The organism is Tissierella sp. QWL-11 (assembly GCF_058683765.1).
On record NZ_CM178750.1, the window covers coordinates 2133848 to 2191370 of the forward strand.

The following is a 57523-nucleotide window of genomic DNA, read 5'->3' on the forward strand; positions in this document are numbered from 1 at the left end:
GCTGCATATTTTAAACTTATAGATACCTTTTTAACTAGTAGACCCTCTAGTATTGTAAAATTATTTTTCCAATATATAAGCCAAGGAGAGCTTTTTCACCACATTTTCATATCTGTATCTGAGACAATAGTAGGTTTTCTAGGTGGTACTATTTTGGGAATAATAGTAGCAATACTTCTTTGGTGGTCAGATTTTTGGGCAAAGGTATTAGATCCTTATCTTGTTATATTAAATAGCCTTCCCAAAACTGCCCTGGCTCCGATTATAATTATTTGGGTAGGTGCAGGATATTCAGGTATAATTGTAACAGCAATATCAGTTTCAATAGTAATTACAATTATGAATATGTATGATAGTTTCAAATCTGTGGAAAAAAGCAAGATAAAACTTTTGCATACCTTTGGTGCAACGAAATTCCAGGTATTGAAAAGTCTAATTATCCCTGCCTCCATCCCAGATCTAATAAGTACTTTAAAGATCAATATAGGACTATCATGGGTAGGAGTAATAGTAGGTGAATTTTTAGTTTCTAAAGCAGGTATAGGCTATCTAATAGTCTATGGAGGTCAAGTATTTAAATTAGATATAGTAATGATGGGTGTTGTAGTATTAGCTATAATATCTGCTATTATGTACAAAATAATTTCAATTCTTGAAAAGAAGTTTATCACTTGGAGAGATTAAAAATAAGCCATACATATGTATGGCTTATTTTAGATGTTCTTATTTTTTATATTCTACTATTTTTACTTCTTCCATCACTACATCTTCTATAGGCTTATTATTAGCATCTGTTTTAACACTTGCTATTTTATCTACTATATCCATTCCTTCAAATACTTGACCAAATACTGTGTGTTTAAAGTCTAACCAAGGAGTTCCTCCTAATTCTTTATAAGCCTCTGAAACTGCTTTTGAATATCCTGCCTTTTCTCCTACTTCTTCCATCTCTTTAATCATATTTTCTCCTACACTAGGACTTTGAACTATGAAAAATTGGCTTCCATTTGTATTTGGTCCTGAATTAGCCATAGATAAAGCCCCTCTAAAATTATGATAATTTGGGTCAAATTCATCTGGAAATTTATCATTCCATATACTAGTACCACCTCTACCAGTACCTGTTGGGTCTCCCCCTTGAATCATAAAATCATTCATAACTCTATGGAATATAATCCCATCATAGTAACCATCATAGCTTAAAGTTTTAAAATTTTCAACAGCCTTGGGAGCTATGTCCTCAAATAGTCTAAATTTTATCTCTCCATAATTAGTTTTTATTACTCCTATTCTTTCTCCTTCTTTTGGCATTTCTAATTGTTCTAAACTCACTTCAATCTCTCCTTTGTCATTTGTTTTGTCATCTTGTGTTTTATCATCTTGTACTTTTTCTATATTTGCATCCTTGCATCCTACACTTAAAAATAATATAAAAATCATAAAAATTATTAGGTATCTTTTATTTTTCATTTCTATCTCCTACCATAATATTATTTGTCTATTAGTTCTTCACCATTTATTATTATCTTATGGACTCCCTTTATATTATATATATCTCTATATAGTCTATGTAAGTCTATAGAATGTGGATATTTTACTACAAAACTTATGTCTTCTATCTTTTCTTCTTCCTCTAATTCAGTAGACATCATATTTATACTTCTTATAGCTATATCGTGTCTTCCGAATACAGTCCCAATATCCCCTACAAATCCTGGTCTAGATTTTCCTGTTATCTCAATGTTTCTAAGATTACCCTTGAATAATTTATTTTCTATGGAACCTACTGCTATTAGAGAAAATAAAACTACTATAACTGTCACAATTGCTCCAACATAGTATCCTCCACCTATGGCTAAACCTATAGCAGAACATACCCAAAGACTTGCAGCAGTAGTAAGACCTTTAACATTATTTCCTGTTTTCATAATAGTACCAGCACCTAAGAAACCTATTCCACTTACTACTTGTGCCGCAACCCTAGAGGGGTCAGCTCTATAATCAAAAGCATTCATGGAAACCAACATAATAAGTGTGGAACCTATACTTACTAATATATGAGTTCTAAAACCTGCCGGTCTATTACTAGCCTCTCTTTCCAGTCCTATTAGCCCTCCAAGTATTGCAGCTAATAATATTCTAAATACAATAATTTTTTCATCCATAATAATCACCACTTCCTACCATGTATTATAGTGAATTTTATTTCTATCAAATCTATCCTTCCTCATTTTATCTTCTACTTTATTGCCAATAGCAACAATTCCAATAGGAATTATATTTTCAGGTAAGTTCAATACTTCTCTAGTATTATTTATTAAATCTTCCACACCATATATTCCACACCACACTGCTCCCAAACCTAGTCCATGACTGGAGAGTAGTATATTTTGTATTGAAGCCGATGCATTTGCAACAAAAAAGCCTACATTATCTTCTTTATCTTTATCTATACAAACTGTAATAGCTACACTACAATTAGGTATCATCTTACCAAAAGGGTGAAATTCTCCTATAGTTTTTAAAATATCTTTATCCTTTGTCACTACAAATTCCCAATTCTGCTTATTGTGGGCAGAGGGAGCTTGAAATGCTGCTTTAAGTATTATATCAATTTGTTCTTCTGTGACTTCTTTATCAGTAAATTTCCTAATACTTCTTCTCGTCATTATAGCTTCAATAGCTTCCATATTTACCTCCTAAATTATATTAAAAATTTCAAAAAATATCCTCTTTAACATGTGGCCTAGACACATACATGTACCAATAGATTTGTAGAGTTCAAAATAATATATCCTTAGTATATACTATTTCTGGAATATTCACAATATTTATCTGTAAGTATAGTATTTTAATTTCCTTAGCATGATATAGGTACTAATTTACATAAATTTATAATAAAAATTCTCCTAATCCCTCGTAAAATTAAATTAACCCTAATAATTTTACAAGAAAAAAGGAGAATAATCAACTATAAACTATTAAGCATATACTTTTATAATTTCTAATGCTAGTCTTGCAGCATTTTCTAAATCCTTAATATGAATATGTTCTTCTAGTGTATGAGGCTTTCTCTCTCCTATTCCTAAGTTAATCGCCTTTATTCCATTTTGGTTTAATATATTTGTGTCGCTTCCTCCACCTGAAGTAGTAGTAAAGGCTTCTAAGTTTATATTCTCACAAGCTTTAGTAACCATTTTTACTATTTCTTCATCTTTATCTACTTTAAAAGCTCCATAAGCATTGATAACTTCTACTTCTACTTTTCCTCCAAACTTATCTGCAGCTTCTTCACAGCATTTTACCATATGATCAGTTTGAACTTTTAATTTTTCATCATCTAGACTTCTAGCTTCTGCTTTGAATTCTACTATTTCCGTAACAATATTTGTAGCTTCTCCACCATTTATAGAACCAATATTGGCAGTTGTTTCTTCATCTATTCTCAATAATTTCATATTACTAATAGCTTCAGAAGCTATTTGAATTGCACTTATCCCATTTTCTGGAGCTACACCTGCATGTGCTTTTTTACCTATAAACTTAGCATTTATTTTATTTTGTGCAGGACCTTGAACTATTATATATCCAGGTTCTGAACCACTATCTAAAATAAATCCTAGCTTTGAATTTAGCTTACTGTAGTCTAAATTTTTAGAACCGTGAAGTCCGCCTTCTTCATATATTGTAAAGGCTACTTCTATATCTCCATGCGGAATATTTTTTTCTTTTATAATTTCCAAAGCTTCCATTATAGCAGCAATACCAGCTTTGTCATCTCCACCTAAAACTGTAGTACCATCACTATATACTACTCCATCTTTTATTATTGGCTTAATTCCTTTGCCAGGAGATACTGTATCCATATGGGCACTAAATAGTATACTTTCACCATCTGTATTTCCTTTTAATCTACCAATTAAGTTCCCAGAATTACTTCCTACTTTCTCTCCTGCATCATCCATAACAACTTCTAATCCTAATTTTTCCATTTCACCTTTTAAAAAGTCTGCAAATTCTCTTTCTTCTTTTGTAGGACTATCTATTTGTACATATTCTAAAAACCTATCTAATAATCTTTTTTCGTTAATCATTTTTCTCCTCCTATTTTTATAAAAAAATGAGGCTAAATTTCGGCCTCATTTTTTATCTTTTGATTAAATTACATGTGTATAAAAGCGCCTGGACCTATTGGTAATCCTAAGAAATACCAAACAGTAAGTAAAATAGTCCATCCTATTAAAAACGTCACTGTATAAGGTATCATAGTTGATATAAGTGTACCAAGACCACTTTTCTTATCATATTTTTGAGCAAATACAACTATCATAGCAAAATAACTCATTAGTGGAGTTATAATATTTGTAGTTGAGTCTCCTATCCTATAAGCTATTTGAGTTAATTCTGGAGTAAGTCCTAATTCCATCATCATAGGTACAAATACAGGAGCCATAATAGCCCATTTAGCTGAAGCTGAACCCATGAATAAATTCAAGAATGCTGAAATTAAGATAAACGCTATAATAAGTGGTAATCCTACAAATCCTATACTTTTTAATAACTCAGCACCTTTTACTGATAGTATACTACCAAGGTTTGTATAGCTAAAATAGTTAACAAATTGAGAAGCAAAGAATGCCAATACTAGATATCCACCCATACTCTTCATAGCTTCTGTCATAGCTTGTACAAAATCTCTACTATCATTTATCTTTCCTACGGTTTTACCATAGGTATATCCTGGTATCATAAATAATAATAAGATTAAAGGAATCAAACCACCATGCATAAACTCATTTAAGTTTAATTCGCCCTTTGCATCTACAGTTTTAAATAACGCATTTGGAGTAAACATTAAGAAACCCATTAATATTGCAAATAATGCAAGTGCTATTCCTGCATTTCTAAGTCCTTTGTTTTCAGTATCTGTTATTGGGTCTTGAGTAGGAATATAATCTCCTTCATAAGTTCCCAAGTTCTTTTCTACTATTCTTTCAGTTACAAAAGTTCCCAATATTACAAGTAAAAATGTTGATACTATCATAAAGTATAAGTTTGCAGTTGCATTAATTTGATAATCAATACCTGCACTCATTAAAGCCTCATTTGTAATACCTGCAAGTAGTGGATCTAAAGTACCTATTATTAAGTTTGCAGAGAAACCTGCAGATACACCTGCAAAAGCTGCTGCTAAACCTGCTATTGGATGCCTACCTGCCCCTGCAAATACTATTGCTCCTAAAGGTATAACTACTACATAACCAGCATCTGAAGCTATATTTGACATAATACCAGCAAATACTACTACTGCAGTTAAAAATTTAGCGTTTACGCCTGAAAGCATTTTCTTTAAAGATGTATTAATAAGTCCTGACCATTCTGCAACCCCTACTCCTAGCATGGCTACAAGTACAGTCCCTAACGGCGCAAATCCTGTAAAGTTTTTAGTTGCACTATTGAACATATACCTTAAACCATCAGCATTCAATAGAGATACTGCAGACTTTGTAACTTCTTCTCCAGCTTTAGCATCATAATAGGTTACAGGCTCTCCTACTTTAGCTACTATTGCAGATATTACTATAACTGCTAAACTAAGATATACAAATATCATAGCTGGGTGAGGAAGTGCATTTCCTATTCTTTCAACGCTTTTAAGAAATCCTTTTGTCTCGTTTTTGTTTGCATTTCTTTCTGACATAATCATCCTCCTTATATTTATATTTATTATATTATACCTTAATAATAAGAAGGATGCAAATATTTACACATTTTACTTAAGCTAAATAAAACACTATTCCTAAAAAGTGAGTTACACTTGCAGCTAATACAAAGACATGCCATATGGCATGATTAAATGGGATTTTTTTACTTTTATAAAAAATCGTACCGAAAGTATAAAGTAATCCTCCAGCTAATATCCAATAAAAAAATTTAATGGAGGTAGCATCAACTATAGCTTTTATAGGAATCAATGCAATCCATCCCATGCCAATATATATTATCAGTGAAACAATAGTATATCTATCAAATTTCCCGTAGGTTAATATCTTAAATAACACACCTAATAAAGCTATGGTCCATACTCCTACTAACATAAAAATTTTTAATCTCCCTGTTAAAGTAAGTAAAACTATAGGAGTATAGCTTCCTGCTATAAAGAGGAATATTGCTGAATGATCAAATACTCTAAGGACTTTCTTTACTTTTTCTATTGTAAAACTATGATACAAAGTGGAGGCTAAAAACATTAATATAATACAAGCTCCATATATACTAAATGCAACTATAGAAGGAACATCTCCCTTTTTAATACCTAGAACAAGTAATACAGTAAGGGCAACTATACCAAATACTACACCTACACCATGGGTGATACTATTTAACAATTCTTCTAGCTTTGAATAACTTTTACTCATTATATCCCTCCTAAATACTGTAACTCCTTATCTTCTTTACTTTACTATACACAGTAATATCTATATTATTCTATATATCTTGTTCTGTAAGTACAACGGGTCCTTCCTTTGTAATAGCCAAAGTATGCTCATATTGTGCCGACAAACTGCCATCTACAGTTCTAGCAGTCCAACCATTTTCATCTATCTTCATATTGTATTTTCCCATATTTACCATTGGTTCTATTGTAATTACCATTCCTTCTTCTAATCTAGTTCCCCTTCCTTTTTTGCCATAGTGTAAAACTTGAGGATCTTCATGCATATCTTTTCCTATTCCATGTCCTACAAAATCTTTAACAACAGAAAATCCTTGAGACTCTACATAGGATTGAATAGCATGACCTATATCTCCTAATCTATTTCCTACCTTTGCCTGCTCAATTCCTAAATATAGAGAATTCTTGGTAACATCTAATAGTTTTTGGGCCTCATCTGAAATTTCTCCTACTGCATAGCTCCATGCAGAATCTGCCAACCATCCATCTAAATTTACTACCATATCTATAGTAAGTATATCTCCATTCTTTAGCTTTTCTTCCCTAGGGTAACCATGACATATTTCATCATTTACTGATGCACAAGTAGCATATGGATACCCACTATATCCCTTTTGTTCAGGATATGCCCCTCTTTTGTCTAAATACTCTTCTACAAAACTATCTATATCCATTGTGGAAATACCTGGTTTTATTATTTTTCTTATTTCTTTATGAAGACTAGCTAGGATTTCTCCTGCCTTTTTCATCTTTTCAATTTGTTCTGGTGTCTTAATTATTATCATTTTATTTCTCCTTATTATTTTGTATTTTATATTCTTCTATTATTTTTTTGAAATCTTCATTATTATATAATTCTTTAAAGTCTTTATCTTTTAATACCCAGTTTATACTTGATGGCTTTAGAATTAAAGTCTTTCTAATATCCTTTATAGCCTTGGATTCCATCTTTAGTATAGCGTAGGAACAGGCCCTATTATAATATAAGACTTCAGCATAGGGATTATAGGAAATACCCTCAGTCAATATCTCTATAGACTTATGATATCTTTTTTCTTCTATATATATGGCAGAAAGATTTAAGTATGTATAATGATACTCTCTATTTAAATCTAAGGACTTTAAATAGTATTCAATTGCCCTTTGATTTTGATTTAATCTTTTATATACTACTCCCATATTAAATAGTGATTTATAAAAATTAGGGTTTATATCTATGCTTTTTTTTATCATCTCTAATGCTAAGTAATAATCTCCACTTTCTTCATATATGGAACCTAAATTATTATAGGCATGATAGTCATCATCTTTTAATTTGATTACCTTTTTATATAATTCTATAGCTTTTTCCTTATCTCCTCTTTTGTCATATAAATTAGCAGCAAAATAATAGGCTCTATCATAAGCATTATCTTTTTCAATTGCCTTAAAATAATACTCTAAGGCTTTTTCTTCATCTCCTAATTGTTCCTCCATTATAGCTACTCCATAGTATGCTCCTTGATTATCCTCATCTATGTCTATTATTTTATTATAAGTTTCTAAGGACTTTTTAGGCATATTTAATTCATCATAAATAGCTGCTATATTAAACAAAATCCCCACATCTCTATCAGGGTCTTTATCAAAGTCTAATGCTTTTTTATAAAACTCTACAGCTCTAAGCTTATCTCCAGCTAAATAGAAATTCTCCGCTAATATTATATAATTCTTTTTCTTTTGTTCTTTTGATATATTTTTTGCCAATTTTAACACCTCTATATACTATATATATTAGTTTAACACAATATAAAAAAAAAGTAGAGGGTTATTCCTCTACTTTTAATACTCTTATAGAATTCAATATAGCTATTATTATATTTTTATAATTGATATTTGGCTATATATCTATATTTTTTCCCACATTTTTCTACTTCCTTTGGCTCTACTAATTGCCATTTGCTTGTCGAACCTTGTCGTTTTGCCAACTCTTCAAAATAATACATAATAACTCCAGCATCTACAAGCAAAGAATTATCCCATTTTTCATAACCTAATAACAAAGTTATTTTCCCATCATCTTCAAGTAAAAATCTCCAAGGCTGTAAGTTCTTTTTAGATGGTGCATATCTAACATAATAAAATAAATCTATAAGTCCTTGAGCATGAAGATCATCTGACATTATATTTTTACCGATCTGATCTTTAAAGACTAATTCTTCTGCACTAATCTTTTCGCTAATTACATTTTGTTGATATGCTCTCTTTGCTTTTGAATGTCCAAATCCAAGGATGAAATCTATATCACCATCTACATCTCCAAAAACTTTCTCTTTAGTCCCTGTATCTAAATTATTTACAGTTATCCAACATGTCCCCAAACCATAAGAATTTAAACGAGTTACCAATTTCTCCATATGATATGCCCCTGAAATTATTGTCATATCTTCATTGTTTTTTTTCACAAGAGCTATATAATGAGGACTCTCTATCATGACTCCTGCATATCCAGCTTTGTTTTTAAGATTTTCAGAAATGTTTTTCCCATATTCATATAGTCTGAATTCTATATTTGAAGATCCCTCTTCCCCTTCTATAAAGGGTATATCTTCTTTTATTCTATTCATAATATCCTGACTTACTTCTCTTTTTTCAAATTCTCTAGTAGATGTTCTCTCCTCTAAAAACTTATTCATTAACATAAAAACCCCTCCATTTAAGTATTTATAATATATATCTTATATATACCTTAATTTTTTTCTATAAATCAATATAAATTTATTATACTAATATATTATTCCTTTTATTAATTCTATTAAAAACATATGGACTATTACTGAGGAACTTATCCCTAAAATTATCCCTGCTATTACATCTGTAGGATAATGAACACCTAAATATATTCTAGAAATTCCTATTATAAAAGCTAAGAAAAAAGCCAAGATAAAAATCTTAGGTATATTTAAAGACAAAGTTGTGGCAATAGAAAAACTTGCTGTAGTATGTCCAGATGGAAAAGAGTAATCCTTTAAGTCGAATCCAAAGGTGTTTAATTTTTCCATTATTTTGTAGGGTCTTTCCCTACTTAAAAAGATTTTAAGAGACTGAACTATTATCTGACTTATCCCTAAAACTACTAAAGCTTCAAGTCCTATAAGTTTAAATTTATTATTCCCAATTAAGATTAGAATTAAAGTGAAAATTGTCGAAGAAATTGCACCACCTAAATCCGTAATTGTATACATAAATTTATCAAAAAAATCATTTTTCATCTTGCCGTTTATTAAATCTATAAAAAAATAATCAAATTTCTTTAAAAAACCTTTCATTTAAACACCGCCTTTTCCTGGTGATTTTCTTTAAGAGATATATTATATAATATATCCATCCTTTCCTGTGTAGAAACATAAATATTCTTATTATTACAATTCTCATCCTTCTTATGTTAATATATAAGGAGTTAAGAGGAGTTGATTTGATGAAACTTAGCACAGAACAAAAAATGGCTATTAATCACATCTATGGTCCTGCCCTAATACTTGCAGTTCCAGGGGCAGGAAAAACTACTGTATTAGTTCATAGAACTTATAATTTAATTTATAATCACCACATAAATCCCGAAAAAATCCTTTCCATAACCTTTAGTAAGGCTTCTGCTAAGGATATGAAGGCACGATTTGACCAGGTAGTCTCTCAAGATTCTTTAAGTTCTAAGGTGTATTTTTCAACTATCCATTCTTTTTGTTTTGAATTATTAAGAGAATATGCCTTTATTAAAAAAATTAAATATCGATTAATAGAAGATACCAAAAATAAAATAAATAAATTCAATTTAATAAAAAAAATCTATTTAGATATAAATAAGGACTATATAACTGAAGATAAGTTAGAGTTATTGTTTAATTCTATGAGCTTCATAAAAAACATGATGATTTCTGCAGATAAATATACGAGGGATGAAAATCCAAATATCCCTAATTTCCTAAAAATATACAATATATATGAAAATTATAAAAAACAAAATAATATGATTGATTTTGATGATATGTTGACTATTTCCTGGGAAATATTACAAAAGGATCCTTATTTATTGAGGAAATACAGAGAAAAATATGATTTTATACAGATTGATGAAGGACAAGATACTTCAAAAGTTCAAATGGAGATAATAAAAATTTTAGCTGCACCAAAAAATAATTTAATAATAGTAGCAGATGATGATCAATCTATATATGGTTTTAGAGGGGCATATCCTGAAGGATTATTAAATTTTAATAATATTTATAAGGATGGAAAAGTATTTTTCATGGAGAAAAACTATAGATCTACTAAAAATATAGTATCTATTTCTAATAAATTTATAAAGACAAATAAAAGTAGATATGAAAAAAACATCATAACGGATAATGACTATTTAGAACCTATAAATATAGTTAAACTAAAGACTAAAAAAGATCAATATGAATATCTCATGGAAAATATAAAGGATAAAGACCTAGGAGATACTGCCATACTATACAGGAATAATCTAAGTTCTATCGGTATTATAAATATATTAGAAAAGTTTAAAATTCCATTTTATATTGGTGATAAAAAAAATAGATTTTTCACTCATTGGGTAGTAAATGATATCCTTCAAATTATGTCCTTTGCAAATAATACTAAGGATTTAAGTTTATATGAAAACTTTTATTATAAAATTAAAGGATATATATCCAAAAAACATATCAATTATATAAAAACCTTAGACGGAAATATTTGTGTTTTTGATAGGATAAAACAATACCCTGGAATAAATGAATTCTATAAAAAAAATCTTAGAGAGTTAAAGTTTGACTTTAAAAGAATCTCAAAATTAAAACCCACAGAATCCATAAGATATATTGAGGACTATTTAGAATATGACTTATATCTAAAGGAAAAGGCGATAAAGACAGATTCTTATGATAATTTAAGTAATATCTTGTATTATTTAAAATTGATTGGAGAAAATTGTCAAGATTTAAATAGTTTTATATGTCGTTTAAAGTCTATAAAATACCTTTGCAATAATTGTCACAATAATACAAATAAATTGACCCTATCTACAATCCATAGTGCTAAGGGGTTAGAATTCGACAATGTGTATATAATAGATTTAGTAGATGGTGAGTTCCCAAGTAATTCAAGTATAGATGGACTTAATAAGAGTAATCTAAGTCTATTAGAGGAAGAGAGAAGACTTTTTTATGTTGGTATGACTAGATCCAAGCGACATTTAAGTTTACTTACCATGCAAAGTATAAATGGTAAATCAGTTGAAAATTCTCGTTTTTTATATGAATTAGGCAAAAAGTAAAATTATATTGAAATTAATGTTTAAAATTTTTAAATTTTGACATACTATATAATACAATATTTTCTGAGGAGGATTAATGTGAAAAAGTCAAAAGGAAGAAAAGATAAGAAACAAAATCCTAAAAGCAGTAAAGAAGAAACTGAAGAAGAGTGATTAAAGGTCCTGATAGTTCAGGACCTAATTTATTTCTATTATATTTTTAAAATTCACCCTAAAAAACTCTCCAGTTCTCAACATGAAATGTCCTGATTCATATGGTTTCTTTTCTATAGATATATATACCTTATCTATATTATAAAATTTGCCCAGTGTATTGACTATGCTAATTAATCTTTCATATTCTAAACTAGAGCCTAAAGTGTCATCCATAAACTCTCTAGAGAAGTCTATACATAAAACCATATCTTTTGAGTCTAAATATATATTATTTATATGTGTGTCTTCTGTCATTAAAGGGACTAGTCCTTCTCTAGGGGGATTTTTAAAAACATCCTCTAGTATCGATATAAATTTGCCATCTCGGCTCATTTCTATTTCTAATTCTAAATATCCACATCCTATATCAGAATATAATGGATAGTAAGTCTCCATAGAAAAAATATAGGGGTCTACAGATCTAAAACCTAGGGTTATAATAGTAATTAATATAAGTAAAAAGATACATAAAAGCTTTTTCACAACTATCACCTCTAAGATAATAGTATGTCCATGTATCTATTTTTATTCCTATTCTATTGTTTCTACAGAGGGATTTAATTTATAAATTACATTTTTCCTCTCTACAATTACTTTTGTCTTTTGAGATAAGAGTGAGTCTTTACTCAAAGCATCTAAAAGAGGTTTATTGGGATTTATTGCTATTGGATTACCCATCATTCTTAGCATGGATAAATCTCCAGTAGTATCTCCATATGCATAGCTATTTTTCAAGTCTACATTATATTTTATAATTAGCTTGTTTATTACTCTTTGTTTACTTTTAGAATCCCACATAGGTACTATGTTTCCTGTAAATTTATTATTTTCATCTACTTCATATAGGCTCCCTTTGTATTCTGTCACTCCATATTTTTCAGCCATTTTAGATACTAAAAAATCTGGACTTCCAGATATGAAAAATACTTTATGTCCCTTTTTCTTATGCCATTCTATTTGGTCTCTCGAATATTTATAGACCATATCTCCATTGACCTCTATCACATTAGCTGCTATAAATTCCATATAGTCCTTATCTACACCCTTTAATTCTTCTAAATAAACTGCTGCCAAGATTTCTAGATACTGTTCAAAATCACCAAATCTTCTTTCCCATTCCATATATACTTTTTTTACTTTTGTATACCAAATAGCTGGATCTATTACTTCATAAGTCATCAACTTTTGGAAATGTTCTATCATCAATGAATTTCTAAAAATTGTACCGTCTATATCAAAAAATGCTGCTATATTCTTCATGAAATCCCCCCAGTTAAGTTTATTATTAGTTTATACCCTTATTTCTACACTTAATTCTCTATATATAAATTTTTTAAAAAAACTGAGGGATAATTCCGCTCAGTTTTAATCTTAATTATGATGTTTTTCTTTTAAAAAGAAAATAGCCAAAGTTCCTGGCCCAACATGGGCTCCTATAGCACCTCCAATAGGGTTTATTAGAAAACTATCTACTCCAAATCTTTCTTTTATCATTTCTCTAAGTTTATTAGCACCTTCTAAATTGTCTCCATGGCTTATTCCTACAATCTGATCTTTGCTGTCTATTAATCTATTCTCCATGATATTTAACATGGTTTTATAGACCTTATTTTTCCCTCTTACTTTTTCCAATGGCACTAATTTCCCATCTTCTACATTTAATACAGGCTTTATATTTAAAAGTCCTCCTACAAATGCCTGTGTTCTAGATACTCTACCCCCTCTAAAAAGGTATTCTATATCATCTACAGTAAATATATGCTCTATATTATCTTTACAAAATCTCACTCTTTTTAATATTTCCTCTTTGGTTTTCCCTTCTACTGACATTTTAGCCGCTTCTAGTACTAGAAGCCCAAATCCTAAAGATGCCGCCTTTGTATCTACTATGTCTATATCAAAATCAGGATATTTTTCTAGTATACTATCTCTAACAAAGGTTGAAGTCTGATAAGTACCTGATAATTGAGAAGAAAAAGATAGATATATGACCTTAACTCCTTTTTTAGCATATTCTTCAAATTTCTCATTAAATATATTTGGTGGAATTTGAGCTGTTTTATAGATTTGTCCATCTCTCATTCCATTATATACTTCTTCCGGGCTAATACTTACTCTATCTAAAAATTCTTTATCATCTTTTAAAACTACTATAGGCAATATATCTATATTGTATTTTTTAATTATATCTTCCGGTAAATCACATGCACTATCACTAAGTATTTTAACATCCATTATTTAATCCCCCTTAAACATTGACCCATATTATAATTTTTATCTATCTACTCTTTTATAATCTATATATTTATACTGTACATTTCCGTCGGTTAATACTTCAGATGTATTTTCTACCTCCCAATTTTCATCCTCATCTAAATTATGAAGTGAAGCATCTGCATTTTCAAAATTTCTATATATTTTTGTTATATATGCCTTGTGACAATAATCTAAAAGCTCTTTTGCTACAATTCCTCCGCCTATTACATAGTTTATCATTTCATTTTTAGGATTTACATTTTCTAAAATATTTATTAATTCATTTTTAGAATTTACTACAATAGTATTTTTAGGATTATAGTCTTTTTTTCTAGTCATTATTATATTTATCCTATCTGGTAAAGCCTTAGATTCAGGTAGAGATTCAAAGGTCTTTCTTCCCATAATAATTATATGTCCAGTTGTCAACCTTTTAAAACGCTTTAAATCCTCTGAGATTTTATAAAGCATGTCACCTCTGTATCCTATCTTCCATTCTTCATCTACTGCAAATATTAATATCATAAAGCCTCCTAAGAATTATCACAAACCTTAATATATTATTATAATACATTAATTTTTAAAAAAACACAAAAGATATTAATTTGTGGTCTATATTTTATAAAATTAAAATACATTATAATAGGTATACTAAAAGGAGTGGTATTAGATGAAACTATTTTTTATTAAAAAGAAAGTATTAAATTGGGTACTTATAGTTGTATTAGCATTAATTTTTTCACTTATCCTACTTTCCATCTTTAAATAATTATGAAAATCAGATTGTTTTATGACATCCGACCAAATTATAAGTAGTATTATTTATAATTTGGTCAAACCAAGTCTATAATTTATTCTAAATTTTCTAAGTTTTTTATTCCATTATCTTTTTTAATTAAAAATAGCATTTTACTATCTTCTTTTAAAGATTCTTCCATACTATCTAGTAAAAAATTCACTTTATCTACTTCCTCCAATTTTTCTTCTTTATCTTTTAATTTAAACCTTATTTTGTTTATGTTTTCTTCTCTATTTTTTAAAACTTCCATAGCTTCTTTATTTTTCCCAGAAATAGCCCTTATATAATACTGATATATGGAATATTTTATTTCATTTATATCTCCGCCTATTTCATCATTATATAAGTTTAAAAAGGGTTTTAAATTTAATATTGATTGGCTTCCAAAGTCATATGTTTGAATAATATTTTTATCCTCTATAGCCTTAGTCATCTTATTTAAACTCTTCTCAAACTCTTGTATTCCATCACTTGTTATCCCTCTTTTAACCCCTTCTATTATATAAGAATTCCAATCATAATGAACTTTTTCTATATCCCTATTTATATTATCCCATTTTTTTTTAATTTCTTTGTTTTTTTCTTCATCAGCTACAACTTCTTCATTCCCTTTGTTTTCCATTTGTTGAAAGGACTCTTCTTTCTTTTGATCTCCTTGTCCACTTGACTCTTTAGTATTTGAGTTTTCACTTTTATTATTTTCAGTTTTATTTTCATCTTCTTTATTTTGTGACTCACTATCTTTTTCAACTTCCAATCCCATATTTACCTTCTCAATTTTTCCTATTGATTTTAATATTTCATTTATTCCTGTATTTAAATTGATTAAAGATTCTGGAGCCATATCTTTTTGTTTAAAATCTACATTCTGACTTTTACATCCAGATAAAGCAATAATTAAAGCGGAAAATATTAAAAATTTTAATATTTTATTCAAAATAAATCACCTCATGATTATTGTAACCATGAGGTGATTTATTATTATAAACAATAGGAAAGTTCTACCTTTAAATTATCATTTTATTTTTTATAATATTGGAGATAGAAGCCTTGATATTGACTCCTTTATCTTCACTATTTTAGATCTATTATTATAATGTTCCAAAGTAATTTCTCTACAATCATTTAAATCATCTATAAATTTTTCTGTCAATTTTAAATTTGTATTTTCATCATATATGAAAGCATTTACTTCAAAATTCAATTTAAAACTTCTGATATCTAAATTTGCAGTTCCTACAGAAGACACAAAATCATCTGAAACAAATACTTTGGAGTGTAAAAATCCTTTTTCATAAGTATAAAACTTAACTCCTGCTTGTAGTAATTCTCCTATATAACTTAAACTTGCCCAATATACAAATGGGTGGTCTGGTTTATTTGGAATCATAACTCGTACATCTACACCAGAAAGTCCAGCAATTCTCAAAGCTTCTAATATACTATCATCTGGAATAAAATATGGTGTTTGAATATATAACTTTTGTTTAGAATAACTGATCATCTTTGCATATCCATCTTTTATATTAGGCCATTTTGAATCGGGACCACTTGAGACTATTTGCATACCAACATAATTTTCTTTTTCCTCTTCGTGAATATAACTTTGGCAGCTTTTTATCTCTTCACCAGTTGCAAATCTCCAATCTAAGAAAAATCGCCATTGTAATGAGCTTACAACAGATCCTTTGACTTTTATATGAGTATCTCTCCAGTATCCAAATTTTTTAGATAATCCTAGATATTCATCCCCTATATTAAATCCTCCAATATAAGCTTCTCTTCCGTCTACTATACATATTTTTCTATGATTTCTATAATTTATTCTAATACTCAAAAGTGGGACAAAGGGAGGTAAGAAAACCTCTACTTTACCTCCAGCATTTCTTATCATATCCTTTGTTTTTTTAGAAAGCCATCTTCCCCCCATGCCATCTACTAATAGCTTAACTTCTACTCCTTCTCTAGCTTTTTCACAAAGGGCATTTATTACTTTCATTCCTATTCCATCTGCTTTGAAGATATAGTATTCTATATGGATATATCTCTCAGCATTTTTTATACTCTTCAGCAGAGCATCAAATTTATCATTTCCGTCAAAAAAAACTTCCACTTGATTATCTTGGGTAAAGTATGCTTCACTACTCATTAGATGCATCTGTATTAAATCTTCATACCTAGGAAAATTAGGATCTCTAAAATTAAACTTATCTTCTTCTATTTGTTTTTTTTGAATTTCTGCTATTTCCCTAAAACATCCATCTTCTTCTAGCTTAGTTTTAAATAACTTTTTCTTTGAAAGATCTTGTCCTATGAATAAATACAAAATAAATCCTATCCCTGGTAAAAATGTAAGGGCCATAATCCATAACCAAGTAGATGTTGGATTTCTTCTTTCAAAAAAGATTAGTAGTAGACCCAACACCATATTGATCCACAATAGATTGCTAAATATCAGCATATAATTTTCTAGTATACCATCCATAGAATCACCTTCTATTATGTTTTAGTTATTTCTTTTTAGATTTATATCTCATATTTTTATTTAATGTTCTTTTTCTAATTCTAAGGCTAATAGGTGTAACCTCAATTAGCTCATCATCTTCTATAAATTCTAATATTTCTTCTAAGGACATAGTTTTAGGAGTAGATAATCTTAAAGAATCATCAGATCCTGAGGCTCTTACATTTGACTGTTGTTTTTTCTTTGTTATATTTACCTCAATATCCATTCCTTTAGGATTAGATCCTACTACCATACCTTCATATACATTTACTCCAGGCCCTATAAACAATATTCCCCTTGCCTGTGCAGCAAAAAGTCCATATGCTGTAGCCTCTCCAGTTTCAAAGGCAATTATAGAACCGTCTTGTCTTTTAGGTATATCTCCTTTATATTTAGCGTATCCATCAAATATGGAGTTCATTATACCATTACCCTTAGTATCTGTCATAAACTCTTGTCTATAGCCTATAAGACCTCTAGCAGGGATAGAAAACTCAAGTCGACTATATCCTCCACTTGTCTCAGACATCATTACAAGTTCTCCCTTTCTTTGACCTAGTTTTTCTATTACTGAACCTGAGAACTCATTAGATACATCTATTGTTACTTTTTCCATTGGTTCATGTTTTTTCCCATCTTCATACTTAAATAAGACTTCTGGTTTTGATATTTGGAATTCATAACCTTCTCTTCTCATGGTTTCTATCAAAACAGATAGATGTAGTTCTCCCCTTCCAGATACCTTTAAAGAATCTGTCTGATCTGTATCTTCAACTTTCAAACTCACATCGGTTTGTAGTTCTTTATATAACCTATTCCTTAATTGTCTAGATGTTACAAACTTTCCTTCTCTACCTGCAAAGGGACTATCATTTACTGAAAAAGTCATAGATATAGTAGGTTCAGAAATCTTTACAAAGTCTAAAGCTTCAGGATTACTTACAGGACATATAGTATCACCTATATTTATATCAGATATTCCAGAAATAGCTATGATACTTCCTGCATGTGCTTCTTCTACTTCCACCCTATCTAAACCTTCAAATTCATAAATATTTCCAATTTTAACTTTTTCAATTTCATCTGGTCTCAATTTATTTACTATAACAGCTTCTTGATTTTTAAATATACTTCCTCTTTCTATCTTTCCTACACCAATTCTTCCTGTGTACTCGTTGTAGTCTATTGTAGAGATTAAAACTTGAAGTGGAGCTTCAACATCTACATTTGGAGCAGGTGTATATTCTAATATAGTTTCAAATAAGTCTTTTAAATCTTTATTTTGTTTTTTAGAATCTAAGCTTGAAGTACCTTCTTTAGCTGAGGAAAATACAAATGGACAATCTAATTGATCTTCATCAGCTCCTAATTCTATAAATAAATCTAGGACTTCATCTATAACTTCTTCTGGTCTAGCTCCTTTTCTATCAACTTTATTTATATCTACTATTACTGGCAGCTTTAGATCTAAAGCTTTTTTTAATACAAATTTGGTCTGTGGCATAGGTCCTTCAAAGGCGTCTACTAAGAGTACTACGCCATTTACCATTTTTAAAACCCTTTCAACTTCTCCACCAAAATCAGCGTGACCAGGTGTATCTATTATATTAATTTTTGTATCTTTATATCTAATTGCTGTGTTTTTAGACAATATAGTGATTCCTCTTTCTCTTTCTATATCACCTGAGTCCATAACCCTATCAGCAACTACTTGGTTTTCTCTAAATACTCCAGATTGCCTCAATAGACTATCTACTAATGTAGTCTTACCATGATCTACATGGGCAATAATGGCAATATTTCTTATATCTTCTCTTGTGTTAGTCATAAAACAGATCCTTTCAAATATAAATTCTACTATTTAACCACGATTTATTCTATCATACTTCTCTCTAAGTTAAAACAATTATTAAGGCAGGTTTTAAACCTGCCTTAATATTATCTAAATATATAATTATAGATTATATTCCCTGCATCTTCTCTTGTCAATTTTTTCTTAGGATTTAGCTTAGGAGGATTTTCACTATTCCCTTCAATTATATTAAATCCATAGGCTAAGTTTATATGCCCTATATACTTAGGTTCTATATCCTCTCCATCTGTAAATATATCTTTTCTATAAATATCTCCTAGATTAGCTATTTCTTCATAATTCATAGCTCTTATGATAAAAACTACTGCTTGTTCCTTTGTAATTTTATCTTCTGGAGCCTTTTCTTCTTTTTTTACTATACTACGATTTATTAAATCATCATATACTCTACCTATATCCTCTATATTTTCTCTATAAGGATAAATTCCTTGCCATAAAAGGCATAGGAAATCTTTTTGAATTATTTCATCTTTAGGCTTAAATTCTTTTTCATTAAATCCTATTCCATATTCTGCTAAAGTATTTATTTTATCTTTTGCATAGGAATCATCTATATCTATATATTGTATCTCTTTTTCCTCTATATATTCATTTCCAATATTATCAAGTAAGTGTCCACTTCTAGAATCTATGTTTATTGGTTTATTAGGGGACATATCATATACTAAATCTATCTTTATATTTTGTTCATCATCAAAACTAGCTATATACATTAGTTCATATCCTATATTATCAAATAGTATATCATAAGCCATATCCTTAGTGATAATTTCTCCCTTTGAAGGTAAGTCTCCATTATACCAATTATTTGAATATGAAAATATGCTCTTATCTGTAGCATTTACACCTATATATACTCTATCATCTTGTATATAGGTATCTCCTTCTTTTCTAATAAAATTGAAGTTATATGATTTTTGTCTATTTCCAAAGTTGCCAGGTAAATACTCTATGTTTTTCTCTTTTTCTGGAGCTATTTTTTTAATGTAATTTTTTGCTATTTCTAAGGCTTTTTCTTCATTTATTATAGGTTTAGAATTATTATAATCCTGAGATTTATAAAAACTTATTAACTCTTTTGTTTTTGCATTTAAAGTTATATTTGCCACCTTATTATCTTTATTGTCATGTTTAAAATAAAGATTCCAATAGTATTCATCTTCATCATTCCAACTAGAGTGTAGACTACTATCTATTAAATTGTAACCATCTTCTAAATCCAAAATTTTTATAGCTTGTTTTTTAATTTCATCTATGGTTTTTATTCCTACTAATTTTTCTATCTCTTCCTTCTCTTTAGAAGTCAGGCCTTCTCCCTTTGCTGCATCTTCTGACTCTTCTACAGCTTCATATAAGGGTCTATATTGATTTATATTAATCACTTCACCAGATATAGCATCTACTACCTTATTATTATCTAAGAATCCATATACAAGATAAAATTCTTCTTTCCCCTCTTTAACATCATATCTAGTTTTATATATTAATTCTAAGCCCATTTTTTCTTTTAAAATTTCTTTGGCTTTGTCTATTTCAATCACTTTATCTTTTTTAGGGAATTCTATATTATAGTCCCAATTTGAATTATAATTAATTACTTCTTTTGTTCTTTTATCAATATTTATTACTAGCCTATTCTTATAATATGGAATACCATCTACTTGTCTATAAAATTTAACAGTATAAAAATCATTCCAAGGATTGTTTTTATTTTGATTATTTTTAAACTGAGATATTTCATTAATTTTTTTAGGATCTATATGTTTTATAAATTTTAATGCTATGTTTCTTGCTTCATTTTTATCTATATTTTCTAATTTATTCTCATCTTCCATTTTATAATTTCTATTGAAAGAAAAAATATTTTTATTCTCATCTACTTCAATACTTATATCTGGTATATCTTTAGAATCATCTCTCCAATTTAAATAGTATATAGTAGTATCACCATAAGTATCTATGCTAGAATCAAAGTTTTCATAATCATATGTTATAGAAAAAAGTTTTTTCATTTCATTTGTTATATCTTTTAAATCCTTTTCAAAACTATCTTGGGCGTTTACTCTAATTTCAGGGAATATTCCAAATATTATACTTACACACATTATAATTGCTAAAATCTTCTTCATAATAGGCCTCCTTAGTTTAAACCTTTGTTTAGATTTTTAATAGCTATTATCTTGTTTTTATCTATATACAGCTCGTCTGATAGCCCTCTTACTAAAACAAGACCTCTACCTCCAAATTTTAACTCTTCTGGATCATAAGATTCAAAATCAAAATTAATTCCCACACCCTCATCTTTAACTTCTATTCTCACCTGTCTATCTTTTACTTCTAGGGCTAAATCTACGCATTTCGTATTTACACTTTCGTTGCCATGTAATACTCCATTTATCACAAGCTCATTTAATATAAGCCGTATATCAAACAATGTTTCATCGTCATTAATAGCCTTATCTAGTTTATTTAAAATTTCATCTATAAAGTTTTTGATTAGGTTTAAATCACTACATATTGAGCCATTATAAGTAAAGTCCACTTAATCACATCCAATGCCAATAATTTTTATTTCTTTCTTATTTTACCCTGTTTTTTTAAGTTTAACCTTTTATAATATTAATTGTATTTTTTGATTAGTTCTGTTATAATTTGGGTAATATATGCTTGCAACAAATTAATATAATATTGAGAGGAGAATTTTAATGGAAAGATGGGTATGTGAACCATGTGGATGGGTATATGATCCAGCAGAAGGAGATCCTGATGGAGGAATAGAGCCAGGTGTAGCATTTGAAGATATTCCAGAAGATTGGGTTTGCCCAGTTTGTGGAGCTACAAAAGATTTATTCTCCAAAGAATAAAAATACATAAAAGACCAGCCTAGGCTGGTCTTTTAATTTTGTAGTATCTCTTCAAATGCTTCCCAGGCTTTATCCTTGTTTACTTTATTATTTGAAGAATAGGGAATTATTAGTCTTTCATCTTTTATATTCAATTTTTTCTTTATTACACTTATGTGTTTATTCCACTTACCTTTAGATATTTTATCTGCCTTTGTAGCTATAACCAAACCTCTAAAACCAAAGCTTAATATCCAATCATACATCATTAAATCTTGATTAGTAGGCTCATGTCTTATATCTACTACTAATACTACCTCTCGAAGGTTTTCTCTATCCACCAAGTATCTTTCAATTATTTCTTTCCATTTATTTCTCTCTGATTTAGAAACTTGAGCATATCCATACCCTGGTAAATCTACAAATCTAAAATCTTCATTGATAATATAAAAATTCACAGTTCGTGTCTTTCCTGGTTTAGAACTCGTTCTTGCTAAATTAACTCTATTTATCATGGAATTTATAAATGAAGATTTTCCTACATTGGACCTTCCTGCGAAAGCTATCTCTGGTAAATCGTCCTGTGGATATTGTTCTTTTTTTACTGCTATAGCATGTAAGTCTGATTTATTTATCTTCATTGTCTTTAACTTCCTTTATTAAGGTATGTTCTAAAACCTTATCTATATTGTCTACCAAAATAAATTCTAATTTTCTTTTTATATTAGCTGGTATTTCTTCTAAATCTTTTTCATTTTCTAATGGAAGTAAAATCTTTTTTATACCCATTCTATTTGCTGCTAATACCTTTTCCTTTATTCCTCCTACAGGAAGCACACGTCCTCTTAAAGTAATCTCTCCTGTCATAGCCACATCTTTATGAATAGGTGTATGTGAAAGTTCTGAAACTACTGCAGTTGTAATTGTAATCCCTGCCGAAGGACCATCTTTAGGAATAGCTCCCTCCGGAACATGAATATGAATATCTGTATTATTATAGAAATCTGGGTCTATATTTAATTTTTTAGCATTTGATCTTATATAGCTTATCCCGGCCATGGCAGATTCCTTCATAACATCTCCCAATTTTCCCGTAAGTTGAATTTTACCTTTACCTTTCATAGAGTTTACTTCTATAGATAAAGTCTCTCCACCTACTGCAGTCCAAGCAAGACCATTTGCTACTCCTATTTGATTTTCTTCATCTATTACATCAAATCTATATTTAGGACTTCCTAAATAATTAGATATATTTCCCTTATTTATCCTTACAGTCTTTAAGTCTTCTTCTACTATTTTTTTACCTGCTTTTCTACAAACATTAGCTATATTTCTCTCAAGATTTCTAACTCCTGCTTCCCTTGTATAATTATTTATTATACTCTTTAAACCAGCTGATGATATCTCTAAATTATTTGGTTTTAACCCATGTTCTTTCTTTTGTTTTGGAATTAAATAATTATGAGCTATCTGATATTTTTCTTCTCCTGTATACCCACTTATCCTTATGACTTCCATTCTATCTAATAATGGAGCTGGTATAGAAGAAGTAGTATTTGCTGTAGTTACAAACAATACACTAGATAGATCAAAGGGTACATCTAGAAAATGATCTGTAAATGTAGAGTTTTGCTCAGGATCTAAGACCTCAAGTAAAGCACTTGCTGGATCTCCTCTGTAATCACTACTTAATTTATCTATTTCATCAAATAAGAAAACCGGATTTTTTGTACCTACTTTTCTAATAGAGCTTATTATTCTTCCTGGCATACTACCTATATAGGTTCTTCTATGTCCTCTAATTTCTGCCTCATCTCTTACACCACCTAAGCTCATCCTTACAAATTCTCTATTTAATGATCTTGCTATAGACTTGGCTATGGATGTCTTACCCACTCCTGGAGGCCCTACTAAACAAAGTATAGGTCCCTTCATAGAATCAGTCAGCTTTCTTATAGCTATAAATTCTAATATCCTTTCTTTTACATCTTCTAATCCATAATGATCTTCATTTAGGATATCCCTTGATTTTTTTATTTTAATTTTACTATCAGATTTTTTGTCCCAAGGTAATTCTATTATCCAATCAAGGTATGTTCTTATTACTCCTGTTTCCGGAGAATGGGAAGACATTTTAGTAAGTCTATTTATTTCTTTTAATGCCTTTTCCCTCGCCTCTTTAGGCATATCAATTTTTTCTATCTTAGATTTATATTCCTCTATCTCACTACTTATATCTTCATCTTCTCCAAGCTCTTTTTGTATAGCTTTCATTTGTTCCTTTAGATAGTATTCCTTTTGTACTCTATTGATTTGTTTCTTAACTCTTTGATTTATTTTATCTTCAATTTTTAACATTTCTATTTCTTCTTGAAGTATTATATGAAGCCTTTCCAATCGTTCATAAAAGTCAAAGGTCTCTAATATTTTTTGATTATCTTCCTGTTTTAAAAATACATAGGAAGCTATTACATCACATAGTCTACCAGGATCTTCTATATCTGAAATTGCCATTAAAACTTCAGAAGATACTTTATTGTTATAATCTATATATTCTTCTAAATCTGTAATTACAAGCCTCATAGCAGCCTCTAAATCTTTATCTTTTTCTATATCTTCAGGATCGTATATTAATTCATCTACTTCTGCTTTAAAATAAGGCTTAGTCTCTATTATATTATCTATCTTTCCCCTATTTATTCCTTCTACAAGCACTCTGATACTACCACCAGGTAATTTAAGCATTTGCTTTACTCTGGATATAGTTCCCACATGGTAAAAATCATCTGTATCTGGTTCGTCAATTTTAGGATTTATTTGAGTACATAGTAGAATTAAAGAATCATCTAACATAGCCTCCTCTAGGGCATTGATAGACTTATCCCTACCTACATCGAAGTGAATTACCATGTGAGGAAATATAGACATTCCTCTCAAGGGAATAAGTGGTAATTCTTTTTTTTGAATTGTATAATTTGTTCCCATCTATTTTATCCCTCCTTCAAATTCTTCTTAAAATAAAAGGCTCACAAATGTGAGCCTTTAAGATGCGGATTCATTCTTACTGGATTTGTTAGATCTATTTCTGTTGTTTTTATCTGACAGTACCAATGTGGGTTCACCTTTTTTATCAATGGTATCTTTAGTAATTAAACATTTTTCAACATCATCTCTAGATGGCATATCAAACATAATGTCTAGCATTGACTCTTCTATAATACCTCTTAGTCCTCTAGCACCTGTTTTTCTTTCTATTGCCTTCTTTGCTATTAAAGTCAAAGAGTCATCGTCAAATTCTAAATCTACGCCTTCCATAGCAAATAATTCTTTGTACTGCTTTACAAGTGCATTTTTAGGTTTTGTAAGAATTTGAACTAAGGCTTTTTCATCTAATTCTTCTAAAGTTACCATCACTGGCAATCTGCCTACAAACTCAGGAATTAATCCATATTTTAATAAATCTTCTGGTTGTATTTCCTTTAATAAATTTCCTATACTAAATTTTTCTTTAGTCTTAATTTCAGCTCCAAAGCCCATGGAACTTTTACCTATACGATTTTGAATTACCTTATCAAGACCATCAAAAGCTCCTCCTACAATAAATAATATATTTGTAGTATCTACTTGTATAAACTCTTGATGAGGATGTTTTCTTCCACCTTGGGGTGGAACATTGGTAACAGTACCCTCTAGTACTTTTAACAGAGCTTGCTGAACTCCTTCTCCACTTACATCTCTAGTTATAGATGGATTTTCTGATTTTCTAGCTATTTTATCAATTTCATCTATATATATAATACCTTTTTCTGCTCTTTCTATATCATAATCTGCAGCCTGAATAAGCTTTAAAATTATATTTTCAACATCTTCACCTACATATCCTGCCTCTGTTAAAGACGTTGCATCTGCAATAGCAAAAGGTACATCTATTATCTTAGCTAGTGTCTGTGCTAGTAAAGTCTTACCTGAACCAGTTGGTCCTATCATTAAGATATTACTCTTTTGTAATTCAACCTCATCTTTTTTATTTGTATTTTGATTTATTCTCTTGTAATGGTTGTAAACAGCCACGGCCAAAGCTCTTTTTGCTCTTTCTTGTTGTATAACATAGTCATCTAGAGTGTTTTTTATAGTAGCAGGTATAGGAACTTGTTCTAGATCGTAGTCATAGTTTTCTACAAATTCTTCTTCTACTATATCTTGACATAACTCTACACATTCATTACATATATACACATTTGGTCCTGCAATAAGTCTACGAACTTGATCTTGCGGTTTCCCACAAAAAGAGCAGTGAAGCTGTTTGTCATCATTTTTTGCCATGGTGACACCTCTCTTAATTTATTTACTGGAAGAAATTACTTCATCTATTATACCATATTCAACTGCTTCTTTAGCTGTTAAATGATAATCTCTATCTGTATCTCTTTTAATTTTTTCTAAAGGTTGACCAGTTCTTTCGCTTAAGATATTGTTAAGTCTTTCTCTAATTTCAAGTATTTTTTCTGCTTGAATTCTAATATCCTCCGCTTGACCTTGTGTTCCTCCTAATGGCTGATGAATCATAATATCTGAGTTTGGTAGTGAAAATCTCTTACCTTTTTCTCCTGCAGCAAGTAAAAATGCCCCCATACTTGCAGCTCTACCTACGCATATAGTCGATACATCTGGTTTGATATATTGCATTGTATCATAAATTGCAAAACCAGCACTAACTGATCCTCCTGGACTGTTTATATATATTTGTATGTCTTTATCAGGATCTTCTGCTTCTAAGAATAAAAGTTGAGCTATAATAAGGTCTGATATAGTATCATTTACCTCAGTACCTAAAAATATGATTCTTTCCTTTAATAGTCTGGAGTATATATCATAAGATCTTTCTCCTCTACTGGTCTGTTCTACTACTACTGGTACTAACGCCATACTAACCCTCCTATTTATAATACTATAATTTATCTATTTATCTTAATTATTTGTTAAACTTAGCATTTTCTACTAAAACTTCAATAGCCTTAGTATTAGCTATTCCTTTTTCTAAAAATCCTAAATCACTCTTTTTCATGTTTAACTTAAATTCTTCTATATCTTCTGCTTTGTATTGTTCTGCCATTTTATCTAATTCTTTATCCATATCTTCTTCAGTTACTTCTATCTTTTCAGCTTCTACCATAGCTTCTAATACTAAATCTGCCTCTACTCTTTTTACAGCTGTTGGTTTGAATTGTTCTTTTAAGTCTTCTATAGTTGACTTAGTCATTTCTAAATATTTTTCTAATTCTAATCCTTGACTTCTAAGTCTGTAGTCAAATTGTCTTATTTCATCTTGTAATTGAGACTCTATCATACCATTTGGTACTTCAAACTCTGATATCTCTATAAGTTTTTCTATTACACTATTTTCTTTGTGTATCTTTTCTTGTTCACTAAATTCTTTTTCTAGTCTTTCTCTTATATCTGACTTTACCTCTTCTATTGTATCGAATTCACTTATGTCTTTTGCAAATTCATCATCTAATTCTGGTAATTGTTTTTCCTTTATATCATGTATTGTAACTTTAAATGTTACTTCTTTTCCTGCTAAATCTTCTTGACCATAGTCCTCTGGGAAAGTTACATTTACATCTACTTCTTCATCTTTAGTCTTGCCTACTAGCTGGTCTTCAAAACCTGGAATAAAGGTATTAGATCCAATTTCTAATTGATGTCCTTGTGCAGTACCTCCTGGAAACTGTTCTCCATCTAAGTATCCTGCAAAGTCTATAGTTGTGATGTCTCCTTTTTTAACTTCTCTATCTGTTGCATCTAATAATCTTGCATTTTCTTCTTGTATCTTATCTAGCTCTTGTTGAACCATTTCATCTGTAACATTATACTCTATTTTTTCTAATTCTATACTTTTATAATCTCCTAGTTTTACTTCTGGCTTTACATCTACTGCTATTTTTATATTAAGTGGTTCACCTTGTTTTATCTCATCTATGTCTATTTCTGGTCTGTCTACTGGTTCTAATTTTAATTCATCTATAGCTTGCTCATAAGCCTCTGGAAGTAAAATATTTATTGCATCTTCATAGAATACACCTTTACCATAGTTCATTTCAATAATTTGCTTTGGAACTTTTCCTTTTCTAAATCCTGGTATATTAAATTTACCTCTATTTTGTATATATGCCTTTTGAACAGCTGATTTAAATTTATCCTCTTCGATTTCAATATTAAAAGAAACTTTGTTTCCTTCCTTTTTATCTAAAACTGCTTTCATTATATTGTATCCTCCTCGTATTCTAGGTTTTCCGCTAATATTATATCATATAATTATAACATAACAATCCCTTTATTACAAAAACATAGTAAAAAAAACCAATGGTTTCATCCACTGGTTCTTAATGGTGCGGGAAAGAGGACTTGAACCCCCACGTCAATGACACTAGATCCTAAGTCTAGCGCGTCTGCCAATTCCGCCACTCCCGCATGACTAATTTTATTACTACTCTATTATATCATCCCATTAAGATTTGTCAATATTTTTTTATTCATATACTTCTTTTATAATGCCTCCGCCTACAACTATATCATCTTTATAAAAAACTACAGCCTGACCCTTGGTAATAGCTCTTTGTGGATCTTTAAATTCTACCATTACTCCTTGCTTATACGGCTTTACTATTGCCTCAGATTCATAATTAGAGTATCTTATTTTAGCCCTCACCTCTAATTCATCTGGCAGTTTATCGTAGGCAATTAAATTTATATCCTCTGCATAGAGTTTGGATTTATAAAGATCACTTTCATCTCCCAATACTATTTCATTCTTTATTGGATCTATTTCTTTTACAAATACTCTTCTACCTAAAGCTATTCCAAGACCTTTTCTCTGACCTACTGTATAGTATACTATCCCCTTATGCTTGCCTAAGATATTTCCTTCACTGTCTACAAAATTTCCCTGCTTAACTCTACCCGGTTCTCTTCTTTTTATAAATTCCCCATGGTTATTATCAGGTATAAAGCAAATTTCTTCACTATCTGGTTTGTCATGAACTTTTAATCCTATTTTCTCAGCAATTTCTCTAACTTTATCCTTTGTATATCCTCCTAGAGGAAATAGTGTGTGAGCAAGTTGATCTTGAGTCATTTGATGCAAAAAGTATGTTTGATCCTTTTTGCTATCAGCGCTTTTCTTCATCAAGTATCTTCCAGTTGTCTCATCTTTTTCTACTACTGCATAGTGTCCAGTAGCTATATAGTCTGCTCCAAGTCCCTTTGCCTTTTCTAAAAATTCACTAAATCGAATAAATTTATTACAAGCCACACATGGATTTGGAGTATTCCCCTGTAGATACTCATCTACAAAATAATCTATAACTTTTCTTTCAAATAATCCTCTAAAGTTCATAACATAATGAACAAGCCCTAAATCATGTGCTACCTTTTTAGCATCAAATACTGAAGATATGGAACAACACCCACCTTCAGCTTCATCATATATATCATCGTGGGGAATTTGTGTTAAAGTAACTCCTATCACTTCATAGCCTTGTTCTTTTAAAACATAGGCTGCTACAGAGCTATCAACTCCTCCACTCATACCTAATACTACCTTTTTTTTCATATTATCACCTTTCTAATATGACAATATAACTCCTCCATCATTTACATATCCAGTACTAAGTCCTTTAGTTTCTACTATAATTATCTCTTTAAAATTATAGAGTTCTTCTAGTTTCTCTTTAAGAGCAACAGCTCTGTCTAATGCATTTGCATGGGATATTGCCAAAACTCTTTCTTCAAAATTTTCTTTTCCTTCTCCTATAATTTCTACTAATCTACTAAAAACCCTTTTTGTACCTCTAGCATTTTCCACTAAAACTATTTCCCCTTCAGGGTTTGAACCCATTATAGGCTTTAATTTTAATACATTGGCAAGTAATCCCTTAGTCCTTGAGATTCTACCATTTTTAATTAAATTATCAAGACTCTCAGAAATAAAATAAGTCTTCATTTCATCAATATATTTTTCTACTTTTTCAACTATTTCTAAATTATTAAATTTCTCTTTTATTAATTCACTTATCTTCATGGCAACTAAAGTTTCTGCTATACTTGCTGATCTACTATCAAATACATGTACAAATTTATCTGGATCTTCTTCTTTTGCCATATCACGAGCTAATATTGCACTATTATAAGTCCCAGAAAGTTTAGAAGATATAGTAACTACGAATACATCTCTATTTTTTCTATATTGCTCTAAAAAATCTCCTGGAGAAGGACAAGATGTCTTTATAGGATTTGGACTTTTTTTCATAGATTTAATTAATTCTTGCACATCTAGTCTCTTGTCATCAATAAAAGACTTATCATCCACATCAATTTTAAAAGGTACTAAAGAAATATTTAAATCTTTTTCTAAGTCTTCATTTAAGTCACAACTACTATCTGCTATGATTCTATAGTCTTTGTTTTGATCCATTCTAAACACCCAACCTTTCTTCTATAAACTGTGCCAAGTCACTGGCAATTGCATGTATTTCTTCTTGGTCTTTTCCCTCTATCATTACTCTTACTAATGGCTCAGTACCTGATGTTCTTATTACAACTCTACCTTGACCATGAAATTTCTTTTCTATTTCTTCTATTCTATATTTTATATCTAAATCATCTAGATAATTATACTTTTTATTATTGTCAACTTTAGCATTTACTAATACTTGAGGATATTTAACCATAAGGGAATTTAATTCACTTGTATCTTTTTTATAATATTTTATAACTTCTAAAAGATGTAGAGCAGTTGCAAGGCCATCTCCAGTAGTATTGTAGTCCAAAAATATAATATGACCTGACTGTTCCCCACCTAAGACATATCCTTTATTTAGCATTTCTTCCAATATATATCTATCTCCAACATCTGTCTTTACAATATTCATACCCTTTTGTTTTAAATATATGTCTAATCCCATATTTGTCATACTAGTTCCTACTACTGTATCTTTTTTAAGCTTTCCAGTTTCCTTTAGATATGTCCCACATATTGCCAAAATATGATCTCCATCTATTAAGTTCCCCTTATTATCAACTGCTATAATTCTATCTGCATCCCCATCAAAGGAAAATCCTACATCTGCCTTATTTTGGATTACTAAATCTTTTATAATATCTGGATTTGTAGAACCACAGTTGGCATTTATATTCATTCCATTTGGATTGTCATTTACAACTACAACTTCTCCATTTAGCTCCCTAATTATTTCTGGCCCTATTTTTGATAAAGCTCCATGCCCACAATCCATAGCAATTTTCATCCCTGTAAGATCAAGATTTATAGTAGTTTTTAGAAATTCTTTATAATCTCTTGCTCCATTCTCTTCAATATATAATCTTCCAACTCTTTCTCCTATGGGTCTCAAGTTTATTTCTCTTTTATTTAGAATTAAATCTTCTATCTCGTCTTCTATACTATCAGATAGCTTTAATCCTTTATGGTTAAAAAATTTAATTCCATTGTACTCACCAGGATTATGAGAAGCTGATATCATAACTCCTGCAAGTGCCTCATACTTTCTTGTAAGATAAGCCACAGCAGGTGTTGGAATTACCCCTAAAGAAATAATATTTAAGCCTATTGATGTTATCCCAGCAATTAATGCTGCTTCTAACATATCTCCTGAAGCTCTAGTATCTTTACCTACTACTATACTTCCACTATTTCCTTCTGTAAGTATATATGCTCCTGCTCTGCCTATTTGAAATGCAAGCTCAGGTGTTAATTCTTCATTTGCAATTCCTCTAACTCCATCTGTACCAAATAATCTAGCCATAAAACTCCCCCTAAATCCTCTTAAAATTTTTATCAACTACTTCTATCAATACTTCTCTTTTATTTAAACTCGGATCTTCTAATACCATTTCCATTAAAAAATCTAGTATCTTCCCTATTTGTTTTCCTTGTTTATATCCTAATTTTATTATATCATTGCCATCTATTTCAAGTTGTTTTTTATCATAAGCTTCATCTTCTATAAATATTCTTTGGACTTCCTGCTTTTTCCTTAAGATAGCTTGAAGATCTTTAGGATTGCTAGAGCATAATCTATCTGCCCTTTTTAGATCTAGTAAATAAAACATCTCATCTTCACCGACTCTATTTATAATCCTTTTTAAACCTTTATCCTTTATATTATTATAGTCTATCATATGCTCTCTAACTAGAGTGGAGACTGTATCTACTATATATTTAGAACATTTAAGTCTGGTTAATATTTCTTTAGTGATTTTTTCCCCTTCTTTTTGATGTCCATAAAAATGTCCTATATTTTCCTCATCTAAGAAAAAAGTTTTCGGCTTGGCTATATCATGGAACAATGCAGCAAGTCTTAAAACTAATATTCTAGAAGTATTATCTACTACACATAAAATATGTGAAAATACGTCTTTATCATGATAAGGTGTTCTTTGATTAAAGTCAAAGGTATCTTTAAACTCTGGTATTATAGTTTCTAAAGCTCTTAAGTCTTTCATAAGATTTATACCATAAGAAGGCCTTTTTGACAATACTATCTTATATAATTCTTGCTGAATTCTCTCCCCACTCACTGTTGTTAAAAGGTGAGACATGTCACTACAGGCATTATAAGTTTTAGCTTCTATTTGAAATTCTAATTGACTTGCAAATCTTATAGCTCTTAAAATCCTAAGATGATCCTCTTTAAACCTATCATATGGATTTCCAACAGTTTGGATTTTTTTATTTCTTAAGTCTACTATGCCATTAAACGGATCTATAAGCCCAGTCTTTTTGTTGTATGCCATTGCATTTACAGTAAAGTCTCTACGACTCAAATCTTCTGTAATATCATCAGTAAAGAAAACTTTGCTTGGCCTTCTACCATCCAGATATTCTGCCTCAGTTCTATAAGTTGTAATCTCTACACTTCCCTCTTCTTGAACTACAACCACAGTTCCATATTCTTTACCCACTAGTATAGTCCTATAATCTTTAAATACCTCTATTATTTCATCTGGTGTGGCATTTGTAGTTACATCAAAGTCAGAAGGTCTCTTATTAAGAAGTAAATCCCTAATACTACCTCCAACTACAAAACCTTCAAAGCCAGCTTCTTCTAATTTATCTAATACAATATTTGTATATTCAGGTATTTTAAATTCCATATTTTCCTCCAAATATTTTATAACAAGATTTCAATGGAGTTTTTTGCATCCTTGCAAAAAACATTCAAAAGCGTTTCAATGAGGCGAGTATTTACGCCTTATTATAGTATTAGTATATCATAGTATTTATTATTGATGCGAAAAAACTACTAATGAAGAAAAGGGACGGGAAACTTTGTTCATTTTTAAATAAAAATAAAAAGAACTCTAAAATAGAGTTCTAAGAAGTTTATTTTATAGATTTTAATCTAGTTATATCTAGCTAATTTTTTGCAGTTACCTGTTCTACATTACTTAATCCATCTTTTAAGTCCTTTACTTCATCATAGACATATTGAATTTCTGTTTTTAATTCATCTCTAGTTGATTGAACTTCTTTAGAAATATGTTTTTCTAAAGAAGCAAATCTATCATTGGTATTACTCTCCATAGAATCAAATCTATTTTCTATTGAGTTGAATCTATCTTCCATTGAGTTAAATCTTTGATTAGTACTTTTCTCCATGGATTCCAATCTATTTTCCATAGTTTCAAATCTGTTTCCCATTGCTTCAAATCTGTCATTAGTATTTTTCTCTAAGGATGTAATTTGTTTTTGGATACTCTCTAACATAAGAAAAATTTTTTCTTCATTATTCATCAGTATCATACTCCTTATTTATTTTCTTTTCGTTATTATATAAATTATACCATATAGAAAATTAAAGTTAAAGAATAAAACAGGTCAACTTATCTAAACCAATAAATACCTGAATATTTTTCATTATTAATTAAAGTCAATACTACCTCCAGGTCCATGACCCTTCAATATATTTTTGATACATCTCATCAGATGCAGCAATTATTCTACCATCTGCAAATTCTATAGCAAATTGATTCATTTCTTTATTGATAAGCATAAATGGTGCTATTTCATTTACGAGAGGAAAAGAAGCATTTTCAGAGTAAGTAATTTTTTGAGTTGTATCAGGTCTACCTCCAAAATTCCACCAAATACTAGCATTCATATTAGCACGACCTGTTTTTTCAAAACACTCAATATAAAATCTCCCCCAATAATTTTGCTCTTTTGAAAAAAGATAATTACTTCTTTCACCCTCCATAGAAACTGTAGTTTTTCCAGTTACAACTCCATTTTCATATACATTAGCAGTGATTTCTTGATTGATATTTGAATAAAATGGAATCTTAGAAAGAATCCAAAAGCTAATTACTAAAATTAAAATAACTTTTAGGGTGAATTTATAAGTGTTTTTCATTTATTCATCTCCGTTCAAAAGTAAAAGTTTATACTACACCTGACTCTATAATAGAAAAAGTCTTGTTATCGCAATCAATTTCTGCCATTGCACCATATGGTAAACATATCATTGGCTCATTGTGTCCAAATGACATATTATATACAATGGGCAATTTGAAAAGCTTTAATTCTGAAATAACCTTCATAATAGAATTCTTGTATTCTTCATAGTATTTTTCTTGATAGGGTTTGCCGAAAATTATTGCTTTTGCTTTTTGTAATATCCCTTGACTTCCATAATTTCTAAGCCAGTGTTCTATATAGCTTGGATCTGGCATATCTTCTGATGTTTCAAAAAATAGAATAGCATCTTCAAATACTTCATTTGATTGCCATAGGGAAGTTCCTTTTATCATCTCCATTACTTCAATACATCCACCAATCAAAGGGCCTTTAACCACACCATTGCCTTGTAAAAATTCATACCCTTGATTCTTTGTCATAGTCTTTGCAATAGAGGCATTTTCTTCAAGCCATTCTATTCTTTCCCCTGTCCATTCTGTAGTTACTGGTATTAATCCAATTGTACTATTATCAAATAAAACTTTTTTTATCCAGTAAGTAGTATAGTCAAATATTTTAATGTTTTCCGCAAACTCTGCAAGGATAGATGCACCGTAAAAACTCGAAAGATTTCCTTTGAGACACATAAAATGTGTGATAGTTGTATCTGAATAACCTATAAATATTTTTGGATTGTTTTTTATAATATCAAAATCAATATATGGAAGCATTCTGATACTTTCATCACCACCTATGCAAGAAAAAATTGCTTTTATAGAAGAATCCTTAAAAGCTGTCATTAAATCTTCTGCTCGTTTTTCTGGATGATAGTACAAATAATCTGACCCTTTTAAAGTGTTTGGCATTTCTACAACTTCTAAACCAAATTGATCTTCCAATCTTCTTTTCCCAACTTTGTATCTCCATAATAAATCCTTATCACCAGCACCTCCCCATGAAAGGCTTACAGTAGCTACCTTGTCACCTGGCTTTAATCTTTGTGGCTTTACTAAGTTTAGCATTTTTTCACCTCATTTTAAATAAATAATATGATGTACTAATGTGAAATAATCTATATTCCATACCTTTCTATATCTGGTACATTTATATCTTCAATAAAAAATATTTTTAGTTTATCTTCTTCCTTTATTAAAAAAATGTATAGCAAGTCATTTTTAGATTCTGAACTCAATGCTCTTTTATAATATATTAATTTCCCTTGATAAGATTTAGGATAAAATTTGACTCTATCTTCCCACTTAATATTTAAATTATCTTCTATAGATTTAATTCGCTCTTGAACTTCATAGGGCATTTTATTTTTCTTGGAAGTATTGTACTTAATATAACTATATAAATCACTAGATTTATCTATTTCTAAGGATATAAATTTTTGTTGTTCTCCATGCCATCCTGGCTTGTTCTTTTTAAATGTTATAATATTATCTTTTCTTCCCAGCTCTATATCTATATTCCACTTTAATTTCAAATCTTCTTTTATCTCAAGCTTCATATTCCTTTCTTCTATATATGGATAAATTATCTCATTATATAGAAAAATTAAAATAATTAAGGCAAATAAAGAAATAAATAAGTGTTTATTTTTCATAGAATCACCTTCTATTCTATTAATGACTTTCCTCTATACAAAATTAAACTTTATTATATATGTACATATTTTTCTTTAATAATATCATTTGATTTGTTTTTTTAAGCATTAATAAATTGATAAGTTGAAACTACTAAAGATATTATAAGGATAGTTTTATAAAAATATTATATATATATTTACCCCAACATAAGCGATGATATTATTGTAGCTATTACTTACATTACATTTGGTATAATCGTTACTGTGTAAGCGATCAATAATCCCATGGATTCACAAATGTTACGTAACATGAGATAATACTCTCTACAAAGTACTTTTAAAGTTAACAAAGTAACTTTGCCAACATTGAAAGTGTAGGGAGATGATTAACATTACAACTATGAAAGCTACTAAACATGAAATACTTAAGGCTCAATGGTCGGAAATCATTAAAAGGCATAGTGAAAGTGACCAGTCCATAAAAGAATGGTGTGAAGAAAATGATATTTCAAGAACCAAATTCTACTATTGGCAGCGAGTAATCAGACAAGAAGCCCTAATTAAAGCAGGAACACTAGCTGTTACAGGTCAAACTCAATTTATAGAAGTTAAGCCAAGTGAAGCTAAAGCCAATATAGTAGGATCTAAATCTAACAATAAAGGTATCTGTGCTATCTTGCGCTCAAATGGAAATGAAATTGAAATTCTAAATGGGGCAGATCCAAATACATTAGGTATAGTAATTAATTTAATTGGTAAATAATCATGAGAATTAAATTTCCGGATGATATACGAATATACATTGCCTGCGGTAAGACTGATATGAGAAAATCAATTGACGGTCTTTCCGCTATAGTATCTCAAAACTTTAAGCTAAATCCATTTGAAAATGCGCTTTTCCTCTTTTGTGGAGGTAAAAGAGATAGGATAAAAGCGTTGCTTTGGGAGGGAGATGGATTTCTTCTTCTCTACAAAAGGCTTGAAGGCGGGGTGTTTCAGTGGCCAAGAACTGAAGAAGATGTTAGGGAAATTACTCCTCAGCAATATAGATGGCTAATAGAGGGTTTATCAATTGATCAAAAAAAGGTCATTCAAAAGATAGATAACAAAAGGATAATATAGATGCTTGAAACTGCTCAAAATTACATAGTTTCAAGTATTTTTTTGTTGTTTGTAGGTTAGGAAAATGATATAATATATTTAAATAAAACATATTAGAAAGGCTAAATTCCAATGAATGAAAACTCTTTGATAAAGACACTTCAAGATACAATTGAATTACAGAATAAAACCATAGAAGGCCTTAGAGAAGAGTTGAAAAAGGCTAATGAAAATATGGAATACCTAATTAAGAAACTCTATGGAAGAAAGACAGAAAAGACTTCTGCCATAGACGGCCAATTAATCATTAATGATATGGAATTAGGTCTATTTAACGAAGTTGAAAAAGAAGCCGACTTCTCTATACAAGAACCTGTTCCATTTGAAGAGCCTATTAAAAGAACTAGAAAAGGCTACAAGAGAAAAGACTTGTTTAAAAACCTACCTAGCCAAGATCAAATATTTAGGCTGGAAGAATCCCAGCAAATCTGCCCAATTGATGGAAAGAGACTCTCAGTTGTAGGAAGAAAATTCGTAAGATCAGAAATCAGATACATACCGGCAGAAATATCTGTAATTAATATATATCAAGAAAATTATGAGTGTAGAACATGTAAAAAAGAAGGAAGACCTGGAATCTTTAATCCAAATACACCCGAGCCTGTACTTCAGCATTCCTATGCCACAGCATCATCAGTAGCCTGGACCATGTATCAAAAGTTTGTACAGTCAGTACCACTATACAGGCAAGAAAAAGATTGGAAACAGATGGGCTTTCCCATAAGTAGAGCAACCCTATCCAACTGGATAATTAAAACATCAGAAGAATGGTTAAATCCCATAGTAGAAAAGCTAAGGGAAGAACTATTAAAAGATAAATATTTACATGCTGATGAGACTCCAGTTCAAGTATTAAATGAAGAAGGTAAGAAAAATACCACAAAATCATATATGTGGGTGTATTCTACTTCAGTTAATGCAAAGAGAGGAATAAGAATATTTAAATATGCACCTGGTAGAACAGGAGACAATGCCAAGGATTTCCTAAAAGGATTCAATGGCTACCTCCATACAGATGGATATTCAGGATATAACAAGGTAAAAGATATCCACCAATGTTTGTGCTGGGCCCATCTTAGAAGATACTTTAAAGATGCCCTTCCAAAAGATGTAAAAAGTGAAGAAGCAAGTCTACCAGCAAAAGGAATAGCATATTGTAATAAACTCTTTGATTGGGAAAGAAAGTTTAAAGATCTCACTCCAGAAAAAAGAAAAATTAAGCGTCTAGAAAAAGAAAAACCACTTCTAGAGGCCTTTTGGTTATGGGTAGAAAATAATAATGATAAAGTACTTCCCAAATCTAAAATAGGACAAGCATTACAATATGCTCTAAATCATAAAGAAAAATTAGAAACCTACTTAGAAGATGGAAACTGTGTCATATCCAATAATATTGCAGAAAACAGTATAAGACCATTTACAGTAGGTAGAAAAAATTGGACCTTCTGCGGAAGTCCAAAAGGTGCCTACGCAAGTGCCTGTGTCTACACCCTAGTAGAAACAGCAAAAGCAAATGGACTAAACCCCTATAAATATTTAGAATACATCCTGTCAATATTACCAGGATCCAATCTTAAAACCAATCCTAAAATCCTAGAGCTAATGATGCCTTGGGATGATTTAGTCCAAAAATCATGTAAATCTGAATAAATACTATTATAGGGATATCATACCGATATCCCTATATTTATACAATACATCTTTTATTCAACGCTTACGTTACTGTTGTTTCCATTATATCCAGTGGACATATAAAAAATGAAGGTACAGTTCATTTTTATCTAAGTAAACTGTACCTTGAATCTTAATAATTTAATATTTGTATTTCTCCCAAAGAAATAATCTTTTTAGCTATGAATCTATTTTAAAGGGATATTTTAATTCTACTTGGGCTGCTACAATGATAAAATGCCTATGGTAATTTCTCACATTATGAGACAGTTTTAACAATAAAATTTAATATCGTCTACTTTAAAATGTTCTTTCCATTCCCGACATATCATAAAATACTGTGCCGATATAATTTCTAAAATATTACTCAATTCTTTTGCTGGTATTCTATTTGAATTATTGGCTACAATACAACCACCTGTTGCAGTTAACCAAATCTTAGTAGCATTAGGACTTGGTTTTCCCTTACTAATATGAACATGAATCGGTTCAAAATTTTCATTTGACCAAAAATAAACTAAGTATCCTCCTATTCTAAAAAGACTAGGCAATTTGAATACCTCCTGTTGATGCATATTTATATAGTAAGTGAGCATTGTGTCTAAGAATTTCGTTAAATCCTTCAATTTCTTTATTAGAAAAACCTTCTACTTTAATCCAAGTATAACTAGGTAAAATACATCTAGCTATATCAAATCCTTGTTCTGTTGGACGCTCAAAATGGACTTCTACCTGCTGTATATTGTTTTCTTCAATTATGTGAGAATGAGTTATTTCTGTTTCATCTGCTAAGATAATATATGGATACATCATGAAAAAACCTCCTCAAATATTTTACTTTAAATTCTTCCTTGCTTTATTAAATGAAAAAATTCATTTTCAGGAATTATCTAGGATTTCCCCAATGACAATGCTTCAGTATATGAATTAACACCAATATAATTCCCAATTTTTTATTCTCTATTATACTTATGTCATTACTTATATGTAGTACATTCTTTCAATACCATTATTATAATTATTTTATCATATTCCTATTGGAGATTCTAGTAATCATATATTATAAATGCATTTTAAACAAAAAATCCTTATTAGTATTCATATTTTTATAATATTAATGAAAATTATTAACTACTCTATTTATTGAACTTTACTTATTTTATCTATAATGATTTTTGTAGAAATTATAATGGTTGATAGTAAAGTTGAAAATCCTATTAGCATTAGTAGGATTTCAAATTCTCCAAAAAAATTATTAAATGTAGTTTTAGTAATTAATGATATTGTACCATACAGTAAGAATCCAATAATTATACTAATTGATATCCATTGTATTATATATTTTTTCATTAAATCTACCCTTTCTTTACTTCGTACAAAATGACTGATATTCATCACACAAAATGTCAATCATTTAAAATATGCTTTAGATTTTCTTGAGCTTTCCATATATATCCTTCAGTTTAAACAAATTTAATTTATTTTCATTCATTTTACTTCTTCTTTGTATCCAAAATAATATGAGTAAAAGAGATTCCAAAAGATAATCCTAGAGCAGTGGAGAAAGCAGAAAAATAATCCATATTTTTTTCTCTGAAAAAATAGGAAAATCCTAAATTCATTCCACTAAATAAGATAAATAACAAAATAAATCTAATTAATATCTTACTTACTTCACTCCATTTTAATCTTCTTAATTTTAATATAGTTATAATAGGTATGTATATAAGTAAGAAAAATGCAAGAATTGCATATCCTAATACAAATCTATATGCCAAAGCCCCATCTATATCTTTATACACAATAAAAAGAGATATAATAGTCCCAATTCCAAATATTATATATAAAAGTTTTGTAAAGGTTAACCTTTTAGTGTTTTTCATTTGTTCTATTCTTCCTTTGTTTAAAATTTCTAGTGCTCATGTATAAATATTCCTCTATTTTAATTTATATATTAACTTCTGTAAATAAGCTGATTAAATAAATTTTATTGTCTTAGCTTCTATTTGGTTTTTTTACAAAATTCTCATATCAATACACTCATAATAATTTCAATAAAAATATCATAAGAGTAATTCCTATAAATGCATATATGACAGTATATATAATTATATTTTGATCTTTATTTTTTCTATAAGTTGAATAGTTTAAAGCAATTACGTGTATGATAGTAATTAATAAAATCACAAAAAATGTTATGGTAAGGGCATCACTTCTATCATCTCTTGCAAAATAACTAGCTCCTAAAAAAACCAAAAAATTAATTATAAGCCTCACCCAAAATGGAAAATCATCAGTTTCTTTTTTCCTAAAGGGATGTGGATCATATTTACCTTTTCTATATATTAGAATATTTCTATAAATATAATAAGAAAATAGACACACTACAAACATTATATAAACATAAAAAATCATTTAATCACTCCTATGTATTAGCCTCATAATATATGTAAATTAAAAGTGCCCGTAACCTTTGTTCTCTTTATCCTTAGTCATTCGTTAGTGGTATAGATATCTGTATGTTATCCGTTTCAATTATCTTTACACCCTCTTTTTCATCAGACCCAACCGCAACCATGATATTGAAAGTCTCTGGCTTAGGTGCTAATTCCTTATCAAGAAACAAATCAATCACAATTGTTCCTGTGCCGCCTATTGTAGCCACATAATTTCGATCTCTACCAATTTCTATCGTCTTACTCCATTCAGATTCGGGGTCTGATGTAGTCCATGTGTCTATATAGTCCGCAGGTATCATTTGAGATTCATTTTCTGGATAACTACTTGTTATATTTGAAATGTTCCAGTCATTGGCAATATAAAAAGTGACACCACCCCAATCATTGGCGTCTATTTCAATAGAAGCAACAATTTGTACCTCTTCAGGATTTCCTTCTACTTCCTTGATAAATACTGTTCCTTTCGCTGATGTGTTAAGTTGCGTAGAATCCGAGCTTATATTAAAACCCCTTTGTAAGATTATATTTTTGTTAACTCTTATCTCATTTCTATTGCTGTTTTTACAAGCACTTAACGGTATTAACAAACATACCAATACAAGAATTGCTATATATCGTCTCATATACATAAATCTCCTAACACTATATTATATAAATTTACTTGCTTCACATTTTACTACTTATACGACTCAGTTTCTAATCCATAAATACCACATCAACATCTTACATATATTGAAATTAATATATTTCTATATTGTAACTTACAATTTTTCCTCTTCCACTTTTATTTTAAGCAAAAGTACTGTCTCATCTGAATCTATCATTTCATCTATATCATCTAAGCTTTGATAATCATACACTTTCAAAGTTCTTTCTACTTCTCTATACACAGCTAAAACTAGTTCTTCTCCTGATTCTAAACCAATTTTTTTATCTCTAAAGGCATAATCCCAGCTTATAACAGGTAATTTATTTAAAAAGGTTTTATCAATGGTTTTAGGTTCCATACTTGCCTCTGGTGCATACATGAAAAATTGCATATCATCGCTATTAGGATTTATGATCCCAAATCCAATCTTTCCCCTTTCCTCTTCTGTAAGTCCAAGACCATAAGAGAAATCTATAAGTGGAGATTCAGAAATTTTTTTACCATTGCTATATCCTTCCACCCACAGATTTACCCAACTTTTATCAAACTTATTTAATTCCAAATCAAAATTAAATATTATACCGAGATTTAATTCTCTAAAGGTTTCTTCATACTTTGAATCTGGATCTGGCGATATATAGGCTATTTTGTTATTATCTCTTTTACTGCATCCCACAGTAAATATTATAATTCAAATAGATATTAATAATGTTATAGAAATTTTTCTTAACATGTAATCCTCTCCTCATGATTAAATCCCAAATAAAATTCAAACTTATTTTTATTGTGTTCCAATTAGAATCATCTCTAACTATCATCTGATTTAGGAATTTTAGATATAATCAGACTTACTCCACTATATGAAAGTATCCATATAGTAATATCTTTGATAAAAAGTATCAAATCAAATTTATCATAAAAAATATTAAAAGATACTCCAGTAAATGAACGAATTAATGTTGCAATAATGTATGTAATAAAAAATGTAATAAATCCATATTTATTTTGTTTTAGATATAGTTAACTTGGATTTTGCTACATTTAATTCATCTTCATCTGTTATACCATATTCTTTAAATACTTCTTCAATTGCTAAATCTATGTTCTCTTTATACTTAGTATCTTTAGATATTTTCTCAAAAATCCCATCTACAATTTTGTCTATTTCTTCTTTAGATAAGTCACCAAAAATATCTTCCTCATATTTTCTAGGATATTCAATCTTTGTTCCTCCTTCAACTTCCCTTACATCTATTTCTTTTACTTCTTCAGATGAATCAATTTTCGATGTATCAACTTGAGAATTATCACATCCTATAGCTACTATTATGCTAAGCATCAATGTTATAGTTAAAATAAATATTTTCTTCAAATCTTCAACTCCTTTTAAAATAAAAATACACATATTCCAAATATTATATAAATAATCTTTAAGACACACCATACTACTTTAAGCATATCATCAAAACATATCTATATCTCAAATATGTTGAAATTGATATGTTTTGATGTTTAGATTTAATTTTTTTATGAAAATGAACAAAGTTTCCCGACCCCTTTGTTCATTTCTTAATTCTTTTACATACAATTGAAAAAAGCATTCTAATTTGTTTACCTATGTAATTTGCTATTTCACTATAAATCTTTGCAAATAATATAGATATAATTAAAAGAATTAGCATTCCTGGTATAAATGGAATTTCTATCATAATAATTTTCCTCCCTATATTTTTGCTACTTAAATTTATAAGCATAAATCTACTTGTCTTAATTAATATACATTATAATATCTGTAGTAAATTTATTTTCTTTATGATTTATATTCATAAGCCCATTATATTTTTTTAATATGTTTTGGATGCTCCTTAAACCAATTCCATGATTCGTCTTATCTTTTTTAGAAGTTTTTATTCTCTCTTCTTCATAGATAATCTCATTATTAAATGTATTTTCAATATGCAAAAATAAAATATTATTTTGATATTTTATTTTTATATTTATTTTTTTATTTTCTTTAACTTTAGAGCTAGCTTCTATAGCATTATCTAATAAATTGCCTAAAATCACTACGATATCTAAAGATGATATATTTATATCTGAAGGTATTTTTGACTCTATTGATACACAAATATCTCTTTTAATGGCTTCATTTAATTTATAGTTTAGAATACTATCTATATCCATATTCCCAGACTTAGAAAGTTTTTTATCTCCATATATTTGTCCATTCATCTCATTTAAATAATCTATCGCATTTTCTTTTTCCCCGTTTTGGATATATTTCCTCACAATATATATATGATTTTTTAAATCATGACGTATTGACTTTGTATTTTCATTAGTATGCTCTAAAATGCTTAATTGTCTTTGATAATATTTGTTTTGCTCTCTTAATATTGTAGTTTCCATTTTATCTTCATACATATTGTTCAAAACATTGTATAAATAAAAAGCTATTATATTTATTGCAAGTATTATACTTATAGTGGTTACAATATTGAAAGGTTTTAAGCTTGAATTCTGTATTAAATTTATAATGATATACAAGCTACCTAGTGGAATTAAAAAAATAGAGACCCAATAAATAATAGGTATATCAATATTTTTTTCTCTTATTTTATAATTCTCTATTAATAGTACAGCTATATATGAAAATATTTTTATACTTATCATTCCTATTATTGAAAGATAGATTGGATTCATGCTGAGAATTGAATTATAAATATATCCTGTCAATAAAGCTATAATAGTCTCTATAGACGCTAAAATTAAATATATAAAAAATGCATAAAAAAACCTATTTTTAATAGATGATTCATAATTAAAACTTAATGCGAAGAATAGAACTAAATTAATTATTAAAGTTAATATAGGAATATTTAAAGCTAAGTATGTAGCGCTAGTTACTAATAAATAAATTAAATATGTAAGGAATTCCACTTTTTTATTAACTTCATTTCTATCAAAAAATATTCCCATGAATTTATAAATTATATAGGTCCCAAAAATATTTGATATTAAATAAGTAAATTTATATAGATCAATATTCATAGTTTGTCCCTTTCTTTTTCTAATTGTAATTGTCTAAGCTTTTTCCTGTTGGATTGACTAATTGGAAGTATTTGTTTATTAGACATCGTAACCTGCTCATATTCAAATTTTATTACATGATTATAATTTATTAGATATGATTTGTGAATAATGATAAAGTCAAATTCTTTTACTTTATCATATGTATCTTTTAATGTGCCATAAAATTTTTTTACTCCATCTGTAGTATAGATTTTGACTTGTCTATTTACACTCTCAAAGTATAAAATATCCTTGATTAATAGATTGTATGTAGAATGTTCGACTTTGTATTTAAATATTCCTTGATTTTTTTTAATAAGTCTTAGTGATAATTTAAATACTCTTTTGATTTTTTCATAATCTAATGGCTTTATGATAAAGTCCAGAGGTCTTACTTTAAAAAGCTCCATTGCATAATTTTCTTTCCATGATATATAGATGATTTGAGTAGATTCATTAAATAGTTCATTTCTTATTTTATCTCCTACCTCTACTCCATTCATAAATTTTAATTCAATATCTAGAAAAATTATATGATAGTGATTATCTTTAGATAGAGCTTGGCATAACTTTTCTCCTGAATAAAATAAATCTATATCCAGTTCTTTTGAAAACTTCAATTCTAATTTTATTAATATATTTTTTAATTGAGTACATACTTCTTTTTCATCATCACATATTGCTATTTTAAACATAAGATTTCACCTCTTATTGAAAACCTTTAAAAGTAAGTGTTATTTACTCTAACTTACTATAATATCATCTACTTGTCCAAGAGAATTTAGATTTATTTTATTATCCTAATTTGTTTTTAAATTCTCCAGCAACAAGCATACCGCTTAGTATGAATATTGCAATACATATAACCAACGATATGTTTTAAAAGTTTAATATATATAGTACTAAGATAGCTAATATTTCAATAATAAGTATATTTTTTGTTAACTTTTTATATACTTTCTTTTCTACTTTCTCTAGAGGTTTATTATTATCTTCTACAGGTGCAAGTAAATATATTGTTACTCCTGAAGTAATAATTAAAAATAAAATGAAAAATCCTGTAGTTGGAACTATTATAATTAGTAATAGTGATGTTATAATTATAGCTATAGAAAATAAATAGCATTTGAATTGTGTTCTAGCATGGTATCCCCCTGCATATGTGCATAGGGGGATATAGCTTATCATAAATATTATACTTTCCCATAGCATGTTAAATAAAGTCCCAATAGTTATAGTTGTTATTAAATTTAAAATTATTAATAAACCTTGATGCAGTCCATAAGCATATATTTCTTTTTCTTTCTCTTCTATTATTCCATTCACGATAAAATAATTTACTATTTCCCCAATCATAAAATCACCTTTTAAAATATGTTTTTACTTTATTATACATATAATATCCTCTATACTAAAAATAAATATTGATTTGTTCTAAATCAGTATACTAAATTACAAATACTTCTCTGGTAAGATTTTCTTACTAAAACCAAGTAAATCTTTCTTGTTATATTTTTTCTATTCATCTAATGTTTTATATATATATGTTAATCCTATAATATTTGATATAACAAAAGCAATATATATGAATTGCATTTGTATTTTATAATTTATTAAAAATAATATATAATCACAAGTTATTGGAGAGAATATTATTAGTATAGATACTATAACTTGTAAAATCTTTTTTGTTTTCCTTTTATTATTCATGTTATCCTCCTTTAATCTATTTGGTTAGCCTATTACATAAATATAAAAGTCGATGTATCTATTTTATATGCTTAGGTTAAACAGTCTATAGTATAATAAAGATTGAGAGATTAATCTCTCAATCTTTATATGTTGATTATTTATTTAATGCAGGTGAATAGTAAGTTTCTTGATGTGATATATCTTTTAAAAACCCGTCACCATTTGAAACTTTTATATAAGCTTCGGCATCTTCACCTAATTTTACTTTTACTCCTCCCTCTACATCCATACTTCCAGCTTTGTATGCAGTACCTTGTATTAGTGTGTAAAATTCTCTCCCAGAAATTAATTTATAAATCATTTTTCCATCAAAGCTTGCTGGTGAACCATTGCCAGTATAAACATAAGGGTTTTCTAATGATACAATTCTATCAGGAGTAGGAGAGCCTGAATATAAAAGCCCCCCTAAAATTTCTGGTTGTAAATGATATTCTCTATGAAAACTACCTGGAAATTTTATTCCATCCATACTAAATACTGCGTATCTTACAGTTTCACTTCTACCTTGTGTTTTTTTAAACTTCAAATTATTTTGATGAGTTTTTTTAAAGTCTTCAATATCTTGGTTTTGATATTTATTATTTTGCATAACTAATAGTATCTCTTCATATGAATAAGTTTGATCAATTGGTAAAGTATCTAGTTTTTTAATTGGTATAACTTCTATTGAATTGTTTATCTTTTGAGCAAAAGTTAAATTTGGTAACAACATCAACATCATTAAAAATATTGAAGTAAATTTAAATATTTTTTTCATTTTATCCTCCTTCTTAATTGCAAAGTATATCTTAAAAACTTATATGAAAGTTAATAGATGTAATCTTTACGTTGATATCCATCGATTTAAAATATACTTTATTATTTCTATGTTTTTATAATATTTATAATTAAAACTTACTCAACATCTTAGTACTTTTTGGCAACTCTGGCTGATGAACTAAAAACATACATGTTGAATTTACATTTATAAATGTTACTATAAATGCCAAACTTGCTATAACTCTACTACACTTTAAACTTATCTTTTTCATCTGCATTACCCCCTGTATTTTTATTCCATATGGTGAATTAAGCATATCATAAAATCTGATGTAAACCCTTTAATCCGGACTTTCGGATAATATTTAATTATGCGGCTTGTTGCCTATACTTAATAGGTGACAGGCCATTTAACTTTACTTTTATTCTTTTGTTGTTATACCAGTAAATGTATTCTCTAATCTTTTTCTCCAATTGATTAATTGATGTAAATCTTTCCCCATAATACATTTCTTGTTTTAATAGTCCGAAGAAATTTTCCATCGGAGAGTTATCTATACAATTACCTCTTCGAGACATACTTTGACTAATTTGTCTTTTTTCTAATCTTTTTACCCACTGAACATGCTGATAGTGGAATCCTTGGTCAGAGTGAATTATTAGGTTATGCTTCTTAGGAAGCTTCTTAAGAGCCATATCTAATGCATCTGTAGCAAATTTCACAGTGGGAGACTTAGATAGATTAAAAGATAATATTTCGCTATTAAATAGATCCATAATAGATGATAGATATAGCTTTTTATCGCTGCCATGAATTTTAAACTCTGTTACATCTGTAACCCATACCTTATTAGGGCTTGTTACTTGAAACTGTCTGTTTAGCTTGTTTTCTGCTATTCTTCCAATCTCCCCTTTAAAAGAGATATATCCTCTAGATCTTCTGGAAAACTTAACACATTTTAATCCATTTTTTCTCATAATTCTATATACTCTTTTATGATTTATTTTTAAGCCTTTCTGTTTTAAGGCCACTGTTATCTTTCTATACCCATAGGTTTTATTAGATTCTTCAAATATATCTTTTATCATCTTCAATAATTGTAGCTCTTCTTGATTTACTCTTCTTAGCTTTTCGATCCATTCATAATATGAACTTTTAGATAAGCCAGATATTTTAAGCTAAGTTTTCAACTTGATTATAGGAAATTTATGCCTTAATTCCATTATTACTTTTGTCTTTTCCTTATTTTTTACTCTTTCTCCCGAATTAAGGCTTTTAGCTTTTTTTCGTATGCTAGATTCGCTTTTAAGAATTCATTTTCTTCCCTTAATTTGATTAATTCTTCTTTTTCACTTTCTATTAGTTTAGAAACATCATTTTTCTTATCGTCTTTAGACATATTACTAGGCCTCCCAATTGACTTATTCAGCCCTTCAAAGCCTTCATATGAATACTTCCTTTGCCAATTAGCAATCATGGACTGATTGCTAATATCAAAGTGATTAGCGGCTTCTCTATAAGAGCAATTATGGTATTGCCTATATTGTAATACACGAAGCTTAAATTCTCCAGAGTAAAAAGTTTTTGTCGATTTCCTCTTTAATCCCTCCTCTCAATATCTTTCATAATTCTCAACCCAATCTATAACTTGGTTATGATTTATTACACCATGTTTCTTAGCTATAACTTTATATCCACCTGTTTCACCACTTAAATAATCTTTCACTGCTTCCAACTTTAAATCAAATGAATATTTGGACATGATGTTACTCCCTAGTTCCGTGTCCGGAATTAGGGAGTAACATCAAACATTTTTAGTCTTTTTTATATATGGTTTAAAAATCCCTTTAAAATTGTCTATAAGGTTTTTTAGTATTAGTGAATTTATATTCTTCTGAAATCTTATTTATTATTTATCTTTTGCATATATACGATCTGTATTATAGTAATATTCATAATGTTTTGAAGAATGTTCTATATCAAAATTAAAATTAGCTTTTTCTCCGATACCTATATTAACACCTCCAGATATTGTAGTAGTTCCATTATCATAAAAATCACCAGAAACTCTATAATAGAGAGTTTCACTATTTTCTAAGTTTATATAGACATCTCCTCCAAAAGCTTTACTCATCCCATTGTATCCTCTATTCATACTAATGTCTAATATTTCAAAAAATGCTAGGATTCTTGTATCTTGTGCTAATACTTTAGTATAAAAAGTAAGTTTAGGTTTATATGCAGGAGTAACGTCAAGAGTTCTTGAATATGTTTAGTATGTTTTATATGCTAATGGAGAAATTTCACCATTTTGGGGAGAAAGTCTCTCCAAAGCTTCATCTATAGTAATATTTTCAATTTCAGACATTTCATTTGCAAGTTCATAAAGTGTAAAAGGACCTTTTATTTCATCTGCTTCTGAAATATCAGAAGTATCTTCAAAAATCGATTGTAACTTAATTTCCCCTGAAGCCAAGTTTTCTTCATATGATATGGCAAAACTTGAAGTGCTAGAGAAACTTATTATAATTGTGAATATCAAAATATAAAATAAGTTTATTTTTTTAAATTTATATTTCATTTCAAATCTCCTTTATTCTTTATTTTTATTTATTATCGCTTTTCCAGAAGGAACTCCCTATTAAAAAAGATCCTATTGTTAAAGTTAAAACGCTTAGTGCAAAATATACTTCACTCATAGGTGATAAGAAGTTATTAGCGGTAATTGTAATTTTTGAAATCGATGGGGATAAAATAATAACAACGCCAGTTATTATTTTAGAAATTTTAATCTGCTTCACAGCTATCATCCTTTTTAATATTAATTAATATATAGTTTAATATATTAATTTCAAGTAATTTATCAATTTTATGTGGTTATAATTAAAGCTTTCTACAATACCACTAAACTTCAAATTACATTCTCCATCTACATTACCCCCTGTATTTTTATTCCATATGGTGAATTAAGCATATCATAAAATCTATAGATATTTTTAAATATGTTGAAATTAATATACTTTGATGTTGTAACTTACATTTTTTATGAAAATGAACAAAGTTTCCCGTCCCCTTTGTTCATTTCTTAATTCTTTTCCATACGATTGAAAAAAACATTCTAATTTGTTCACCTATGTAATTTGCTATTTTACTATAAATTTTTGCAAATAATATAGATATAATTAAAAGAATTAGCATTCCTGGTATAAATGGAATTTCTATCATAATAATTTTCCTCCCTATATTTTTGCTACTTAAATTTATAAGCATAAATCTACTTGTCTTAATTAATATACATTATAATATCTGTAGTAAATTTATTTTATTTATGATTTATATTCATAATTCATAGTGTCAATAAGTATTAATAATATTCTATAAAGAGTAAGATACAAGTAAAAAAAGAGTATCTATTATATTTCCATTTTCCATAAAAGTATCACAAGAGCGATTAATATGACAGTATATATAATATTATAGATGATTATATCTTTATCTTTACTCTTTTTATAACTCAAATATTTTAGGATAATTCCCTGGATAATTTCAATTAATATGATAATAATAAAAATTATAAAAAATATAGTTTTATTCTCATGATTATCATCTCCAAATATAAAACTAGCTCCCAAACCAAATAAAAAAGTAATCATAAAATCTTTCCAAAATGGTAAATCATTTTTTCCTCTTTTCCCAAAAAGATATGGATGATATTCCCCTTTTCTATAAATCAAAATATTTCTATAAAAATAGTATGAAAAGACACCTACCATAAATATTATATAAATATAAAAAAGCATTTAATCACTCCTATGTATTAGCCTCATAATATAAAGAATACGACATACATATCATGTTATCCCTTCAGTGGGTGCTATGTATTAATGTCAAGATTATTTTGCATAAATGTGCCAATATTTCTATGTACAGTTTTGCTAATTATCTTTATTAGATATTTTAGATAGAGCAGTAGCTGTTCTATAAGAATTACCTAATATATTTACTATACTAGAATGATGGACTAATCTATCTAAGATGGCACTAGCTAACATATTGTCTACAAATATTTCACTCCAATCCGATAAATTTATATTGCTAGTAATTATTGTGCTTTTCTTTTCATATCTTTTATCTATTAGTTGGAAAAACATTTTAGCTTCCATCTCTCCAATAGGAAGATAGCCTATTTCATCAATTATTAACAATTTATATTTGCTAAAATGTTTTATTCTACTGTCTAATTTATTTTCTAAATATGCCTTTTTTAGTTGAGCAATTAAGTCTTGACATTTTATAAAATAAGTGCTAAATCGCTTTTTAGCAGCTGCCATACCAATGGAAGTAGCAAGATGAGTCTTGCCTACCCCACTATTTCCAATTAGTATTATATTACTATTGTTTTCTAAAAATCTTAAACTCTCAAAATCTAAAAATTGTTGTTTATTTATTTTAGGCTGAAACTCAAAATCGAAATCTTTCATTTCTTTTAAATGTGGAAATCCTGCTACTTTAACCATTGCATTTGTAGCATTAAAGTTTTTTATTTCTATTTCTTTTGTAGTAAGCTCATAAAGTGCGTCTACTAGACTTATTTTATCCTCATTTACTTTTGTAATATATTCATCTAGTCTCAAGCTTGTCTGAACTAACTTTAACTCTTTTAGGTTCTCACATAACTTTTGATAATTGTTCATTAAATTTCTCCAATTCTTTTAAATGTTTATCTGCATACTCTGAAACATCTTCTTTTCATTTAAATGTTAATCCTAACATCTTTAAATGATGATCATTGTGATAATTAATCTTTTTTTCTGTTATTCTATGGATTGTAATTAGTTTTTTGTTATAATATACATGTAAGTTATTTTCACTAACTTGTATTGTAACATTTTTACCAATTAAATCTGGTGGAGCTGAATACATATTATGCTTGTATTTAAATAGGCTATTGGTATTCACCTTTGCTTGTACAGTTTCATTTTTGTAAAAAGAACAGATTTTATCATGTGGGAGTGGTAATAGATGTTCTTTTTCTTTGTTAAAAACTAATATAGGTGGTAATCCTGTAGCTTGACATACTCTTGAATTAGCTTCATTTGTGATTACACTCATCTTTTCATGCAATTCTTGTAAATCTTCTAAAACACCATTGTAATTCATAATTTCATCAATTATTCTCATTGGATTTTCAACTTTTGCTTTAGTATTAGGTCTTGCTCTAACACAAGGATATATGCTAAATCCAAAGTCATCAGAAAGTTGCTTAAACTTACTATTTACTTTACCATCTGAACACTCGGTTCTAGCTTTATCCATCATAGTAGAAGCGTTATCAATTACTATTTCTTTTGGCACTCCACCTAATGATTCAAATGAATTAGATAAAAAATCAAATAGATGATTCTGACTTGTTGATGGATATATTGCCCATACCTTGAATCTAGAGGCAGATAAGACTAAGCTACCTACATTTAAAAGCATTTCACTATTATCTTTAAAAGAAAATTTTAATTTCTCTTTCCAATCAAACTGAGCTTGTTTACCAAAAGGTGTTTCAGATTTCACAGAATCTTTTTTTGCTTTTGGTTTAAAATACTCAGCAAATTCACTTTTCTTTAAAATGTAGTAATTAAAATTGCTACGAGAACATTCAAGCCCGTGCTCTCTTACCAGATATCTATAGAGATGAGATTTGTAGTAGAATATCTGCTTGCTTTTTGCTGATAGCAAAGAAGTGATAATATTGTGATAATCATCTATTTTAGATTTCTTCTCTTTTCTTTCTTTTTCCGTATTTCCTTCATAATATTTTTTAACTGTTCTCCTATCAACTCCCAACTCCCTTCCTATTTCACTGAAATTTGGTTTTTCCAAATTATTAACCTCCACTAATGTTTTTAATTTGTTTAAATCTTTTACAGTTTTTATCTCTATTTCTGTATTAATGTTTAAAATCACTTTCATCACCCATTAATACTATAGAGAATTTTGTAAATATTGTACATTAAAATATTGGCAACTTCCTACAATATTATTTTAGCATTTATACTATGAAAAACATTTAAATATAGCAGCTAATCAACTTTTCAATTCAGTAGTATTTACCGATTTTTTTTGTGATGCTCACGATAGATTTTTATTGCGCCTCCTACTATTGTATATATTCCAAAAAAGACCACTATAAGATAAAGTACCAGTAATGGGCCTTCAAGCACATGAGTCTTTGCAACTCGAATTGCTAAAATAATAAAAATGATAGAATAAAAACACAAAACACCTAACGAAGGGGTATGTTCATTTTGTTTCATTTAAATCCTCCTAAGATATATTTTGTTTTACTTCATATTTTACTACTAATCTATATTAATTTTTATTTTCAATTTCTTTATATAATTTTTCTAGAACATATAAAGCAGGACTTAAAACTCCAACCATTCCAAATAAATACATAAGAATATCTCCCCCAAATCTCAGCCCTATAATGATACCTAAATATCCCATCAATATTGATATTATAATTAAAATCACTATTTTCCCTCCTTATAATGACTTATTTAAGATTTCTGATTTCTTCTAGGATGGTCATTGTACAATAAAATATTGTAAATATAATTCCCATACATAAAATTATTATAACTGAACTGTCTCTACCATTAAATAATAATCCAAATAGAAATCCTACTACAAACATCCAAGATAAGATTACAAAAATAGTATATAGAGCTGATTTTAATACTTTTTTCATAAATCTATAATTATCTTCTGATATTCCTTTTTCTTTTTTCATAATAATTCCCCCTTTGTATTCTTACCCCTATACTGCCTTAAGCATATCATAAATCCCACATTTGTATCCAAAATATACTGAAATCAATATACTTTTATGTTGTAACTTACATTTTTTATAAAAATGAACAAAGTTTCCCGTCCCCTTTGTTCAAAAAAAAGAGATTAGCTGAAAATTATTCAACTAATCTCTAATGTTTAAATTTATTATTTTATATACTTTTTTAAAAGTATTGATGCATTATGTCCACCAAATCCTAGGGAGTTGGATAGAGCATAGTTTATATCCTTTTCTACCATTTTATTTGGTGTATAGTTTAAATCACACTCTTCATCAGATACTTCTTGGTTTATAGTTGGTGGGATTTTTCCTGTATTTAAGGCTAAAGCTGTTACTATAGCCTCTACTCCACCTGCTGCACCTAGTAGATGACCTGTCATAGATTTTGTAGAGCTTATATTTAAATCCTTGGCATGTTCTTTAAAAAGGTTTTTAATTGCCAATGTTTCAAGTTTATCATTGAAATATGTGCTTGTTCCATGGGCATTTATATATCCAACTTCAGTATAATCTATACCAGCTTCTTCTATTGCCATTTTCATTGCCTTAGTTGCGCCTAGGGCTTCTGGATCTGGCTGAGTTATATGAAAGGCATCTGATGTGGCACCATAGCCTACTACCTCTGCATATATAGTAGCTCCTCTTTTAATCGCATGGTCTAATTCTTCTAACATTAGTATCCCTGCTCCTTCTCCCATGATAAATCCATCTCTTTCTTTATCAAAGGGTCTACTAGCCTTTTCATAGTCTTCATTTCTAGTAGATAGAGCTTTCATTGATGAAAATCCTGCTACAGACATTGGAGTTATGGAAGACTCAGTTCCTCCAGTTACTACCATATCTAGTTCTCCAGATTTTATCTTTCTAAAAGACTCACCAACAGCATGAGTTCCTGATGCACAAGCTGTTGTAATAGTCATAGATGGACCCTTAAGTCCTAAAGCCATTGAAACTTGCCCAGTTGCCAAATTAGATATCATCATAGGAATAAATAGAGGGCTTACTCTACTTGGACCTCTCTTGTTTAATTTATTAAACTCAGTTTCAAAAGTTTCCATTCCACCTATTCCTGTACCTAAGATTACACCGATTTTCTCCCTATCCATTTCATCTAGGGGTATATTTCCATCCTCTATAGCTTCTTTTGCTGATACTACAGCATATTGAGTAAATCTATCCATTCTTTTTGCTTCTCTTTTATCTAAATAATCCTTTGGATCAAAGTCTTTTACCTCTGCTGCAATTTTTACTTCAAAATCATCTGTATTAAATCTGGTTATAGGTCCTATACCTGATTTTCCTTTTATTAGAGAATCCCAAAATTCAGTTTTTCCAATTCCAACAGGAGTAACAGCACCTATACCTGTGATCACTACTCTATTCATATGCCCTCCTTGATTACTTGGAAATTTTACTCTCTACATAATTTACAATATCTCCAACATTTTTAAAGCCTTCAGCATCCTCATCTGGAATCTCTACTTCAAATTCATCTTCTAATGCCATCATTATTTCTACTGCATCTAGAGAATCTGCTTCTAAATCTTCTATTAAAGAAGTTTCTTTTGTAATACCATCTATATCTTCTACCTCTAATTGTTCAGCTATTATTTCCTTTACTTTATCAAATAACATAATCTTTTCCTCCTAATTATTTTTTATTTTTTACTACATTACCATTCCGCCATCGATATTTATAATTTGGCCTGTTATATAGTCTGATTTTTCACTTGCTAAAAATACTACTAAATTTGCAATATCTTTAGTCTCCCCAAATTCTCCTAGGGGGATTTGGCCCTTCATCATGTCTTTTACTTCATCTTTTAATACATCTGTCATCTTTGTCTTTATAAATCCTGGAGCTACTGCATTTACCCTTATGCCTCTTGAAGCCAATTCTTTTGCCATAGATTTTGTAAATCCTATGACTCCAGCCTTTGAAGCTGAGTAGTTTCCTTGACCTATATTTCCACTTACTCCTACTACTGAAGATATGTTTATAATTTTTCCATATCTTTTTTTCATCATAGGTCTTGCTGCTCTTTTAGTACATAGGAATACTCCCTTTAAGTTTGTATCCATTACATCTTCCCAATCTTCTTCTTTCATTCTTATTAAAAGACTGTCTTTTGTAATTCCAGCATTATTTACTAGTATATCTACTTTTCCTAAATTATCTTCAATATTTTTAAACATTTCATCTACTTCTTCTGATTTTGATACATCTGCTTTTATAGCTATGGCTTTTACACCATTTTCTTCTAACTCTTTTACTACTCCTAATGCCTTTTCTTTGTTGCCCATATAATTTATTCCAATATGAACTCCCTCTTTAGAAAGTTCTAAGGCTATCTCTCTACCTATACCTCCAGAGCCTCCTGTTACTAGGGCTACTTTATCTTTTAAACTCATTTTAAAGTCCTCCTGTTAGAATTTCCATAGTTTTATTAAAAGAATCTATATCATTTATATTTAAAGCTTTTACATCTTTTCTACCCATGTTTTTAGCTATCCTCTTAACAAAACCTGTAAGTGTTTTTCCAGGACCTATTTCTACAAATATATTTACACCTTTATTTATCATATTTTCAACTGACTGTTCCCACAGTACAGAGCTGCTTACTTGTCTTACCAATTTATCTTTTAACTCATCTTTATCATTTACTACTTTTCCATCTACATTAGAAACTAAATCCTTTTTAAGCTCATGAAATTCTATCTTCTCTAATTCTTCTTTTAATCTATCTCCTGCAGGCTTTAGTAGTTTTGAATGAAATGGTGCACTTACCTCTAAGCTAACTGCTTTCTTAGCTCCTAAGTTTAGAGCCTCTTCACAA

At 29.1% G+C, this 57523-nt stretch carries 70 protein-coding genes, 1 tRNA gene and 1 pseudogene (2 of these 72 cut by a window edge); 6 read left to right on the forward strand and 66 right to left on the reverse strand.

The features are described from left to right. Positions 1-684: the 3' portion of an ABC transporter permease gene (locus AC4PG3_RS10480; protein ID WP_492196579.1), read on the forward strand. Its footprint begins 123 nt before the window's first position; the window shows 684 of its 807 coding nt (coding positions 124-807); the start codon falls outside the window, past its left edge; the stop codon is at positions 682-684. Between the two features lie 39 nt (positions 685-723). Here the strand turns inward: AC4PG3_RS10480 and AC4PG3_RS10485 are convergent, their stop codons facing one another. The 10 genes from AC4PG3_RS10485 to AC4PG3_RS10530 all read right to left on the reverse strand — a co-directional run bounded on the left by AC4PG3_RS10485 (position 724) and on the right by AC4PG3_RS10530 (position 9765). Then, positions 724-1311: a peptidylprolyl isomerase gene (locus AC4PG3_RS10485; RefSeq protein WP_492198225.1), complete on the reverse strand. Its 588-nt coding sequence runs from the start codon at positions 1309-1311 to the stop codon at positions 724-726. 179 nt (positions 1312-1490) lie between these two features. Continuing rightward, a complete protein-coding gene (locus tag AC4PG3_RS10490; RefSeq protein ID WP_492196580.1) occupies positions 1491-2165 on the reverse strand; it encodes an MgtC/SapB family protein in 675 nt (224 codons plus the stop codon). Positions 2166-2180: 15 nt separating this feature from the next. Beyond that, positions 2181-2690, reverse strand: coding sequence for a nitroreductase family protein (locus AC4PG3_RS10495; protein WP_492196581.1), 510 nt, complete (start codon positions 2688-2690; stop codon positions 2181-2183). 291 nt (positions 2691-2981) lie between these two features. Then, positions 2982-4094 carry a M20/M25/M40 family metallo-hydrolase gene (locus AC4PG3_RS10500; protein WP_492196582.1) on the reverse strand — a complete coding sequence of 371 codons (1113 nt, stop codon included), beginning with the start codon at positions 4092-4094 and terminating at the stop codon, positions 2982-2984. Positions 4095-4162: 68 nt separating this feature from the next. Continuing rightward, complete coding sequence (locus tag AC4PG3_RS10505; RefSeq protein ID WP_492196583.1) at positions 4163-5701, reverse strand: AbgT family transporter; 1539 nt, start codon at positions 5699-5701, stop codon at positions 4163-4165. A gap of 76 nt (positions 5702-5777) precedes the next feature. Then, the gene (gene trhA, locus AC4PG3_RS10510; RefSeq protein ID WP_492196584.1) at positions 5778-6419 is read right to left on the reverse strand and encodes a PAQR family membrane homeostasis protein TrhA; all 642 of its coding nucleotides are present in this window, start codon (positions 6417-6419) and stop codon (positions 5778-5780) included. Between the two features lie 70 nt (positions 6420-6489). Then, entirely contained in the window at positions 6490-7242 is a 753-nt protein-coding gene (map, locus tag AC4PG3_RS10515; protein WP_492196585.1) for a type I methionyl aminopeptidase, read from the reverse strand. Position 7243: 1 nt separating this feature from the next. Further along, positions 7244-8203 carry a tetratricopeptide repeat protein gene (locus AC4PG3_RS10520; protein WP_492196586.1) on the reverse strand — a complete coding sequence of 320 codons (960 nt, stop codon included), beginning with the start codon at positions 8201-8203 and terminating at the stop codon, positions 7244-7246. Between the two features lie 116 nt (positions 8204-8319). Then, positions 8320-9138, reverse strand: coding sequence for a nitroreductase family protein (locus tag AC4PG3_RS10525; RefSeq protein ID WP_492196587.1), 819 nt, complete (start codon positions 9136-9138; stop codon positions 8320-8322). Positions 9139-9222: 84 nt separating this feature from the next. Continuing rightward, a complete protein-coding gene (locus tag AC4PG3_RS10530; RefSeq protein WP_492196588.1) occupies positions 9223-9765 on the reverse strand; it encodes a phosphatase PAP2 family protein in 543 nt (180 codons plus the stop codon). 149 nt (positions 9766-9914) lie between these two features. On the opposite strand from AC4PG3_RS10530, the gene AC4PG3_RS10535 reads away from it, so the two are divergent. Beyond that, a complete protein-coding gene (locus AC4PG3_RS10535) occupies positions 9915-11774 on the forward strand; it encodes an ATP-dependent helicase (RefSeq protein WP_492196589.1) in 1860 nt (619 codons plus the stop codon). 177 nt (positions 11775-11951) lie between these two features. On the opposite strand, the gene AC4PG3_RS10540 is transcribed toward AC4PG3_RS10535, so the two are convergent. From AC4PG3_RS10540 to AC4PG3_RS10580, 9 genes are all read right to left on the reverse strand, one after another. After that, a complete protein-coding gene (locus AC4PG3_RS10540) occupies positions 11952-12452 on the reverse strand; it encodes a GerMN domain-containing protein (RefSeq protein ID WP_492196590.1) in 501 nt (166 codons plus the stop codon). Positions 12453-12500: 48 nt separating this feature from the next. Continuing rightward, entirely contained in the window at positions 12501-13229 is a 729-nt protein-coding gene (locus tag AC4PG3_RS10545) for an HAD family hydrolase (RefSeq protein ID WP_492196591.1), read from the reverse strand. A 111-nt stretch (positions 13230-13340) separates the two neighbouring features. Next, a complete protein-coding gene (locus tag AC4PG3_RS10550) occupies positions 13341-14204 on the reverse strand; it encodes a DegV family protein (RefSeq protein WP_492196592.1) in 864 nt (287 codons plus the stop codon). A gap of 39 nt (positions 14205-14243) precedes the next feature. Then, positions 14244-14750: a dihydrofolate reductase gene (locus AC4PG3_RS10555; protein WP_492196593.1), complete on the reverse strand. Its 507-nt coding sequence runs from the start codon at positions 14748-14750 to the stop codon at positions 14244-14246. 326 nt (positions 14751-15076) lie between these two features. After that, complete coding sequence (locus AC4PG3_RS10560; protein WP_492196594.1) at positions 15077-15961, reverse strand: hypothetical protein; 885 nt, start codon at positions 15959-15961, stop codon at positions 15077-15079. 90 nt (positions 15962-16051) lie between these two features. Then, a complete protein-coding gene (cls, locus tag AC4PG3_RS10565; RefSeq protein WP_492196595.1) occupies positions 16052-17509 on the reverse strand; it encodes a cardiolipin synthase in 1458 nt (485 codons plus the stop codon). Positions 17510-17534: 25 nt separating this feature from the next. Next, positions 17535-19358 carry a translational GTPase TypA gene (typA, locus tag AC4PG3_RS10570; protein ID WP_492196596.1) on the reverse strand — a complete coding sequence of 608 codons (1824 nt, stop codon included), beginning with the start codon at positions 19356-19358 and terminating at the stop codon, positions 17535-17537. A gap of 110 nt (positions 19359-19468) precedes the next feature. Further along, the gene (locus AC4PG3_RS10575) at positions 19469-21532 is read right to left on the reverse strand and encodes a YcdB/YcdC domain-containing protein (RefSeq protein WP_492196597.1); all 2064 of its coding nucleotides are present in this window, start codon (positions 21530-21532) and stop codon (positions 19469-19471) included. A gap of 11 nt (positions 21533-21543) precedes the next feature. Further along, positions 21544-21945, reverse strand: coding sequence for an ATP-binding protein (locus tag AC4PG3_RS10580; RefSeq protein ID WP_492196598.1), 402 nt, complete (start codon positions 21943-21945; stop codon positions 21544-21546). 163 nt (positions 21946-22108) lie between these two features. On the opposite strand from AC4PG3_RS10580, the gene rd reads away from it, so the two are divergent. Then, positions 22109-22267 (forward strand): rubredoxin, encoded by a 159-nt coding sequence (gene rd, locus AC4PG3_RS10585; RefSeq protein ID WP_492196599.1) that lies wholly within the window; start codon positions 22109-22111, stop codon positions 22265-22267. Positions 22268-22299: 32 nt separating this feature from the next. Here the strand turns inward: rd and yihA are convergent, their stop codons facing one another. The 14 genes from yihA to AC4PG3_RS10655 all read right to left on the reverse strand — a co-directional run bounded on the left by yihA (position 22300) and on the right by AC4PG3_RS10655 (position 36333). Beyond that, complete coding sequence (yihA, locus tag AC4PG3_RS10590) at positions 22300-22887, reverse strand: ribosome biogenesis GTP-binding protein YihA/YsxC (protein WP_492196600.1); 588 nt, start codon at positions 22885-22887, stop codon at positions 22300-22302. Beyond that, complete coding sequence (gene lon / locus AC4PG3_RS10595; protein WP_492196601.1) at positions 22874-25231, reverse strand: endopeptidase La; 2358 nt, start codon at positions 25229-25231, stop codon at positions 22874-22876. The genes yihA and lon overlap by 14 nt, the downstream gene beginning before the upstream one ends. A gap of 57 nt (positions 25232-25288) precedes the next feature. Beyond that, a complete protein-coding gene (clpX, locus tag AC4PG3_RS10600; protein WP_492196602.1) occupies positions 25289-26569 on the reverse strand; it encodes an ATP-dependent Clp protease ATP-binding subunit ClpX in 1281 nt (426 codons plus the stop codon). Between the two features lie 18 nt (positions 26570-26587). Further along, the gene (clpP, locus tag AC4PG3_RS10605; RefSeq protein WP_492196603.1) at positions 26588-27172 is read right to left on the reverse strand and encodes an ATP-dependent Clp endopeptidase proteolytic subunit ClpP; all 585 of its coding nucleotides are present in this window, start codon (positions 27170-27172) and stop codon (positions 26588-26590) included. Positions 27173-27218: 46 nt separating this feature from the next. Further along, positions 27219-28511, reverse strand: a complete 1293-nt coding sequence (gene tig, locus AC4PG3_RS10610) for a trigger factor (protein WP_492196604.1) — start codon at positions 28509-28511, stop codon at positions 27219-27221. 125 nt (positions 28512-28636) lie between these two features. After that, positions 28637-28720: transfer RNA gene (locus tag AC4PG3_RS10615), tRNA-Leu, on the reverse strand. A gap of 58 nt (positions 28721-28778) precedes the next feature. Continuing rightward, positions 28779-29861 carry a tRNA 2-thiouridine(34) synthase MnmA gene (gene mnmA, locus AC4PG3_RS10620; protein WP_492196605.1) on the reverse strand — a complete coding sequence of 361 codons (1083 nt, stop codon included), beginning with the start codon at positions 29859-29861 and terminating at the stop codon, positions 28779-28781. A gap of 12 nt (positions 29862-29873) precedes the next feature. Beyond that, positions 29874-30722 (reverse strand): DegV family protein, encoded by an 849-nt coding sequence (locus AC4PG3_RS10625; protein ID WP_492196606.1) that lies wholly within the window; start codon positions 30720-30722, stop codon positions 29874-29876. Position 30723: 1 nt separating this feature from the next. Continuing rightward, the gene (gene glmM / locus AC4PG3_RS10630) at positions 30724-32070 is read right to left on the reverse strand and encodes a phosphoglucosamine mutase (RefSeq protein WP_492196607.1); all 1347 of its coding nucleotides are present in this window, start codon (positions 32068-32070) and stop codon (positions 30724-30726) included. A gap of 10 nt (positions 32071-32080) precedes the next feature. Further along, positions 32081-33421, reverse strand: a complete 1341-nt coding sequence (locus AC4PG3_RS10635; protein ID WP_492196608.1) for a CCA tRNA nucleotidyltransferase — start codon at positions 33419-33421, stop codon at positions 32081-32083. 262 nt (positions 33422-33683) lie between these two features. Further along, positions 33684-34061 carry a hypothetical protein gene (locus AC4PG3_RS10640; RefSeq protein WP_492196609.1) on the reverse strand — a complete coding sequence of 126 codons (378 nt, stop codon included), beginning with the start codon at positions 34059-34061 and terminating at the stop codon, positions 33684-33686. 142 nt (positions 34062-34203) lie between these two features. Next, a complete protein-coding gene (locus tag AC4PG3_RS10645; RefSeq protein ID WP_492196610.1) occupies positions 34204-34680 on the reverse strand; it encodes a hypothetical protein in 477 nt (158 codons plus the stop codon). Positions 34681-34708: 28 nt separating this feature from the next. Further along, a complete protein-coding gene (locus tag AC4PG3_RS10650) occupies positions 34709-35746 on the reverse strand; it encodes a S66 family peptidase (RefSeq protein WP_492196611.1) in 1038 nt (345 codons plus the stop codon). Between the two features lie 50 nt (positions 35747-35796). Further along, on the reverse strand, positions 35797-36333 hold the full coding sequence (locus AC4PG3_RS10655) for a hypothetical protein (RefSeq protein WP_492196612.1): 537 nt from the start codon (positions 36331-36333) through the stop codon (positions 35797-35799). 364 nt (positions 36334-36697) lie between these two features. Between AC4PG3_RS10655 and tnpA the strand changes: the two genes are divergently transcribed. From tnpA to tnpC, 3 genes are all read left to right on the forward strand, one after another. Continuing rightward, positions 36698-37078, forward strand: a complete 381-nt coding sequence (gene tnpA, locus AC4PG3_RS10660) for an IS66 family insertion sequence element accessory protein TnpA (RefSeq protein WP_492196142.1) — start codon at positions 36698-36700, stop codon at positions 37076-37078. Between the two features lie 2 nt (positions 37079-37080). Continuing rightward, complete coding sequence (gene tnpB, locus AC4PG3_RS10665) at positions 37081-37437, forward strand: IS66 family insertion sequence element accessory protein TnpB (protein WP_492196141.1); 357 nt, start codon at positions 37081-37083, stop codon at positions 37435-37437. Between the two features lie 129 nt (positions 37438-37566). Continuing rightward, positions 37567-39126, forward strand: a complete 1560-nt coding sequence (tnpC, locus tag AC4PG3_RS10670; RefSeq protein WP_492198183.1) for an IS66 family transposase — start codon at positions 37567-37569, stop codon at positions 39124-39126. Positions 39127-39419: 293 nt separating this feature from the next. On the opposite strand, the gene AC4PG3_RS10675 is transcribed toward tnpC, so the two are convergent. The 33 genes and pseudogenes from AC4PG3_RS10675 to fabD all read right to left on the reverse strand — a co-directional run. Beyond that, positions 39420-39698, reverse strand: a complete 279-nt coding sequence (locus tag AC4PG3_RS10675) for a DUF4160 domain-containing protein (RefSeq protein ID WP_492196613.1) — start codon at positions 39696-39698, stop codon at positions 39420-39422. Beyond that, a complete protein-coding gene (locus AC4PG3_RS10680; RefSeq protein WP_492196614.1) occupies positions 39691-39960 on the reverse strand; it encodes a hypothetical protein in 270 nt (89 codons plus the stop codon). Before AC4PG3_RS10680 ends, AC4PG3_RS10675 begins: the two co-directional genes overlap by 8 nt. A 327-nt stretch (positions 39961-40287) precedes the next feature. Continuing rightward, complete coding sequence (locus tag AC4PG3_RS10685) at positions 40288-40497, reverse strand: hypothetical protein (RefSeq protein WP_492196615.1); 210 nt, start codon at positions 40495-40497, stop codon at positions 40288-40290. A 143-nt stretch (positions 40498-40640) separates the two neighbouring features. Next, positions 40641-41030 carry a hypothetical protein gene (locus tag AC4PG3_RS10690; RefSeq protein ID WP_492196616.1) on the reverse strand — a complete coding sequence of 130 codons (390 nt, stop codon included), beginning with the start codon at positions 41028-41030 and terminating at the stop codon, positions 40641-40643. Between the two features lie 157 nt (positions 41031-41187). Beyond that, positions 41188-41562, reverse strand: a complete 375-nt coding sequence (locus tag AC4PG3_RS10695; protein ID WP_492196617.1) for a hypothetical protein — start codon at positions 41560-41562, stop codon at positions 41188-41190. A 73-nt stretch (positions 41563-41635) separates the two neighbouring features. Continuing rightward, complete coding sequence (locus AC4PG3_RS10700) at positions 41636-42229, reverse strand: hypothetical protein (RefSeq protein WP_492196618.1); 594 nt, start codon at positions 42227-42229, stop codon at positions 41636-41638. A 138-nt stretch (positions 42230-42367) separates the two neighbouring features. Beyond that, positions 42368-42931: a hypothetical protein gene (locus AC4PG3_RS10705; RefSeq protein WP_492196619.1), complete on the reverse strand. Its 564-nt coding sequence runs from the start codon at positions 42929-42931 to the stop codon at positions 42368-42370. A 324-nt stretch (positions 42932-43255) separates the two neighbouring features. Then, entirely contained in the window at positions 43256-43627 is a 372-nt protein-coding gene (locus AC4PG3_RS10710; RefSeq protein ID WP_492196620.1) for a hypothetical protein, read from the reverse strand. 190 nt (positions 43628-43817) lie between these two features. After that, entirely contained in the window at positions 43818-43964 is a 147-nt protein-coding gene (locus AC4PG3_RS10715) for a hypothetical protein (RefSeq protein ID WP_492196621.1), read from the reverse strand. A gap of 58 nt (positions 43965-44022) precedes the next feature. Continuing rightward, positions 44023-45306, reverse strand: coding sequence for a sensor histidine kinase (locus tag AC4PG3_RS10720; protein ID WP_492196622.1), 1284 nt, complete (start codon positions 45304-45306; stop codon positions 44023-44025). Beyond that, positions 45303-46022, reverse strand: a complete 720-nt coding sequence (locus AC4PG3_RS10725) for a LytR/AlgR family response regulator transcription factor (protein ID WP_492196623.1) — start codon at positions 46020-46022, stop codon at positions 45303-45305. Before AC4PG3_RS10725 ends, AC4PG3_RS10720 begins: the two co-directional genes overlap by 4 nt. 184 nt (positions 46023-46206) lie before the next feature. Continuing rightward, the gene (locus AC4PG3_RS10730) at positions 46207-46683 is read right to left on the reverse strand and encodes an accessory gene regulator ArgB-like protein (RefSeq protein WP_492196624.1); all 477 of its coding nucleotides are present in this window, start codon (positions 46681-46683) and stop codon (positions 46207-46209) included. Between the two features lie 162 nt (positions 46684-46845). Beyond that, entirely contained in the window at positions 46846-47037 is a 192-nt protein-coding gene (locus tag AC4PG3_RS10735; RefSeq protein ID WP_492196625.1) for a hypothetical protein, read from the reverse strand. A gap of 136 nt (positions 47038-47173) precedes the next feature. Next, positions 47174-47836, reverse strand: coding sequence for a hypothetical protein (locus AC4PG3_RS10740; protein WP_492196626.1), 663 nt, complete (start codon positions 47834-47836; stop codon positions 47174-47176). 130 nt (positions 47837-47966) lie between these two features. Next, a complete protein-coding gene (locus tag AC4PG3_RS10745) occupies positions 47967-48110 on the reverse strand; it encodes a cyclic lactone autoinducer peptide (RefSeq protein WP_492196627.1) in 144 nt (47 codons plus the stop codon). Positions 48111-48207: 97 nt separating this feature from the next. Further along, complete coding sequence (locus tag AC4PG3_RS10750) at positions 48208-49011, reverse strand: IS3 family transposase (RefSeq protein ID WP_492198226.1); 804 nt, start codon at positions 49009-49011, stop codon at positions 48208-48210. A gap of 77 nt (positions 49012-49088) precedes the next feature. Continuing rightward, entirely contained in the window at positions 49089-49238 is a 150-nt protein-coding gene (locus AC4PG3_RS10755; protein WP_492196628.1) for a hypothetical protein, read from the reverse strand. Positions 49239-49256: 18 nt separating this feature from the next. Continuing rightward, a pseudogene (locus AC4PG3_RS10760) lies at positions 49257-49391 on the reverse strand (helix-turn-helix domain-containing protein); the annotation flags it as partial. Between the two features lie 60 nt (positions 49392-49451). After that, positions 49452-49601: a transposase gene (locus tag AC4PG3_RS10765; protein WP_492196629.1), complete on the reverse strand. Its 150-nt coding sequence runs from the start codon at positions 49599-49601 to the stop codon at positions 49452-49454. Positions 49602-49748: 147 nt separating this feature from the next. Continuing rightward, on the reverse strand, positions 49749-49973 hold the full coding sequence (locus AC4PG3_RS10770) for a hypothetical protein (RefSeq protein ID WP_492196630.1): 225 nt from the start codon (positions 49971-49973) through the stop codon (positions 49749-49751). Between the two features lie 138 nt (positions 49974-50111). Further along, the gene (locus tag AC4PG3_RS10775) at positions 50112-50420 is read right to left on the reverse strand and encodes a hypothetical protein (protein WP_492196631.1); all 309 of its coding nucleotides are present in this window, start codon (positions 50418-50420) and stop codon (positions 50112-50114) included. A gap of 25 nt (positions 50421-50445) precedes the next feature. Beyond that, positions 50446-50640, reverse strand: coding sequence for a hypothetical protein (locus tag AC4PG3_RS10780; protein ID WP_492196632.1), 195 nt, complete (start codon positions 50638-50640; stop codon positions 50446-50448). A gap of 277 nt (positions 50641-50917) precedes the next feature. Next, positions 50918-51064: a hypothetical protein gene (locus tag AC4PG3_RS10785; RefSeq protein ID WP_492196633.1), complete on the reverse strand. Its 147-nt coding sequence runs from the start codon at positions 51062-51064 to the stop codon at positions 50918-50920. A 188-nt stretch (positions 51065-51252) separates the two neighbouring features. Continuing rightward, complete coding sequence (locus tag AC4PG3_RS10790) at positions 51253-51639, reverse strand: hypothetical protein (protein WP_492196634.1); 387 nt, start codon at positions 51637-51639, stop codon at positions 51253-51255. Between the two features lie 135 nt (positions 51640-51774). Beyond that, on the reverse strand, positions 51775-52533 hold the full coding sequence (istB, locus tag AC4PG3_RS10795; protein ID WP_492196212.1) for an IS21-like element helper ATPase IstB: 759 nt from the start codon (positions 52531-52533) through the stop codon (positions 51775-51777). A gap of 55 nt (positions 52534-52588) precedes the next feature. Continuing rightward, complete coding sequence (istA, locus tag AC4PG3_RS10800) at positions 52589-53797, reverse strand: IS21 family transposase (RefSeq protein ID WP_492196213.1); 1209 nt, start codon at positions 53795-53797, stop codon at positions 52589-52591. Between the two features lie 143 nt (positions 53798-53940). Continuing rightward, on the reverse strand, positions 53941-54147 hold the full coding sequence (locus AC4PG3_RS10805; protein WP_492196635.1) for a hypothetical protein: 207 nt from the start codon (positions 54145-54147) through the stop codon (positions 53941-53943). A gap of 55 nt (positions 54148-54202) precedes the next feature. Next, a complete protein-coding gene (locus tag AC4PG3_RS10810) occupies positions 54203-54367 on the reverse strand; it encodes a hypothetical protein (RefSeq protein ID WP_492196636.1) in 165 nt (54 codons plus the stop codon). A gap of 22 nt (positions 54368-54389) precedes the next feature. After that, positions 54390-54626 (reverse strand): hypothetical protein, encoded by a 237-nt coding sequence (locus tag AC4PG3_RS10815; protein ID WP_492196637.1) that lies wholly within the window; start codon positions 54624-54626, stop codon positions 54390-54392. A 206-nt stretch (positions 54627-54832) separates the two neighbouring features. Continuing rightward, on the reverse strand, positions 54833-56071 hold the full coding sequence (gene fabF, locus AC4PG3_RS10820; RefSeq protein ID WP_492196638.1) for a beta-ketoacyl-ACP synthase II: 1239 nt from the start codon (positions 56069-56071) through the stop codon (positions 54833-54835). A gap of 13 nt (positions 56072-56084) precedes the next feature. Beyond that, positions 56085-56321, reverse strand: coding sequence for an acyl carrier protein (gene acpP / locus AC4PG3_RS10825; RefSeq protein ID WP_492196639.1), 237 nt, complete (start codon positions 56319-56321; stop codon positions 56085-56087). A 33-nt stretch (positions 56322-56354) separates the two neighbouring features. Continuing rightward, complete coding sequence (gene fabG / locus AC4PG3_RS10830; protein ID WP_492196640.1) at positions 56355-57098, reverse strand: 3-oxoacyl-[acyl-carrier-protein] reductase; 744 nt, start codon at positions 57096-57098, stop codon at positions 56355-56357. Position 57099: 1 nt separating this feature from the next. Then, positions 57100-57523 carry the 3' portion of an ACP S-malonyltransferase gene (gene fabD, locus AC4PG3_RS10835; protein WP_492196641.1) on the reverse strand. 533 nt of this gene lie beyond the right edge of the window, so the window shows 424 of its 957 coding nt (coding positions 534-957); its start codon lies off the right edge, out of view; it ends in the stop codon at positions 57100-57102.

What these genes read in the sequence shown, in the direction of transcription:
- clpX (WP_492196602.1), bottom strand. Translation starts at nt 26,569, where the DNA reads ATGGCAAAAAATGATGACAAACAGCTTCACTGCTCTTTTTGTGGGAAA.
- AC4PG3_RS10555 (WP_492196593.1), bottom strand. Translation starts at nt 14,750, where the DNA reads ATGATATTAATATTTGCAGTAGATGAAGAATGGAAGATAGGATACAGA.
- AC4PG3_RS10805 (WP_492196635.1), bottom strand. Translation starts at nt 54,147, where the DNA reads ATGAAACAAAATGAACATACCCCTTCGTTAGGTGTTTTGTGTTTTTAT.
- AC4PG3_RS10640 (WP_492196609.1), bottom strand. Translation starts at nt 34,061, where the DNA reads ATGAATAATGAAGAAAAAATTTTTCTTATGTTAGAGAGTATCCAAAAA.
- tig (WP_492196604.1), bottom strand. Translation starts at nt 28,511, where the DNA reads ATGAAAGCAGTTTTAGATAAAAAGGAAGGAAACAAAGTTTCTTTTAAT.
- AC4PG3_RS10505 (WP_492196583.1), bottom strand. Translation starts at nt 5,701, where the DNA reads ATGTCAGAAAGAAATGCAAACAAAAACGAGACAAAAGGATTTCTTAAA.
- AC4PG3_RS10685 (WP_492196615.1), bottom strand. Translation starts at nt 40,497, where the DNA reads ATGAAAAAATATATAATACAATGGATATCAATTAGTATAATTATTGGA.
- istB (WP_492196212.1), bottom strand. Translation starts at nt 52,533, where the DNA reads ATGAACAATTATCAAAAGTTATGTGAGAACCTAAAAGAGTTAAAGTTA.
- AC4PG3_RS10625 (WP_492196606.1), bottom strand. Translation starts at nt 30,722, where the DNA reads ATGGATCAAAACAAAGACTATAGAATCATAGCAGATAGTAGTTGTGAC.
- AC4PG3_RS10545 (WP_492196591.1), bottom strand. Translation starts at nt 13,229, where the DNA reads ATGAAGAATATAGCAGCATTTTTTGATATAGACGGTACAATTTTTAGA.
- glmM (WP_492196607.1), bottom strand. Translation starts at nt 32,070, where the DNA reads ATGGCTAGATTATTTGGTACAGATGGAGTTAGAGGAATTGCAAATGAA.
- AC4PG3_RS10680 (WP_492196614.1), bottom strand. Translation starts at nt 39,960, where the DNA reads ATGATGTATCCATATATTATCTTAGCAGATGAAACAGAAATAACTCAT.
- AC4PG3_RS10635 (WP_492196608.1), bottom strand. Translation starts at nt 33,421, where the DNA reads ATGGAATTTAAAATACCTGAATATACAAATATTGTATTAGATAAATTA.
- clpP (WP_492196603.1), bottom strand. Translation starts at nt 27,172, where the DNA reads ATGGCGTTAGTACCAGTAGTAGTAGAACAGACCAGTAGAGGAGAAAGA.
- rd (WP_492196599.1), top strand. Translation starts at nt 22,109, where the DNA reads ATGGAAAGATGGGTATGTGAACCATGTGGATGGGTATATGATCCAGCA.
- AC4PG3_RS10735 (WP_492196625.1), bottom strand. Translation starts at nt 47,037, where the DNA reads ATGAATAATAAAAGGAAAACAAAAAAGATTTTACAAGTTATAGTATCT.
- AC4PG3_RS10575 (WP_492196597.1), bottom strand. Translation starts at nt 21,532, where the DNA reads ATGAAGAAGATTTTAGCAATTATAATGTGTGTAAGTATAATATTTGGA.
- AC4PG3_RS10695 (WP_492196617.1), bottom strand. Translation starts at nt 41,562, where the DNA reads ATGATTTTTTATGTTTATATAATGTTTGTAGTGTGTCTATTTTCTTAT.
- AC4PG3_RS10775 (WP_492196631.1), bottom strand. Translation starts at nt 50,420, where the DNA reads ATGAAATATAAATTTAAAAAAATAAACTTATTTTATATTTTGATATTC.
- AC4PG3_RS10725 (WP_492196623.1), bottom strand. Translation starts at nt 46,022, where the DNA reads ATGTTTAAAATAGCAATATGTGATGATGAAAAAGAAGTATGTACTCAA.
- map (WP_492196585.1), bottom strand. Translation starts at nt 7,242, where the DNA reads ATGATAATAATTAAGACACCAGAACAAATTGAAAAGATGAAAAAGGCA.
- AC4PG3_RS10490 (WP_492196580.1), bottom strand. Translation starts at nt 2,165, where the DNA reads ATGGATGAAAAAATTATTGTATTTAGAATATTATTAGCTGCAATACTT.
- tnpA (WP_492196142.1), top strand. Translation starts at nt 36,698, where the DNA reads ATGATTAACATTACAACTATGAAAGCTACTAAACATGAAATACTTAAG.
- AC4PG3_RS10785 (WP_492196633.1), bottom strand. Translation starts at nt 51,064, where the DNA reads ATGATAGAAATTCCATTTATACCAGGAATGCTAATTCTTTTAATTATA.
- AC4PG3_RS10530 (WP_492196588.1), bottom strand. Translation starts at nt 9,765, where the DNA reads ATGAAAGGTTTTTTAAAGAAATTTGATTATTTTTTTATAGATTTAATA.
- AC4PG3_RS10715 (WP_492196621.1), bottom strand. Translation starts at nt 43,964, where the DNA reads ATGATAGAAATTCCATTTATACCAGGAATGCTAATTCTTTTAATTATA.
- trhA (WP_492196584.1), bottom strand. Translation starts at nt 6,419, where the DNA reads ATGAGTAAAAGTTATTCAAAGCTAGAAGAATTGTTAAATAGTATCACC.
- fabF (WP_492196638.1), bottom strand. Translation starts at nt 56,071, where the DNA reads ATGAATAGAGTAGTGATCACAGGTATAGGTGCTGTTACTCCTGTTGGA.
- tnpB (WP_492196141.1), top strand. Translation starts at nt 37,081, where the DNA reads ATGAGAATTAAATTTCCGGATGATATACGAATATACATTGCCTGCGGT.
- AC4PG3_RS10765 (WP_492196629.1), bottom strand. Translation starts at nt 49,601, where the DNA reads ATGTCCAAATATTCATTTGATTTAAAGTTGGAAGCAGTGAAAGATTAT.
- AC4PG3_RS10650 (WP_492196611.1), bottom strand. Translation starts at nt 35,746, where the DNA reads ATGCTAAACTTAGTAAAGCCACAAAGATTAAAGCCAGGTGACAAGGTA.
- AC4PG3_RS10690 (WP_492196616.1), bottom strand. Translation starts at nt 41,030, where the DNA reads ATGAAAAACACTAAAAGGTTAACCTTTACAAAACTTTTATATATAATA.
- AC4PG3_RS10815 (WP_492196637.1), bottom strand. Translation starts at nt 54,626, where the DNA reads ATGAAAAAAGAAAAAGGAATATCAGAAGATAATTATAGATTTATGAAA.
- AC4PG3_RS10645 (WP_492196610.1), bottom strand. Translation starts at nt 34,680, where the DNA reads ATGAAAAACACTTATAAATTCACCCTAAAAGTTATTTTAATTTTAGTA.
- AC4PG3_RS10730 (WP_492196624.1), bottom strand. Translation starts at nt 46,683, where the DNA reads ATGATTGGGGAAATAGTAAATTATTTTATCGTGAATGGAATAATAGAA.
- AC4PG3_RS10720 (WP_492196622.1), bottom strand. Translation starts at nt 45,306, where the DNA reads ATGAATATTGATCTATATAAATTTACTTATTTAATATCAAATATTTTT.
- AC4PG3_RS10770 (WP_492196630.1), bottom strand. Translation starts at nt 49,973, where the DNA reads ATGAGTAAAGCTTTTGGAGGAGATGTCTATATAAACTTAGAAAATAGT.
- AC4PG3_RS10655 (WP_492196612.1), bottom strand. Translation starts at nt 36,333, where the DNA reads ATGAAAAATAAACACTTATTTATTTCTTTATTTGCCTTAATTATTTTA.
- AC4PG3_RS10740 (WP_492196626.1), bottom strand. Translation starts at nt 47,836, where the DNA reads ATGAAAAAAATATTTAAATTTACTTCAATATTTTTAATGATGTTGATG.
- typA (WP_492196596.1), bottom strand. Translation starts at nt 19,358, where the DNA reads ATGACTAACACAAGAGAAGATATAAGAAATATTGCCATTATTGCCCAT.
- lon (WP_492196601.1), bottom strand. Translation starts at nt 25,231, where the DNA reads ATGGGAACAAATTATACAATTCAAAAAAAAGAATTACCACTTATTCCC.
- AC4PG3_RS10745 (WP_492196627.1), bottom strand. Translation starts at nt 48,110, where the DNA reads ATGAAAAAGATAAGTTTAAAGTGTAGTAGAGTTATAGCAAGTTTGGCA.
- acpP (WP_492196639.1), bottom strand. Translation starts at nt 56,321, where the DNA reads ATGTTATTTGATAAAGTAAAGGAAATAATAGCTGAACAATTAGAGGTA.
- AC4PG3_RS10495 (WP_492196581.1), bottom strand. Translation starts at nt 2,690, where the DNA reads ATGGAAGCTATTGAAGCTATAATGACGAGAAGAAGTATTAGGAAATTT.
- yihA (WP_492196600.1), bottom strand. Translation starts at nt 22,887, where the DNA reads ATGAAGATAAATAAATCAGACTTACATGCTATAGCAGTAAAAAAAGAA.
- AC4PG3_RS10535 (WP_492196589.1), top strand. Translation starts at nt 9,915, where the DNA reads ATGAAACTTAGCACAGAACAAAAAATGGCTATTAATCACATCTATGGT.
- AC4PG3_RS10700 (WP_492196618.1), bottom strand. Translation starts at nt 42,229, where the DNA reads ATGAGACGATATATAGCAATTCTTGTATTGGTATGTTTGTTAATACCG.
- AC4PG3_RS10755 (WP_492196628.1), bottom strand. Translation starts at nt 49,238, where the DNA reads ATGTCTAAAGACGATAAGAAAAATGATGTTTCTAAACTAATAGAAAGT.
- fabG (WP_492196640.1), bottom strand. Translation starts at nt 57,098, where the DNA reads ATGAGTTTAAAAGATAAAGTAGCCCTAGTAACAGGAGGCTCTGGAGGT.
- AC4PG3_RS10790 (WP_492196634.1), bottom strand. Translation starts at nt 51,639, where the DNA reads ATGCTTTTTTATATTTATATAATATTTATGGTAGGTGTCTTTTCATAC.
- cls (WP_492196595.1), bottom strand. Translation starts at nt 17,509, where the DNA reads ATGGATGGTATACTAGAAAATTATATGCTGATATTTAGCAATCTATTG.
- AC4PG3_RS10485 (WP_492198225.1), bottom strand. Translation starts at nt 1,311, where the DNA reads ATGCCAAAAGAAGGAGAAAGAATAGGAGTAATAAAAACTAATTATGGA.
- AC4PG3_RS10550 (WP_492196592.1), bottom strand. Translation starts at nt 14,204, where the DNA reads ATGGATGTTAAAATACTTAGTGATAGTGCATGTGATTTACCGGAAGAT.
- mnmA (WP_492196605.1), bottom strand. Translation starts at nt 29,861, where the DNA reads ATGAAAAAAAAGGTAGTATTAGGTATGAGTGGAGGAGTTGATAGCTCT.
- AC4PG3_RS10500 (WP_492196582.1), bottom strand. Translation starts at nt 4,094, where the DNA reads ATGATTAACGAAAAAAGATTATTAGATAGGTTTTTAGAATATGTACAA.
- AC4PG3_RS10525 (WP_492196587.1), bottom strand. Translation starts at nt 9,138, where the DNA reads ATGTTAATGAATAAGTTTTTAGAGGAGAGAACATCTACTAGAGAATTT.